Source organism: Nocardia otitidiscaviarum (assembly GCF_007362295.1).
GTDB lineage: Bacteria > Actinomycetota > Actinomycetes > Mycobacteriales > Mycobacteriaceae > Nocardia > Nocardia otitidiscaviarum.
This window is the reverse complement of the sequence record NZ_CP041695.1, coordinates 7,094,053-7,150,698: the sequence shown is the minus strand read 5'-3', so window position 1 is coordinate 7,150,698 and position 56,646 is coordinate 7,094,053. Positions and strand designations below refer to the sequence as shown.

Annotated in this window: 55 protein-coding genes and 1 riboswitch (2 of these 56 cut by a window edge); of the genes, 29 read left to right on the top strand and 26 right to left on the bottom strand. The window is 68.9% G+C overall.

Translation table 11 applies throughout. The annotated features are described in order from the left end of the window. Positions 1 to 610: the 3' portion of an alpha/beta fold hydrolase gene (locus FOH10_RS32195; RefSeq protein WP_143983468.1), read on the top strand. Its footprint begins 269 nt before the window's first position; the window shows 610 of its 879 coding nt (coding positions 270-879); the start codon falls outside the window, past its left edge; the stop codon is at positions 608 to 610. A gap of 13 nt (positions 611 to 623) precedes the next feature. Here FOH10_RS32195 and FOH10_RS32190 read toward each other — a convergent pair whose 3' ends face one another. Further along, positions 624 to 1,034, bottom strand: a complete 411-nt coding sequence (locus FOH10_RS32190) for a RidA family protein (protein WP_143983467.1) — start codon at positions 1,032 to 1,034, stop codon at positions 624 to 626. Positions 1,035 to 1,112: 78 nt separating this feature from the next. Between FOH10_RS32190 and FOH10_RS32185 the strand changes: the two genes are divergently transcribed. Both FOH10_RS32185 and FOH10_RS32180 read left to right on the top strand, forming a co-directional pair. Beyond that, positions 1,113 to 1,523 carry a winged helix-turn-helix transcriptional regulator gene (locus tag FOH10_RS32185; protein WP_143983466.1) on the top strand — a complete coding sequence of 137 codons (411 nt, stop codon included), beginning with the start codon at positions 1,113 to 1,115 and terminating at the stop codon, positions 1,521 to 1,523. 87 nt (positions 1,524 to 1,610) lie between these two features. Beyond that, entirely contained in the window at positions 1,611 to 1,958 is a 348-nt protein-coding gene (locus tag FOH10_RS32180) for a DUF1330 domain-containing protein (RefSeq protein WP_143983465.1), read from the top strand. 127 nt (positions 1,959 to 2,085) lie between these two features. Here FOH10_RS32180 and FOH10_RS32175 read toward each other — a convergent pair whose 3' ends face one another. Beyond that, a complete protein-coding gene (locus FOH10_RS32175) occupies positions 2,086 to 2,292 on the bottom strand; it encodes a CsbD family protein (RefSeq protein WP_029930211.1) in 207 nt (68 codons plus the stop codon). Positions 2,293 to 2,458: 166 nt separating this feature from the next. On the opposite strand from FOH10_RS32175, the gene FOH10_RS32170 reads away from it, so the two are divergent. From FOH10_RS32170 to FOH10_RS32130, 9 genes are all read left to right on the top strand, one after another. Next, complete coding sequence (locus FOH10_RS32170) at positions 2,459 to 3,025, top strand: RNA polymerase sigma factor (RefSeq protein WP_039818228.1); 567 nt, start codon at positions 2,459 to 2,461, stop codon at positions 3,023 to 3,025. Continuing rightward, the gene (locus tag FOH10_RS32165) at positions 3,016 to 3,609 is read left to right on the top strand and encodes an Asp23/Gls24 family envelope stress response protein (protein ID WP_143983464.1); all 594 of its coding nucleotides are present in this window, start codon (positions 3,016 to 3,018) and stop codon (positions 3,607 to 3,609) included. The genes FOH10_RS32170 and FOH10_RS32165 overlap by 10 nt, the downstream gene beginning before the upstream one ends. After that, positions 3,606 to 3,977: an Asp23/Gls24 family envelope stress response protein gene (locus tag FOH10_RS32160; protein ID WP_143983463.1), complete on the top strand. Its 372-nt coding sequence runs from the start codon at positions 3,606 to 3,608 to the stop codon at positions 3,975 to 3,977. The genes FOH10_RS32165 and FOH10_RS32160 overlap by 4 nt, the downstream gene beginning before the upstream one ends. Continuing rightward, positions 3,974 to 4,291: a hypothetical protein gene (locus FOH10_RS32155; RefSeq protein WP_143983462.1), complete on the top strand. Its 318-nt coding sequence runs from the start codon at positions 3,974 to 3,976 to the stop codon at positions 4,289 to 4,291. The genes FOH10_RS32160 and FOH10_RS32155 overlap by 4 nt, the downstream gene beginning before the upstream one ends. A 96-nt stretch (positions 4,292 to 4,387) precedes the next feature. Further along, positions 4,388 to 4,876: an Asp23/Gls24 family envelope stress response protein gene (locus FOH10_RS32150; protein ID WP_143983461.1), complete on the top strand. Its 489-nt coding sequence runs from the start codon at positions 4,388 to 4,390 to the stop codon at positions 4,874 to 4,876. A gap of 30 nt (positions 4,877 to 4,906) precedes the next feature. Continuing rightward, positions 4,907 to 5,095 carry a hypothetical protein gene (locus FOH10_RS32145; RefSeq protein WP_029930217.1) on the top strand — a complete coding sequence of 63 codons (189 nt, stop codon included), beginning with the start codon at positions 4,907 to 4,909 and terminating at the stop codon, positions 5,093 to 5,095. After that, positions 5,092 to 5,433, top strand: a complete 342-nt coding sequence (locus FOH10_RS32140; RefSeq protein WP_143983460.1) for an Asp23/Gls24 family envelope stress response protein — start codon at positions 5,092 to 5,094, stop codon at positions 5,431 to 5,433. The genes FOH10_RS32145 and FOH10_RS32140 overlap by 4 nt, the downstream gene beginning before the upstream one ends. Beyond that, complete coding sequence (locus FOH10_RS32135; protein ID WP_143983459.1) at positions 5,430 to 5,969, top strand: DUF6286 domain-containing protein; 540 nt, start codon at positions 5,430 to 5,432, stop codon at positions 5,967 to 5,969. Before FOH10_RS32140 ends, FOH10_RS32135 begins: the two co-directional genes overlap by 4 nt. Next, the gene (locus FOH10_RS32130; protein WP_143983458.1) at positions 5,966 to 6,535 is read left to right on the top strand and encodes an Asp23/Gls24 family envelope stress response protein; all 570 of its coding nucleotides are present in this window, start codon (positions 5,966 to 5,968) and stop codon (positions 6,533 to 6,535) included. The genes FOH10_RS32135 and FOH10_RS32130 overlap by 4 nt, the downstream gene beginning before the upstream one ends. Before the next feature lie 63 nt (positions 6,536 to 6,598). On the opposite strand, the gene rpoB is transcribed toward FOH10_RS32130, so the two are convergent. The 6 genes from rpoB to FOH10_RS32100 all read right to left on the bottom strand — a co-directional run bounded on the left by rpoB (position 6,599) and on the right by FOH10_RS32100 (position 17,290). Beyond that, positions 6,599 to 10,105 carry a DNA-directed RNA polymerase subunit beta gene (gene rpoB, locus FOH10_RS32125; protein WP_411157779.1) on the bottom strand — a complete coding sequence of 1,169 codons (3,507 nt, stop codon included), beginning with the start codon at positions 10,103 to 10,105 and terminating at the stop codon, positions 6,599 to 6,601. A gap of 111 nt (positions 10,106 to 10,216) precedes the next feature. After that, positions 10,217 to 13,006 carry a DUF5682 family protein gene (locus tag FOH10_RS32120; RefSeq protein ID WP_143983456.1) on the bottom strand — a complete coding sequence of 930 codons (2,790 nt, stop codon included), beginning with the start codon at positions 13,004 to 13,006 and terminating at the stop codon, positions 10,217 to 10,219. Continuing rightward, positions 13,003 to 14,115: an ATP-binding protein gene (locus FOH10_RS32115; RefSeq protein WP_143983455.1), complete on the bottom strand. Its 1,113-nt coding sequence runs from the start codon at positions 14,113 to 14,115 to the stop codon at positions 13,003 to 13,005. Before FOH10_RS32115 ends, FOH10_RS32120 begins: the two co-directional genes overlap by 4 nt. A gap of 9 nt (positions 14,116 to 14,124) precedes the next feature. Continuing rightward, positions 14,125 to 15,450, bottom strand: coding sequence for a vWA domain-containing protein (locus FOH10_RS32110; RefSeq protein ID WP_143983454.1), 1,326 nt, complete (start codon positions 15,448 to 15,450; stop codon positions 14,125 to 14,127). After that, on the bottom strand, positions 15,447 to 16,826 hold the full coding sequence (locus FOH10_RS32105) for a hypothetical protein (protein ID WP_143983453.1): 1,380 nt from the start codon (positions 16,824 to 16,826) through the stop codon (positions 15,447 to 15,449). Before FOH10_RS32105 ends, FOH10_RS32110 begins: the two co-directional genes overlap by 4 nt. Then, on the bottom strand, positions 16,826 to 17,290 hold the full coding sequence (locus FOH10_RS32100; protein ID WP_143983452.1) for a hypothetical protein: 465 nt from the start codon (positions 17,288 to 17,290) through the stop codon (positions 16,826 to 16,828). Before FOH10_RS32100 ends, FOH10_RS32105 begins: the two co-directional genes overlap by 1 nt. A gap of 152 nt (positions 17,291 to 17,442) precedes the next feature. On the opposite strand from FOH10_RS32100, the gene FOH10_RS32095 reads away from it, so the two are divergent. Together FOH10_RS32095 and FOH10_RS32090 are read left to right on the top strand one after the other, a co-directional pair. Further along, on the top strand, positions 17,443 to 18,060 hold the full coding sequence (locus FOH10_RS32095) for a class I SAM-dependent methyltransferase (protein ID WP_143983451.1): 618 nt from the start codon (positions 17,443 to 17,445) through the stop codon (positions 18,058 to 18,060). A 46-nt stretch (positions 18,061 to 18,106) separates the two neighbouring features. Then, positions 18,107 to 19,666, top strand: a complete 1,560-nt coding sequence (locus FOH10_RS32090; protein ID WP_143983450.1) for a phytoene desaturase family protein — start codon at positions 18,107 to 18,109, stop codon at positions 19,664 to 19,666. Between the two features lie 91 nt (positions 19,667 to 19,757). Here the strand turns inward: FOH10_RS32090 and FOH10_RS32085 are convergent, their stop codons facing one another. The 3 genes from FOH10_RS32085 to FOH10_RS32075 form a co-directional block, all read right to left on the bottom strand. Next, a complete protein-coding gene (locus FOH10_RS32085; RefSeq protein ID WP_039807933.1) occupies positions 19,758 to 20,678 on the bottom strand; it encodes a LysR family transcriptional regulator in 921 nt (306 codons plus the stop codon). Positions 20,679 to 20,785: 107 nt separating this feature from the next. Continuing rightward, complete coding sequence (locus FOH10_RS32080) at positions 20,786 to 21,343, bottom strand: dihydrofolate reductase family protein (RefSeq protein ID WP_143983449.1); 558 nt, start codon at positions 21,341 to 21,343, stop codon at positions 20,786 to 20,788. 120 nt (positions 21,344 to 21,463) lie between these two features. Continuing rightward, positions 21,464 to 22,054, bottom strand: coding sequence for a GDSL-type esterase/lipase family protein (locus FOH10_RS32075; RefSeq protein ID WP_244961465.1), 591 nt, complete (start codon positions 22,052 to 22,054; stop codon positions 21,464 to 21,466). A gap of 243 nt (positions 22,055 to 22,297) precedes the next feature. Here FOH10_RS32075 and FOH10_RS32070 point away from each other — a divergent pair, with 243 nt between their 5' ends. After that, positions 22,298 to 24,910, top strand: a complete 2,613-nt coding sequence (locus FOH10_RS32070) for a lysylphosphatidylglycerol synthase transmembrane domain-containing protein (RefSeq protein ID WP_244961464.1) — start codon at positions 22,298 to 22,300, stop codon at positions 24,908 to 24,910. 7 nt (positions 24,911 to 24,917) lie between these two features. On the opposite strand, the gene FOH10_RS32065 is transcribed toward FOH10_RS32070, so the two are convergent. Continuing rightward, positions 24,918 to 25,535: a cysteine hydrolase family protein gene (locus FOH10_RS32065; protein ID WP_143983447.1), complete on the bottom strand. Its 618-nt coding sequence runs from the start codon at positions 25,533 to 25,535 to the stop codon at positions 24,918 to 24,920. Between the two features lie 68 nt (positions 25,536 to 25,603). Then, the gene (fadD5, locus tag FOH10_RS32060) at positions 25,604 to 27,190 is read right to left on the bottom strand and encodes a fatty-acid--CoA ligase FadD5 (RefSeq protein WP_143983446.1); all 1,587 of its coding nucleotides are present in this window, start codon (positions 27,188 to 27,190) and stop codon (positions 25,604 to 25,606) included. A gap of 307 nt (positions 27,191 to 27,497) precedes the next feature. Here fadD5 and FOH10_RS32055 point away from each other — a divergent pair, with 307 nt between their 5' ends. Continuing rightward, positions 27,498 to 28,466 (top strand): NAD(P)H-dependent flavin oxidoreductase, encoded by a 969-nt coding sequence (locus tag FOH10_RS32055; protein WP_039808328.1) that lies wholly within the window; start codon positions 27,498 to 27,500, stop codon positions 28,464 to 28,466. 4 nt (positions 28,467 to 28,470) lie between these two features. Here the strand turns inward: FOH10_RS32055 and FOH10_RS32050 are convergent, their stop codons facing one another. Continuing rightward, entirely contained in the window at positions 28,471 to 29,421 is a 951-nt protein-coding gene (locus FOH10_RS32050; protein WP_186000645.1) for an MBL fold metallo-hydrolase, read from the bottom strand. Positions 29,422 to 30,408: 987 nt separating this feature from the next. On the opposite strand from FOH10_RS32050, the gene FOH10_RS32045 reads away from it, so the two are divergent. Both FOH10_RS32045 and FOH10_RS32040 read left to right on the top strand, forming a co-directional pair. Then, on the top strand, positions 30,409 to 33,963 hold the full coding sequence (locus FOH10_RS32045) for an acyltransferase domain-containing protein (RefSeq protein WP_143983445.1): 3,555 nt from the start codon (positions 30,409 to 30,411) through the stop codon (positions 33,961 to 33,963). Positions 33,964 to 33,997: 34 nt separating this feature from the next. After that, the gene (locus tag FOH10_RS32040) at positions 33,998 to 34,375 is read left to right on the top strand and encodes a hypothetical protein (protein ID WP_143984444.1); all 378 of its coding nucleotides are present in this window, start codon (positions 33,998 to 34,000) and stop codon (positions 34,373 to 34,375) included. An 84-nt stretch (positions 34,376 to 34,459) separates the two neighbouring features. Here FOH10_RS32040 and FOH10_RS32035 read toward each other — a convergent pair whose 3' ends face one another. The 3 genes from FOH10_RS32035 to FOH10_RS32025 all read right to left on the bottom strand — a co-directional run bounded on the left by FOH10_RS32035 (position 34,460) and on the right by FOH10_RS32025 (position 36,189). Next, the gene (locus FOH10_RS32035) at positions 34,460 to 34,867 is read right to left on the bottom strand and encodes an RNA-binding S4 domain-containing protein (RefSeq protein ID WP_039807951.1); all 408 of its coding nucleotides are present in this window, start codon (positions 34,865 to 34,867) and stop codon (positions 34,460 to 34,462) included. 3 nt (positions 34,868 to 34,870) lie between these two features. Further along, on the bottom strand, positions 34,871 to 35,506 hold the full coding sequence (locus FOH10_RS32030) for a C40 family peptidase (protein WP_228813177.1): 636 nt from the start codon (positions 35,504 to 35,506) through the stop codon (positions 34,871 to 34,873). Positions 35,507 to 35,555: 49 nt separating this feature from the next. Further along, positions 35,556 to 35,720, bottom strand: a riboswitch (cyclic di-AMP (ydaO/yuaA leader). A 211-nt stretch (positions 35,721 to 35,931) separates the two neighbouring features. Further along, complete coding sequence (locus FOH10_RS32025; protein ID WP_029932384.1) at positions 35,932 to 36,189, bottom strand: hypothetical protein; 258 nt, start codon at positions 36,187 to 36,189, stop codon at positions 35,932 to 35,934. A gap of 151 nt (positions 36,190 to 36,340) precedes the next feature. On the opposite strand from FOH10_RS32025, the gene FOH10_RS32020 reads away from it, so the two are divergent. After that, positions 36,341 to 37,525: an ATP-binding protein gene (locus FOH10_RS32020; protein ID WP_039807956.1), complete on the top strand. Its 1,185-nt coding sequence runs from the start codon at positions 36,341 to 36,343 to the stop codon at positions 37,523 to 37,525. 9 nt (positions 37,526 to 37,534) lie between these two features. On the opposite strand, the gene FOH10_RS32015 is transcribed toward FOH10_RS32020, so the two are convergent. Next, the gene (locus FOH10_RS32015; RefSeq protein ID WP_143983444.1) at positions 37,535 to 38,446 is read right to left on the bottom strand and encodes a LysR family transcriptional regulator; all 912 of its coding nucleotides are present in this window, start codon (positions 38,444 to 38,446) and stop codon (positions 37,535 to 37,537) included. A gap of 93 nt (positions 38,447 to 38,539) precedes the next feature. On the opposite strand from FOH10_RS32015, the gene FOH10_RS32010 reads away from it, so the two are divergent. The 4 genes from FOH10_RS32010 (at position 38,540) to FOH10_RS31995 (ending at position 42,886) form a co-directional block, all read left to right on the top strand. Next, positions 38,540 to 39,004, top strand: a complete 465-nt coding sequence (locus FOH10_RS32010; RefSeq protein ID WP_143983443.1) for a GNAT family N-acetyltransferase — start codon at positions 38,540 to 38,542, stop codon at positions 39,002 to 39,004. Positions 39,005 to 39,125: 121 nt separating this feature from the next. Further along, positions 39,126 to 41,081, top strand: a complete 1,956-nt coding sequence (locus FOH10_RS32005; RefSeq protein WP_143983442.1) for an acyl-CoA dehydrogenase family protein — start codon at positions 39,126 to 39,128, stop codon at positions 41,079 to 41,081. Between the two features lie 357 nt (positions 41,082 to 41,438). Continuing rightward, positions 41,439 to 42,413: an alpha/beta fold hydrolase gene (locus FOH10_RS32000; RefSeq protein ID WP_143983441.1), complete on the top strand. Its 975-nt coding sequence runs from the start codon at positions 41,439 to 41,441 to the stop codon at positions 42,411 to 42,413. Positions 42,414 to 42,595: 182 nt separating this feature from the next. Continuing rightward, positions 42,596 to 42,886 (top strand): hypothetical protein, encoded by a 291-nt coding sequence (locus FOH10_RS31995; protein ID WP_029932390.1) that lies wholly within the window; start codon positions 42,596 to 42,598, stop codon positions 42,884 to 42,886. A 182-nt stretch (positions 42,887 to 43,068) separates the two neighbouring features. On the opposite strand, the gene FOH10_RS31990 is transcribed toward FOH10_RS31995, so the two are convergent. Then, positions 43,069 to 43,299, bottom strand: coding sequence for a hypothetical protein (locus tag FOH10_RS31990; protein ID WP_143983440.1), 231 nt, complete (start codon positions 43,297 to 43,299; stop codon positions 43,069 to 43,071). 160 nt (positions 43,300 to 43,459) lie between these two features. After that, complete coding sequence (locus FOH10_RS31985; RefSeq protein WP_143983439.1) at positions 43,460 to 44,758, bottom strand: thiolase family protein; 1,299 nt, start codon at positions 44,756 to 44,758, stop codon at positions 43,460 to 43,462. A 349-nt stretch (positions 44,759 to 45,107) separates the two neighbouring features. On the opposite strand from FOH10_RS31985, the gene FOH10_RS31980 reads away from it, so the two are divergent. Genes FOH10_RS31980 through FOH10_RS31970 form a run of 3 tightly spaced genes read left to right on the top strand, consistent with a single transcriptional unit; the run spans position 45,108 to position 48,652 of the window. After that, positions 45,108 to 45,941, top strand: a complete 834-nt coding sequence (locus tag FOH10_RS31980; RefSeq protein ID WP_143983438.1) for a hypothetical protein — start codon at positions 45,108 to 45,110, stop codon at positions 45,939 to 45,941. A 30-nt stretch (positions 45,942 to 45,971) separates the two neighbouring features. Further along, a complete protein-coding gene (locus FOH10_RS31975) occupies positions 45,972 to 47,900 on the top strand; it encodes a fumarate reductase/succinate dehydrogenase flavoprotein subunit (RefSeq protein ID WP_143983437.1) in 1,929 nt (642 codons plus the stop codon). A gap of 2 nt (positions 47,901 to 47,902) precedes the next feature. Then, entirely contained in the window at positions 47,903 to 48,652 is a 750-nt protein-coding gene (locus FOH10_RS31970; RefSeq protein ID WP_029932395.1) for a succinate dehydrogenase/fumarate reductase iron-sulfur subunit, read from the top strand. Between the two features lie 414 nt (positions 48,653 to 49,066). Here the strand turns inward: FOH10_RS31970 and FOH10_RS31960 are convergent, their stop codons facing one another. After that, a complete protein-coding gene (locus FOH10_RS31960; protein ID WP_039807980.1) occupies positions 49,067 to 49,270 on the bottom strand; it encodes a DUF397 domain-containing protein in 204 nt (67 codons plus the stop codon). Continuing rightward, positions 49,267 to 50,169 (bottom strand): helix-turn-helix domain-containing protein, encoded by a 903-nt coding sequence (locus tag FOH10_RS31955; RefSeq protein ID WP_052373757.1) that lies wholly within the window; start codon positions 50,167 to 50,169, stop codon positions 49,267 to 49,269. The genes FOH10_RS31960 and FOH10_RS31955 overlap by 4 nt, the downstream gene beginning before the upstream one ends. A 476-nt stretch (positions 50,170 to 50,645) precedes the next feature. Here FOH10_RS31955 and FOH10_RS31950 point away from each other — a divergent pair, with 476 nt between their 5' ends. Together FOH10_RS31950 and FOH10_RS31945 are read left to right on the top strand one after the other, a co-directional pair. After that, positions 50,646 to 50,849, top strand: coding sequence for a hypothetical protein (locus FOH10_RS31950; RefSeq protein WP_029932399.1), 204 nt, complete (start codon positions 50,646 to 50,648; stop codon positions 50,847 to 50,849). After that, a complete protein-coding gene (locus FOH10_RS31945) occupies positions 50,830 to 51,030 on the top strand; it encodes a hypothetical protein (RefSeq protein WP_143983436.1) in 201 nt (66 codons plus the stop codon). Before FOH10_RS31950 ends, FOH10_RS31945 begins: the two co-directional genes overlap by 20 nt. 315 nt (positions 51,031 to 51,345) lie before the next feature. On the opposite strand, the gene FOH10_RS31940 is transcribed toward FOH10_RS31945, so the two are convergent. The 4 genes from FOH10_RS31940 to FOH10_RS31925 form a co-directional block, all read right to left on the bottom strand. Continuing rightward, positions 51,346 to 52,278 (bottom strand): DNA-3-methyladenine glycosylase family protein, encoded by a 933-nt coding sequence (locus tag FOH10_RS31940; protein ID WP_143983435.1) that lies wholly within the window; start codon positions 52,276 to 52,278, stop codon positions 51,346 to 51,348. 105 nt (positions 52,279 to 52,383) lie between these two features. Further along, a complete protein-coding gene (locus FOH10_RS31935; protein ID WP_143983434.1) occupies positions 52,384 to 55,143 on the bottom strand; it encodes an FAD-binding and (Fe-S)-binding domain-containing protein in 2,760 nt (919 codons plus the stop codon). Positions 55,144 to 55,371: 228 nt separating this feature from the next. Continuing rightward, positions 55,372 to 55,686 (bottom strand): hypothetical protein, encoded by a 315-nt coding sequence (locus FOH10_RS31930; protein ID WP_039807994.1) that lies wholly within the window; start codon positions 55,684 to 55,686, stop codon positions 55,372 to 55,374. Next, a complete protein-coding gene (locus FOH10_RS31925) occupies positions 55,683 to 55,919 on the bottom strand; it encodes a hypothetical protein (RefSeq protein ID WP_029932404.1) in 237 nt (78 codons plus the stop codon). Before FOH10_RS31925 ends, FOH10_RS31930 begins: the two co-directional genes overlap by 4 nt. Positions 55,920 to 56,095: 176 nt before the next feature. Here FOH10_RS31925 and FOH10_RS31920 point away from each other — a divergent pair, with 176 nt between their 5' ends. Continuing rightward, on the top strand, positions 56,096 to 56,646 hold the beginning of the coding sequence (locus FOH10_RS31920) for an ABC transporter ATP-binding protein (protein ID WP_143983433.1). The gene runs 1,330 nt beyond the window's last position; 551 of the gene's 1,881 nt are visible here — the first part of the coding sequence; its start codon is at positions 56,096 to 56,098; the stop codon falls past the right edge of the window.

Below are 56,646 nucleotides of genomic sequence, written 5' to 3'. Positions count from 1 at the left end.
GCATGTGGGGGAATTGATTCGGGGGATGGCGTCGGATCGGGTGCATCTGGTGGTGCACGACATCGGCGGGCCGGTGGGGTTCGAGGCGGTCGCGGCCGATCCCGGGCGTATCGCCTCGCTGACCGTATTGGACACCGTGGTGGCGGCGTCGTCGTTTCGGAAGCCATGGTCCATGCGGCCTTTCGAGGTACCCGGGGTGAATCGGATCTGGTTGGCGGGAGCGCGGGGGCCGGTCTTCCGTGCGCTCATGCGGCGCATCGGACTCGCCGCCGACACCTCGGTCACCGGCGCGGAGATCGACGTGCATAGGGCGCTGCTGACCCGCGGGGACGGTGGGCGGGCGTTCCTGCGGATCATGCGGTCGTTCGAGACGACACCGGAGAAGGAGCGACTGTACCGAGGAGTGCTCGGTGCGCACGAATACCCGGTGCAGGTGGTGTGGGCTCGCGATGATCCGGCGCTGACCTTGACCAAGCATGGGCGGCAGGCGGCGGAAGCAGCCGGACTGGCGGCGCCGGACGTGGTGGCGGGCAGGCATTTCTTCCCCGAGGACAGCGCCCCCGCGATCGCCGACCGGATTGCCGCCCTGGTCGAGCGGGCGCAATCCTGAGGTCGGCGACGGCTCAGTCGAGTACGGCGTATGCCTCGACCTCGACGAGGACGTCGGGTTCGAAGAGGTAGTCGACGCCGATGGCCGAGACGGGCGGGAGTGGGCGGGGGATGGCGAGTTCGTCGGTGACGCGTTCGATGCCTGCGATGAAGTCGTCGTATTTGTCGGGGGTCCATGCGGTGACGAAGAAGCGGAGGCGGACCACGTCGGCGAAAGTAGCTCCGGCTCCGGCCAGGCCGCGGGCGGTGTTGCGCAGGGCCTGTACGAGCTGTCCGGTCAGGTCGCCGGGCGCTACCGGATTGCCGTCGGCGTCGCGGGCGATCTGGCCGGCGACGTGGATGTGGCGGGAGCCGGTGCTGATCGAAACATGGTGGTACGGAACGGGGGTGAACATGCCGGGCGGGGTGAGTAGCTGCACTGTCACTGGTGATCCCTTCACTGTCGGAGTCGGTATCCGATGTCTACCTGGTAGTCGGAGGGAACTTCAACGAGACTAGGTGTCATGCCGGAAACCTCCCCCGCCGACACCGACGCCCCGCAGCTCACCGCGCAGCACCGTGAGCTGCTCGATCAGATGCTGGACAAGTGGTCGCTGCAGATCATGGATGCGCTCTGTGGAAAGTCGCTGCGCTTCAACGAACTTCGCCGCGCCATCCCGGTGGTGACGCAGAAGTCGCTCACCACCGCCCTGCGCCGCCTGGAGCGCAACGGCATGGTCGAGCGCGTGGTGATCGGCACGCGGCCCGTCGCGGTCGAATACCGCATCACACCGCTGGGAAAGTCGTTGCAGGGCCTCATCGATGCCCTGCTGCACTGGGCGACCGTCACGCTGCCCGATGTGGAGCGCGCCCGTGCCCGCTTCGACGAGGAAGCGCGGACCGCGCACGAGCCGGCGGCCACCGCACGTCCGTAGGCCCGGCCATTACCCGACAGGTAATCGCTTCCGAGCGTTTCGCCGGGCACGATCGGTGGGACGAACCCGAACACCCGGAGGGATGCCATGTCCGCCTACGTGATTGCCCACCTGCGCGATGCCGCTCCGCATCCGGATATCGCCGAGTACATCGAGCGGCTGCCGGGGACCTTCGCGGAGTTCGGGGGGCGCTACCTCGTGCACATGAAGGAGCACGAGGTGAAGGAGGGGAGTTGGCCCGGGAACGTGGTGATGATCGGGTTCCCGGGCATCGAGGAGGCGCGGGCGTGGTGGGATTCGCCCGCGTATCGGGAGATCGCGCCGCTGCGGTCGCGGCATATCGAGGGGGACATCATCATGGTGGAGGGGGTGCCCGCGGACTACGCGCCGACCGCAGCGGTGCGAGCCATCCGGGAGAGCGTGGCGGGCCTGTAGCGTCCACGCCCCGGCCCCGGCATCCGCAGCCCCGGCCCGGGGATCCGCAGCCCCGTCCCCATAGAACCACAGGGCATCGAGCCCCGCCCGTTACGGGCGGGGCTCGGTGCCGTTCATGGGTCGCTGATTACTTCCCCAGCGCGCCCTTCACCTTGTCCACGACGTCGCCGACCGCGTCCTTGATGTCCTCGGCGGCGTCCTTCAGCCCGGCGGAGAGCTGGTCGGCCTTGCCCTCGCCGCGCAGTTCGTCGTCACCGGTCACGTCACCGGCGGCTTCCTTGGCCTTGCCGGTGAGGTCCTCGGCCTTGTTGCTGATCTTGTCACTCAGAGACATCGAAAACCTCCGTATCGAGTGTTTGTGCCCGGATTCAGGCACCGGTATGAGGACACTGGAGGCACGGGAACGTCACTCGGCTAACGATGAGACAACGGTCACGGATACTGGAGCGTGATGTTTTCGAGATAGCCGTGTCCTGATTGGTGAACGGTGAGGAGGCGTGGTGACCCCGACGGATGCGGCACATGCGGCAGAACTCGACGATGCCACCCTGGTGAGTCGGGCGCGGGACGGCGATGTTCGTGCATACGAACAGCTAGTCCTGCGCTATCAGGGGCCGATGTTCCGGTTGGCGGCGAAGATGCTGGCGGACCGGAGCGAGGCCGAGGATGTCGTGCAGGAGGTCTTCCTGACGGCGTGGCGACGGATCGGTCAGCTACACGACGATGCCGCGTTCGCGGGGTGGCTGTATCGGGCGACCACGAACCGGTGCCTGAATGTGCTGCGGGCCCGCCAGCCCGCGGCGGACGTGGATCCGGACAGCACCGTGTCGCCGCGTCACGACATCCGACCCGAGCACGCGGTGCAGGTGAACAGCCAATTGGAGGCGCTGACGGCAGCCCTGCAGCAACTCACCCCGGAGCAGCGGGCGTGCTGGCTGCTGCGGGAGGTGCACGGCCGCTCGTACGAGGAGATCGGCGACATCGTCGGTGCGAACGTCACGGCGGTACGCGGGCGCATCGCCCGGGCCCGGGTGCAATTGGCGGAGGTGATGAAGGCATGGCGATGACGGATGTAACCGATACCGACGAGGACTATCTGCTGCCCTGTGGGCGCGGCATGGAACAGGTGTGGCGGCGGCTCGACGCCGTGCAGTCGGGCAACGCGGACGCGCACGAGGCGCGCTGCGCGGACTGCCGGGCGGCGCGGGAGAGTCTGCTGGCACTGCGCGAGGCCACCCAGGAGCTGATCGACGAACCGGAGCCGACGCCGCCGGACCTGTTCGGCCGCATCATGTTCGCGGTGCGCGCCGAGGTGCGGCGCGGGCAGACGCTGGAGCTGCCCACCGAACTGCCGGGCACGGTGGAGGTGAGCGAGCAGGCGGTCGCCGTGGTGATCCGCTACGCCGCCGACAGCGTTCCGGGGGTGCGGGCGCGCCGCTGCCGGATGCGCAGTGTCGGCACCGGACCCGACGGCGCGAATATCGTGCGGGTGACGCTGTCCATCGCGGTGCGCATGCGTGGCGGCAGCCTGGAGGGCATCGTGCCGCTCGTGCGCCAGCGGGTGGCGGCCGCCGTCTCGGCGCGCGCGGGCCTGCTGCTCGGCCGCCTGGATGTCACCGTCGACGACGTCTACCAGGAACGAGACCGATGACGGTGGACGCGGAACTCGTCGTCTCGGACGCGGTGGTGGCCGCGGTGGCCGCGCGCGCCGCCGCGTCGGTGCCGGGTGTGGCACGGCTCGAGCCCGGCCTGCGCGGTCTGGTGGTGGGCTGGGCGCGCCTGGGCAAGCAGCTGCTGATCGGCCAGGAGTCGGCGGCCTCGGAGGGGGTGCGCGTGCAGCGCACGGCCACCGGCGGTCTCGCCGTCCAGGTGGACCTGTCCCTGGGAGCCGAAAGCCGTGCCGCGACCGTGGGTGCGGCGGTACAGCGGGCGGTGATCGACACCGTCCGGGAGCAGACCGGAGTCACCGTCGACGAGGTGTCGGTGACCATTCTCGATATCGAACCGGGGGCGCTGTGACCGCTGCGGCGGAATTGCTGGAAGCGATCGTCGAGGCGATCGAGGCGACGGACGGGTTGCGCCCCGTCGCGCCGTTCGGTCTCGACGCGGTGACCTGGCTGCCCCGCGGCGGCCGGGCGTATGCGGTCGATCTGACGAAGGAGGTCGTCGAAATCCGGGTGGCGGCAACCGCTTTGCCGCTGCGCCCGCTGGTGGAGCGACTGTCCACCGCGGTGCGGACGCTGTTGCGGGACACCGCCTGGGCCGAGGCGGCTATCCGCGTGGTGGTCGCCGAACTCGACGCCGCGGCCTTCGGCGACGACACAGTTACCTAGATCACGGACAGCGGGCGTGAGCTTGTCGCACTCCCGGTGTCGAACCAGTACGGACACGTTGTTCCGCTGCACTACAACCAAATTCAGGAGGAAGACATGACCGGAACCAGCACCGAGAAGTCGACCGGCAAGACCGCCGCCGACGGCCAGGACACGGCCGTGCGCAACAAGGCGGCGAATGATGATGCGCTGGTGACCGATCAGGGCACCACCACCATCGGCGACATCGTGGTGCAGAAGATCGCCGGACTCGCCGCCCGCGAGGTGCGCGGCGTCCACGCCCTCGGCGGCGGTGCGGCCCGCGCGTTCGGCGCGATCCGGGACCGCATTCCGGGCGCGTCGGCCAGTGTGGGCCAGGGTGTTTCGGTGGAGGTCGGTGAGAAGCAGGCCGCCGTCGATCTGGAGCTGGTGGTCGAATACGGCGTTTCCATCGCGGAGCTGGCGCGTGCGGTGCGCCGCAATGTCATCACCGCCATCGAGCAGATGACCGGCCTCGAGGTCGTCGAGGTGAATATCAACGTCAACGACGTCTACATTCCCGGCGACGACGATGACGAGGCACCCGCATCCAATCGCGTGCAGTAATCCCATCCGCCCGCAGCTGAGGAGACGCACATGAACGCCACGACGATCAGTCTCGCCGTCGGTATCGCGCTCGGATTCGCCATGGCCTTCGGCGGATTCGGCGCGTTCGCCATCGTGTTGGTGTTCGCCGGGCTGGGCCTGCTGGTCGGCCGCTGGCTCGACGGCGCGATCGATCTAGCCGGCCTGATCCGGTCGGCACAGGATCGGAGCCGGCGGTGACCGCCGCGGTCACGGTCGAACTGCCCGGCACCACCACCGTTTCCGAACGGGCCGTGCGCCGGCTGGCGGCGCATGCGGCCACCGAGGTGGACGGGGTGGGGTCGCAGGTCGGCGTGGACGCCGATGTCACCTCCGATGCCGCCGCCCTGCGGGTGCGCCTGCCGGTGCGGTATCCGCTGCCGGTGGCCCGGATCGCCGAGTCCTGCCGCACGCACTTGATCGCGCGGGTCGGTGAACTCGCGGGTCTGACGGTCACCGGCGTGGATATCGAGATCTCCGCCATGGAGCTGGAACCCGCCGCTCCCGCTACCGAGTCGGCGCGCCGGAGGGTGCGGTGATCCGGCGGCCGCGGCGGGTGGGCACGGCGGTGGTGGTGGCGCTGGCGCTGCTGGCGCTGGCGGTGGCCGTCATCGTGTCGCTCGTCCAGCGGCTCACGGGCAGTAGGGAGTTCGTCTCCTACGACAGCGTCGCCACCCGACTGCACGACACCGAGTGGGGTGACGTCGTGGTGCTCGCCGCGGGTGCGACGGTCGCGGTGATCGGGCTGCTGCTCATCGCCCTGGCCGCGATTCCCGGCCGCGCGGTGGTGCTGCCACTGCGCACCGTGGACGGCAGCGACGCCGGCATCGAGCGCCGCAGCCTGCGCACGGCGCTGCACCGTTCCGCCGCCGGGGTGCAGGGGATCGAGAAGGCGCGGGTTCGGGTGCGCGGCAAGGGGGTGCGGGTCTCCGCGGCCTCGGATCGCGTGGATATCAGCGAGTTGCCCGATACCGTGCACGCGGCCCTGGCCGACACGCTCGATCGCATTGCTCCGCGGCATCCCACGCGGGTGCGCGCCCGGTTGCGTCCCGCCCGGACCGGAGGTTCCCGATGATCACCGTCAACCGCCCGGCTCGCCTCAACCGATCGCTCATCGCCCTGGTCGGCGTGCTGCTACTGGCCGCGGGCGGCTATCTGATCGCGGCCCAGCGCGGCTGGGTGGGCTGGGTGGATCGCTCGCAGCCGCTCACCCCCGGCGCCGCCGAACCGCCCACCTGGGTGTTCTACGCGGTCATCGCGGGTGCGGCGGTGCTGGCGCTGCTGTGTCTGCGCTGGCTGAGCGTGCAGTTGTTCCGCCTGCCGTCAGCGGTGACCTGGCAACTGGCGGAGGCGAAGTCGGCCGGGCGGACCACGCTGTCCTCGGCCACGGCGGCGCGCGCGGTGGCGGCCGATATCGAATCCTTCGACACCGTGGCTTCGGCCGCCGCGTGGCTGTCCGGACCGGGCCGGGCGCCGGAGCTGCACCTGGTGGTCACCGCCACGCCGGAGGCCGACCTCACCGAGTTGCGGCGGCGCATCCTCGGCGAGGCCGTGGCCCGGCTGCGGGAGGCGCTGGAGGTGGGCGTGATTCCGGTGACCATGGAACTGCGCCTGTCCGACGACGAGACCCGCGTGCGCTGACATCGACCGCTCGCATCGGGGTGATGGTGGGCCGCGCAACGGATTCCGTGCGCGGCCCACCGCTCAGCCCGGCAGGTCGCTGATCGAGGCCGACTCGTTGCGCGACAGCGTGATGCCGAGATTGGCCGCGGTACGGTCGATGTCGTCGTCGTCCTTGGAGTGCATCTCGATGGCGGCGCCGTCGGAGGACAGCACCTCCACGTTCAGGCACAGCGACTGGAGTTCCTTGAGCAACACCTTGAACGATTCCGGCACGCCGGGTTCGGGGACGTTGTCGCCCTTGACGATCGCCTCGTAGACCTTCACGCGGCCGACCACGTCGTCGGACTTGATGGTGAGCAGTTCCTGCAGCGTGTAGGCCGCGCCGTAGGCCTGCATGGCCCAACATTCCATTTCACCGAAGCGCTGACCACCGAACTGCGCCTTACCACCGAGGGGCTGCTGGGTGATCATCGAGTACGGGCCGGTCGAACGCGCGTGGATCTTGTCGTCGACCAGGTGGTGCAGCTTCAGGATGTACATGTAGCCCACGGCCACCGGATACGGGAACGGCTCACCGGAGCGGCCGTCGAACAGGGTCGCCTTGCCATCCGGACCGACCACGGCGTCGCCGTCGCGGTTGGGTCGGGTGGAGGCGAGCAGTCCGGCGAGTTCGTCCTCGCGCACGCCGTCGAAGACCGGTGTGGCGAGTTTGGTGCCCGGGTCCGCCGACAGCAGTTCCTCGGGCAGGCGGTGTGCCCAGTCGGGCCGGGTGCCGTCGACGGCCTGAATGTTCCAGCCCGCCTTGCCCACCCAGCCGAGATGCGTCTCGAAGATCTGACCGATGTTCATCCGGCGGGGCACACCGTGGGTGTTGAGGATGATGTCCACCGGAGTGCCGTCCGGCAGGAACGGCATATCCTCCACCGGCAGGATCTTGCCGATCACACCCTTGTTGCCGTGACGGCCGGCGAGCTTGTCACCGTCCTGGATCTTGCGCTTCTGCGCCACATACACCCGCACCAACTCGTTGACGCCCGGGGGCAGATCGTCGTCGTCATCACGGGAGAACACCCGCACACCGATGACCTTGCCCGACTCACCGTGCGGCACCTTCAACGACGTGTCACGCACCTCGCGCGCCTTCTCACCGAAGATCGCGCGCAGCAACCGCTCCTCCGGCGTCAACTCGGTCTCACCCTTCGGCGTCACCTTGCCCACCAGAATGTCACCGTCACGCACCTCGGCACCGATGCGCACGATGCCCCGCTCGTCCAGGTCGGCGAGGACCTCGTCGGAGACGTTCGGGATATCGCGGGTGATCTCCTCGGCACCGAGCTTGGTGTCACGCGCGTCGATCTCGTGCTCCTCGATATGAATCGAGGTCAGCACGTCCTCCTCCACGAGACGCTGCGACAGGATGATCGCGTCCTCGTAGTTGTGGCCCTCCCACGGCATGATCGCCACGAGCAGGTTCTTGCCCAGGGCCATCTCACCGTTCTCGGTGCACGGCCCGTCGGCGAGCACATGCCCGGCCTCCACCCGCTGCCCCTCGTCCACGATCGGACGCTGATTCGCGCAGGTACCCTGATTCGAGCGCTCGAACTTGCGCAGCCGGTAGCTGCGGCGAGTGCCGTCATCGTGCATGACGGTGATGAAATCGGCGGAAACCTCCTCCACCACACCGGTTTTCTCGGCGAGGATGACATCACCGGAATCGACCGCCGCCCGCGCCTCCATCCCGGTGCCCACGAGCGGGGCCTCGGACCGCAGCAGCGGCACCGCCTGCTTCTGCATGTTCGCGCCCATGAGGGCGCGGTTGGCGTCGTCGTGCTCGAGGAACGGGATCATGGCGGTCGCCACCGACACCATCTGGCGCGGCGAGACATCCATGTAGTCGACCTCGGCGGTATCGACGAGTTCGACCTCGGAGTTCTTGCGCCGCACCGCGACTCGTCCGGCGAGGAAGCGCCCGGACGCGTCGAGCCGTTCATTGGCCTGCGCGACGACGTGCAGATCCTCCTGGTCGGCGGTCAGATAGTCGACCTCGTCGGTGACGATGCCGTCGACGACCTTGCGGTACGGCGTCTCGACGAATCCGAACGGATTGATCCGCGCGTACACCGAGAGATAGCCCATCAGACCGATATTGGGGCCTTCGGGCGTCTCGATCGGGCACATCCGGCCGTAGTGGCTGTAGTGCACGTCGCGGACCTCGAGGCTGGCGCGGTCGCGGGACAGGCCACCCGGTCCCAGCGCGGAGAGCCGACGCTTGTGGGTCAGGCTGGCGAGCGGGTTGCGGTGATCCAGGAACTGCGACATCTGCGAGGTGCCGAAGAATTCCCGGAGCCCGGCCACGACGGGTCGGATATTGATCAGCGACTGCGGTGTGATGGCCTCGACGTCCTGGGTGGTCATGCGCTCGCGCACCACACGTTCCATGCGGGACAGGCCGACACGGAACTGGTTCTGGATCAGCTCGCCGACCGTGCGCAGGCGACGGTTGCCGAAGTGGTCGATATCGTCGACCTCGACCGGCACCTCCACGCCGCCCGGTCCGGTCATGACCTGCTCGCCCCGGTGCAGGCGCAGCAGATATTCGATGATCGCGGCGATATCGGCCTCGGTGAGCACTCCCGGGCGCTCGGCCGCGTCGGCGCCGGTGCCGATGCCGAGTTTCTTGTCCACCTTGTAGCGGCCGACGCGAGCCAGGTCGTAGCGCTTCTCCCGGAAGAAGAGGTTCTCCAGCAGGTTCTGCGCGGACTCCTTGGTCGGCGGCTCGCCCGGACGCAGCTTGCGGTGGATGTCGAGCAGTGCCTCATCCGTGCCCGGTGTGCCGTCCTTGGCCAGCGAGGTCATCATGATCTCGGAGAAGCCGAACCGCTCCTCGATCCGCTCGCCGGTCCATCCGAGCGCCTTGAGCAGCACGGTCACCGGCTGCCGCCGCTTGCGGTCGATGCGCACGCCGACGGTGTCGCGCTTGTCCACGTCGAACTCCAGCCACGCACCGCGCGACGGGATGACCCGGACGCTGTGCAGCGTCTTCTCGCTGGCCTTGTCGATGGTCTCGTCGAAGTAGACGCCGGGTGAGCGGACCAGCTGTGAGATGACGACGCGCTCGGTGCCGTTGATGACGAACGTGCCCTGGTCGGTCATCAACGGGAAATCGCCCATGAACACCGTCTGGGACTTGATCTCCCCGGTGCTGTTGTTCATGAACTCCGCGGTCACGAACAGCGGCGCCGCGTAGGTCATATCCTTGTCTTTGCATTCCTCGACGGAGGTCTTGATCTCCTCGAAGCGCGGCTCGGAGAGCGTCAGCGACATTGTCGCGGCGAAGTCCTCGATCGGGCTGATCTCCTCGAGCACCTCCGCTAAACCACTCGTGACCAGCCACTCGAACGAATCGGTCTGGATACCCAACAGGTCCGGAACCGCCAGCGGCTCACGGATTTCGGCGAACGATACTCGACTCGACATTACATCCCCACAGTCGTTCGGATTTCGAGATCTGGACGGTTCTTCCCCGGAAACGAAGTCCAAAATTACACCCGAAAACGACTTATGTCGAGGGCACGAACAAATAGACATCCGAATTATCGGCGTCTTCCCATTTCAATATTTACAGGGGCGGCGGCGATTCGTCAAGTAATCGGCGAGGATTCGCCGGGGCCCGGTCGGTGGACCGGACCCCGGACGGGATCAGTCGATGCCGAGGTTCGCGGCCAGTGCCGTCGCCGTCGCCGGATACCGGTCGAGCAGGTCGGCGACCGCGGTGTCGGCGGCCGCGGGTGGATCCTGCCAGACCGGATCGTGGCCGAACAGCACCGCCAACGCGTCGCACGCGGCCGGATGCGCGGCGAGCAGGTCGGTGGCGGGGCCGCGAGGTGCCGAGGTCAGCGGCGCGTTCGGTGTGGCCGCCGTCTCGGACCACGGCGGCACCCAGCCGTCCACCGCGGGTAGCGCGCCCGGGAAGGTGCGGCCCGCCTCCCGGACCAGCGCCGGCATCACCTCGCCCACCTGTTTGCGCAGCGTGGTGATGAGTGTGGGCAGCCACGGCAGCAGCACCCGATCGGGCAGTCGACCGAAGGCTTTCGACAGCAGTTCCACCACGAAGGGTTGCAGCGCCGGGGCCGGATCGATGGCGTGCACGAAACCGGTGAGGTAGCGCGGGAACGACGGCAGCACCAGCGGATTGACCAGCATGTCGTCGCAGCGCTCGCGCAGTTCGGCCAGCGGGAGCAGCCCGAGTTGGAACCGCGCCGCCCACAGCAGCGCCACCTTGTCGGGGGCCTCCGGATGGGATTGCAGTACGGCCAGTTCCAGCTGGGTGTGGTCACAACCCAGCGACAGGGCGAGGCTTTCCATGCCGAACAGGAAGCCGAGCATGGCCGCCACCTGACCCGCACCGGTGTCGTCGGCGGCGAAGGCCGTCGGCAACAGCGTGCAGTAGTGCGCGTAACCCGCGGTCACGAAACGCTCGCACCACTCCGGCATCCCCGCTCCGGACGAGCGGAAGTGATTGAGCAGCAGTCGGATTCGGCGCAACACGGCGGGCGCGTCGTCCACCGTGCGTTCGGCGGCGAGCAGTTCCACCGCGCGCGAGCCTATCTCGTCGGCCAACCGCGCCGAGCCCAGATACACCAGGGCGTCCTCGACAGCGGCCAAGGCGGCCGCCGCCGTGGCGTCGGGGTCGTCGACCGCCCGGCGCAGGCGCTGTTCGAAGACCTGCTCGACGGTGACGCCCTCGTAGCCGAGTTCCACCAGGGAGCGCTGATACTTGCCGAGCCCCAGATCCCAGCTCTCCTGCACAGCCTGCTCGCCCAGACCGCGCGAGCCCATGATGGGCCGGACGGCGTCGGCGGGAATCAGCTTGCGCAGCAGCCACAGCAGATCCGAGCACGGCCGCAGGTGCGGGTCGGCGCGCAGGTCCAGCAGTGCCCGTTGCAGGGTGCGCTTGGACAGGTCCAGCCCCAGGGGCGCGAGCCGATCGAGCACGTCGCGGGCCAGCGGCGGCAGCGCCGAATAGCCGACCTGCCCGATCCGATCCCCGCCGAGCAGGATCTCGCACAGCCGCCGCACATCGCGGCGGCCCGGCACGGTGTCCTTCTCGATACAGGTGATGGCGGCGTCCTGGAAGTCGTACGGCGTCGGACGCGTCCGATTGCGCAGGCCCGCCAGGAGAATGGCGTGTTCGAAGATGGCGATGGCGTCGGCGGTGCTGGCCAGGTAACCATTGCGGCGAGCCAGCCGGACGATATCGACCGACCACTCCAGCAGTTCGGATTCGTCCAGCGGGTCCAGGGCCGGTGCGCTGGTCAGGAAGCCGGACAGGTGATCCGCCACGGCCGCGGCCGGTGTCGCGACGGGCAGCGCCTTCTTCGCGGCGCGACCCCGCGACCCCGGTTGCCCCGCCAGCCGGAACGCCTGCGTCTTGGCGCGCCGCAAACCCTTCGCCCAGGTGGCGGCGGCGATGGAGACCGCGCCGCCGGCCAGCCCGAACTGCTCCTCGATGGCCGAGTGGCTGGAGGGAATGAGCCCGTAATGCCAGGTGGTGGCCGTGCGCGGGGAGATCTCGTACGGCGCGGTGGAATCCAATCCGAACTGCTCCACCCGACTGGCAGCATGGGCCGCGCCGCAGATGTACAGGGCGCGTTCGGGATCGGCACCGGTGGCGGCGAGGTGTTCACGCATGCGCGTCCACATGTACCGCTCGCGGTTCTCGTCCACCTCGGTACTGCCGCGCCGCAAGCGCCGGAACAGGCTGCCGATCATCACCATGACCTGCCGGTAGGTGTCGTAGTCGGCGTCGGCGAGGGGCTGTTCGACGTACTGGTCCCACCACTCCGACCAGTGCCGCACCTTGCCGTGGTGCAGCAGGTACTGCTCCAGCTCGGCGAAACGCGGCCGCATATCGCCGATGTCGATGCCGACGGCTTCGCCGTGCAAGCCGTTGTCGGACTCCGGGGTGTCGGCGTCCGCCGTGGCCTCGTCCTCGGTCGGCGACCATTGGAAAACGTGATCGGTGGAGCGGTCCACCAGCACCAGTTCGACGCCCGGAGTGTCGAGCGCATACGCGATCGCCTGATATTCGGCCGACGATTCGGTAATGGGGGCGACGATCGAGAGCGGAGCCCAGGAGGCCGGGAAACCGTCGACCGCACTGGCGAACGCCTGCAATGCCACCGGCAGCCGACAGTTGCGCAGCTCGTCCAGCAGCGGCCGCAGATCCTCGCACAGCTCCATGTAGATGACGGTGGGCTGCTTCTCACGCAGGCGACGCACCATGGCCAGTCCGGAGGCGGGCGAATGGTGGCAGACCGGGAAGATCTCCAGCCGCTCCGACAGCGCCCGATCGACATCGTCGACCATGCCCGCGAGAATGTCGCCCGCCGCACCGGGATCACCGGCGAACGCGGCGGCCGCGTCCGCCAGCTGCTCCCGCAGCGCACCGAACACCGAAGTCGCCGAACGGGTTTCGGAGGTGGTCACGACAGCCTCGCGATCGCCGCCCGGCCGCCCTCGAGAAACTCGCCCCAGGCCCCGCCCTGATCCTTGCTGCGCGGCTCGACCACGCCGTGCAGGTACTTGTTCAGAATGGCGAGATCCTCCGGCACACGCCGCGCCAGCGAACCGACCAGGGAACCGGCGAGGGTTTCGGCGCGCAGTTCCCGCTCGCCGAAGAACTGGCTGTGCAGAATCGCGTCCTCGAGTACGCCGATCTGCTCGGCGGTCGACAGCGCCGATTCCAGCTTGTCGTCATCGCTGGTGGCCGCCGCGGCGGCGGCGCGCAGATCGGCGAAGCTCTCCAGCAGAATATCCAGCAGCGTCGGCGGCAGTTCCAGCTCGATCCGGTGGCGGCGCAGCAGTTCCTGGGTGCGGAACCGCACGATCTCGGCCTCGCTGCGCTTGTTCGACACCACCGGGATGCGCACGAAATTGAAGCGCCGCTTGAGCGCCGAGGACAGATCGTTCACACCGCGGTCACGGCTGTTGGCGGTGGCGATGATGGAGAACCCGGGCTGGGCGAACACCACATTGTCGTCGTCGAGTTCGGGAATGGAGACGTACTTCTCCGACAGGATGGAGATGAGCGCGTCCTGCACATCGCTGGTGGAACGGGTCAGCTCCTCGAACCGGCCGATCACGCCCTGCTCCATGGCGGTCATGATCGGCGAGGGGATCATGGATTCCCGCGACTGGCCCTTGGCGATGACCATGGAGATATTCCACGAGTATTTGATGTGGTCCTCGGTGGTGCCCGCGGTGCCCTGCACCACCAGGGTGGAGTTGCGGCTGATGGCCGCGGACAGCAGTTCGGCCAGCCAGCTCTTGCCGGTACCCGGATCGCCGATGAGCAGCAGGCCACGATCGGAGGCCAGGGTGACGATGCTGCGTTCGACGAAACCGCGGTCGCCGAACCACTTCTGCTCGACGGTGCGATCCAGGCCGTCGGCGCGTTCGGAGCCGAGAATGAACAGCCGCACCATTTTCGGGCTCAGCCGCCAGGCGAAGGGCTTGGGACCGTCGTCGATGGACTCCAGCCAATCGAGCTCCTCGGCGTACTTGACTTCGGCGGGAGCGCGCAGGACGTCGGACATGATGGTCTCCTAGTCGAGAAAGTTCTTGAGTTCGTTGACGAGTTTTTGAATGCGTCCCGAAATCACCGGGGTACCGAGGGTTTTGAATCGTTCGCGGAACCACGGGTTGACGCTCTGCTGGCCGGAACTGTTGACCGAACCCACCGGGATGAGCTTCACCCCGGAGCGGTGCACCGCCGCCATGGCATCGAACAGCGGTTGCGACCGGTCGAACTCGTAGAAATCCGAAATCCACACCAGCACGGTGTTCTTCGGATCGGTGATCTTGGGCTGCGCCATGGCCATGGCGACCGGGCCGTCGTTGCCGCCGCCGAGATTGGTGCGCAGCAGCACCTCGAACGGATCGTGCACCCACGGCGTGAGATCCAGCGCCCGGGTGTCGTAGGCGATCAGGTGCACGTCCACCTTGGGCAGACCCGCGAAGATGGAGGCCAGAATGGTGCAGTTGACCATGGAATCGGTCATCGAGCCCGACTGGTCGACCACCACGATCATGCGGGCGGGCACGGTGCGTTTGGCCGTCTGCCGGTAGAACAGCCGGTCCACGTAGAGGCGCTCGTCGCGCGGGTTCCAGTTGGGCAGGTTCTTCCAGATGGTGCGGTCGATATCCAGATTGCGCAGGATGCGCTTGGGCGGCACCGACCGGTCGACGGTGCCCGCGCTGCTCTGCCGCACCTGGGTGCGCAGCACCTCCGCGACCTCGTCCACGTAGCGCCGGATCAGGGCCTTGGCATTGGCCAGCGCGACACCGGACAGATTGTGCTTGTCCCGCAACAGCTGTTCGACCAGCGACATGCTCGGGGTGAGCTGGGCGGCCAGCTTCGGGTCGGCCAGCACCTCGCGCAGCCGCATCCGGGAGACCAGATCGCCCTCCAGTTCGGCGAGCACGCCGCGCACCTCCCCGGCGCGCTGTTCGCCGAGACCGCGGCGCAGCCAGTTGGCGTCGCTCTGCCAGCCGGACAGCTGATCGGCGCTCACCGCACCGCAGCCGGTGGCGAAGATGTTCAGCAGGAGCTTGGATACCAGCGCGGCGGTGCGCACATCGGTGCCGCCGATCGCCGCCGGCTCCTCGGTATCGGTCTCGGTTTCGGTGACGGTTTCGGCCGCGGCGCGCTCGGTCGTGAGATCGAGTGCCGCGAATTCCGCGGCGAGCTCCGGAAAGCGTTGGACGACGGTGTCTATGGAGACACCGGGATCGAGGACCGCCAGAGGCAGCCCGATATCCTCGACGATGCTCGCGCTCGCGGATTCCAGGGTGGGCTGGGGATCGCCCCCGAAGACGCCCGACAGCAGCCGCCAGTACAGGATCTGGCGGCGGGTCTCATGATCGGTCATTTCCGCAGCAACCGTCCCGCCCGCTCGCGCAGCACCAGCACCGCGTCACCCGATTTCGCCTGCGCCTTGGCCACCTTGGGGTCGGTGGGGCCGCAGGCCCAGTCCCCGTTGTGCAGGGCGACGACGGTGGACTTGATCTTGCGCCGCACCGCCAGCGGACGCAGGGTCCAGCATCCGGCATCCCAGCGCAGCAGGCCGATGCAGGCGAAGGAGCCCGATACCGCGGCCGGGGTGAGCGGCCCGCTCGACGGCAGCCGATCCAGTTCGAGCGACAACCGCAGGCCGTCCAATTCCAGTGCGCCGTCCTTGATTCGGTAGCCCTCGAGCAGAACCGGTTCGGCGATGTGCACCGGATCGCGGTCCAGCGGAGCGGCGATGGCGCCGACCGCGTCGGCCAGCCGCACGGACGCGGTGGCGAAGGGATCGGCCGGTTCACCGACGGCGGCCCGGTCGTCGTGCCACACCAGGTCGCCGCTCGCGCCGAGCGGCATATCGGTGAGCTCGAGCGCGCGGTGTTCGGCCAGCGCGGTGAGCAGGTGCGGATGTGCGCCCAGCAGTTGCCAGACCGCCGGTCCCACAATGGTGTCCACCTTGGCGGCCGCCACACTCACCCGCACCGTGCGCGACGGAGCGCCCGGGGTCTCCAGGATGGCGTGTAGCTGCACCTGCACGGCGGTGCCGTGCTCGTGCACATCCACGCCGAGCGGCAGCAGTCGACCCGAAACAGACTCCGGCACAGTGGCAATCCCTGGGCGCCAGGTCAGTAGCAGGGCGCGAGTCCACAGGTCGGCCCAGCGCCGCGCGGGCAGGACGTCCATGGTCGCGACGGGGGCCGAGGCGCTCAGCTCGGCGGTGAGCCCGTCGAGCAGGACGGCCAGGCGGCACTGACTCGGTTCGGCGAGCAGGCCCTCCACCATGCGATCGGCCGCCGACACCAGGTCGTGGTCCACGCCGCGCCAGCCCGCGATGGCGACCTCGCCCAGCCAGGAGCGGCAGCCGACGGCCAGGGGATGCGGATCGGCGGCGGCCACCGCGGGCTGCACCCAGTCGGCCCGGGTGCGTCCCAGGGCGGTATCGAGCCGGTCCAGCAGGGCGTCGTGCACGGCACCGAGCAGCGCGGCGCGCGCCGCCGCCAGGGCGGACAGCTGATCCTGACCGATCGATCCGGTGCTCGTCTCGGCGACGGCCGCGGCCACCGGAACCGCCAGCGGCGATCCGGCCACCGCGCCCGCCAATCCCTGGAGCGCCATGGTCTGCCGGTCGTCCACGCGGGCGAAACCGTTCACCAGTGCGGTGTCGAATCCGGCCACCACCTCCTGGGCGGCCGCTATGTCCTCGGGCGACGCGCCCAGCAGTTCTTCCCAGCGCACCGACATCAGCGGCTCACCCCCGCCGCCGGAAACCACTGGAGTTCGGGAATCGGCGAATTGCTGCCCGGCAGTTCCAGATACGACAGATGCCGCAGGAACCGGCTGAAGACCGTGGCCGCCGGGGCCGGATCGCGAGTCCCGTCGAGCGCGTCGGCCAGCCGTGCCCCCTCGGGCACCTCCACCCGCAGGTAGCGGGCGACGCGCTGCTGTCCGTACTGGAGCACCGCCTCGGCGATGAGCGCGTCCAGGTGTTTGCAGGTCCAGTTCCCGGACAGGCCGCCGCAGGGCCGATTGTTGTTCGTACTGCAACTGAATCCGTGCGTCCCGGCCGTCACCGACGCCACGTACACCCGGGCGATATCGGAACCGCTGGACACCACACCCTGTAGCCGCCCCTCCGCCAGTTCGACGAACGGCACCTTCGCCAGCTTGCGCGGCGCGACGGCGGGCAGCACCCGCACAATCGACATGCTTGCCGAATTTTCTTGTGCGGCTTCATCATTCGAATTCGAGACCATCACTTTGCCTCCCACTTGGTCGCGATGGGCATGAAGCTATGCCATGCCACCGACAGGTTCCCGGCGGGGCGTTCGCGGGTCCGGCACTGGCTACAGTCGGGTCCATGGCGGATGACGAGATGCTGGTGGTCGGGACGGCGTACGACCGGGTCGCGGAACTGTACGCGGCCACGTTCGAACACGCACTGCGGGATATGCCCTTCGACCGGGCCCTGCTGGGCGTGTTCGCGGAACTGGCATCGGATCCGGTCCTCGATCTGGGCTGCGGCCCCGGGCGGCTCACCGGCCATCTGCGCGATCTCGGCCTGGACGTCTCCGGTGTCGACCTCTCGCCGGAGATGATCCGGCTGGCCCGCGCCGCCCACCCCGACCTCCGCTTCGAGGCGGGCTCCATGGAGGCCCTCGACCTACCCGACGCGTCCCTGGGCGGCATTCTCGCCTGGTATTCGACAATCCACACCCACCCGCGGCGGCTGCCACTCGCATTCGCCGAGATCGCGCGGGTGCTCCGCCCGGATGGTGTTGTGCTCCTGGGGTTTCAGGCCACCGAACGCGGATACGAGGCGTACGACCACAGGGTCACCACCGCCTACCGCTGGGCCCCGGACGCCCTCGCCAAGCTGCTGGTCCCGCACGGCCTGCACACCGTCTTCCGGATGGTCCGCGAACCCCAGGAGAACGAACGCGGCGCACAGGGCTGCCTGCTGGCGGTGCGGCGCTGACCGTGGCCTACCGGTGATTGTCGGTGTGCGCTTCTAGAGTCGACGCATGAACGACAGCAGCTCTCCGGTCCGGGGTCGGTACGATGTCGTCATCGTCGGGGGCGGCCACAACGGCCTCGTCGCGGCGGGTTATCTGGCGCGGGCGGGGCGGTCGGTGCTGGTGCTGGAACGGCAGGCGCACACCGGTGGCGCGGCCGTGTCGGAGCGGGTGTTCGCCGGGGTGAACGCGCGGCTGTCGCGGTTCTCGTATCTGGTGAGCCTGTTGCCCGCGAAGATCGTTCGGGATCTCGGCCTGCGGTTCGAGACGCGCAAGCGGCGGATCTCGTCGTATACGCCGGTGGGGGACGGCGGGCTGCTCGTGGACGGGGGATCGGCGGCGGCCACGCGGGCGAGTTTCGCCCGGGTCACCGGATCGGAACGGGAATTCGACGCCTGGCGGCGGTTCTACGCGGAGACCGGGGAGCTGGCGCGGCGGGTGTTCCCGACGTTCACCGAACAACTGCCGACACGGACGGAGCTACGCGGCATCGTGGCCGACGACGCGATGTGGGAGGCGCTCTTCGAGCGGCCGCTCGGCGAACTCGTGGAGCGGACCTTCACCGACGATACGGTGCGCGGGGTGGTGCTCACCGATGCGCTGATCGGGACTTTCAGCCACGCGCACGACCGGTCGCTGGCGCAGAACCGGTGCTTTCTGTACCACGTGATCGGTGGCGGGACCGGGGATTGGGATGTGCCGGTCGGCGGCATGGGCGCCTTGACCGACGCGCTCGACACGGTCGCACGGACGGCGGGTGCGGAGATCCTCACCGGCCGCGCCGTGACCGGGATCGATACCGACGGCCGCACCGCCGAGGTGCGGTTCGACGGCGGCGCGGTGGGAGCCGACCGCGTGCTGGTCAATGCCGCACCGTATGAGCTGGGGCGACTGCTGGGCGAGCCGCGCGCCAAACCCGAAGGCGCGCAGCTGAAGATCAATATGCTGCTACGGCGGCTACCGGCGCTGCGGGATCCGGCGGTCGATCCACGCGACGCCTTCGCGGGCACATTCCATGTGGGGGAGGCGGCCACGCAACTGGAACGCGCCCATCGGGAGGCGGCGGCCGGTCGGCTGCCCACGGAGCCGCCCTCGGAGATCTACTGCCATACGCTCACCGATCCGTCGATCCTGTCACCCGATCTGGCCGCGCAGGGGATGCACACTTTGACCCTGTTCGGATTGCACACGCCCGCACGGCTTTTCGACAAGGATCCGGAGGGCGCTAAGTCCGAGCTGGTGGCCGCCACCCTCGCGCGACTGGATTCGGTACTGGCGGAGCCCATTCGCGACTGTCTCGCCCTGGACGCGGACGGCCGCCCCTGCCTGGAGGCCAAGTCACCGCTCGACCTGGAGCACGAGATCGGGATGCCCGGCGGGCACATCTTCCACGGTGATCTGGAATTCCCCTATCGCGCCGACGATTCCGACGACAGCCCGGCGACGCGCTGGGGTGTGGCCACCGAGTACCGCAATATCCACCTGTGCGGTGCGGGCGCGGTGCGCGGTGGCGGGGTCAGCGGTATCGGCGGCCACAACGCGGCCATGGCGGTACTCGACGATCGCTGACCGCGACGCCGATGATTCGGCCCGCGGCACACCGATTCGCCCGCGCCACCGATTCGGCCGAAACACCGAATCGGCCGCAATACCGCTTCGGCTACGACGGACGGCGATAGCCGTCGGCGGACTGGCCGATCACATCGGAGCAGCAGCGGATGAAATACCGCACCACGGGATCGGTTTCGGAGGCGTCCGGCCACACCACCGCGACCCGGGTCGGCCCGATGCCGTGCACCGGCCGGAACACCACCCCGGGCCGGGCGTGGGTGTGCGAGGTGGACGCGGGGGTGAAGCTGACCCCGTAGCCGCTCGCGATGGCGGTCAGCCACTCGTCGGTATTGCGGGCGATGGCCCCGACGATGGCGGTATCGCGGGGCCGGGCGTCCAACCCCATCCAGTAGTCGCGCCACCACCCGGTATCCGCGGGTGAGGCCACGTAGGGCTCGTCCCACAGCTCCCGGAAGGCGATGTCCTCGCGCTCGGCCAGCGGATGGTCCTCCGGCAGCGCGATCCAGCGGGGTTCGGTGAACAGTTCCCGGACGTGGTACTCGTCCTGCCCGGGGAACGGCAGCCGCAGGATGGCGACGTCGACGTCGCCGTCGTCGAGTCCGGCGGTCGGATCGGTCCACCCGCCCTGACGCAGATCGACCTCCCAGTCCGGATGCAGCCGGTGGAAGACCCGGATGATCTCGGGAATGTGCCCGTCGGCGGCGCTGGGCACCGCGCCGAGGCGCAGCACGCAGGCGGTGCGGCTGGCGTCGCTCTTGGTCTCGCGCAGAATGCGGTCCCACCCGGCCAGTAATCCCGGCACCTGTTTTGCCAGCACCTTGCCCGGCGCGGTGAGCGTCATCCCCGCCCGGGACCGGATGAACAGTTCCACTCCCAGCTGGTTTTCCAGCTGTTTTATCTGTGTGGCCAGCGCGGGCTGCGCGACATGCAGTCGCTGCGCGGCCCGCGCCAAATTCTCGGTTTCCGCGACCGCCATGAAGTAACGCAGCAGTCGCGTATCGATGTCCACGCCACAAGGTTACGAACGCATGTACCCGTAGGCATATCCCGGCGTCCGCCGCAGCGGCCGGAGTTCGTGATGCTATTCGCGATTCCGGCGCTGTCGCGGTGCCTGATTCACCCGAAACTGGGGCGGGTGACGGTGAGAGCGCCGACCCGGTAGGTGGACAGGATGACGCCGTTGTCGAGCGCGGTGGTCTCGACCGCCTCCAGGGTGGCCTCGGCATCGACATCGGCCCACAGTCGGTCGCCCTTGCCGAGCAGCACGGGGTAGACGACCAGGCGGTATTCGTCCACCAGACCGTTCGCCTCGAGGAAGTGGACCAGCTTGGAGCTACCGAAGACCAGCAGATTCTGCTCGGCGCGCAGCTTGGCGATGGAGTCGGCCAGATCGCCCTCGATGCGGTGCCCGTTCCATTCCAGGTCGGACCGGGAACTCGCCACATGCTTGGGCATGGCGTTCATCTTGTCCTTGTACTCACCCTCCTCCGGGTGGTTCGGCCAGGCCGCGGCGAACGCCTCGTGCGTGACGCGCCCGAGCAGCAGCGCGTCGGCCTCCCGCATTTCGGCGCTCTTGTAGTCGGCGATGTCGTCGTTCCAGAACGGCACGGTCCAGGCCGGATTCTCGATAACGCCGTCCAGCGAAACGAATTCGGCGACAACGATCTTGCCCATGATTTTTCTCACTCTCGGTGTGGGTTCTTCCGCCTCAGCATGGCCGAGCGGGCTCGAACATGCAGACGGAAAGACCCGCGAAAACTCATCGGCGCCCGCCGCCGGAGATTCGCCCGCGGGCTAGGAACCCGGGTCGGTGAGCCACCGCAGCCAGTGCGGGGCCAGCAGTTCGGCGAATTCGTCGTATCCGGCCGCACCCGGATGCGCCCCGTCCCCGGCGGCGACCTCCGCCATCCACACCCGGTTGTCCCGCAGGGGTTGATGCGCCCGCACGTACGGGACGCCGACCGCGTCGCAGTGCGCCGCGAAGCGCTCGTCCAGGGCGGCGATGCGGTCGGTGTGCGCGGCATCGGCGATGGGCGGCGGCGCGACCACCAGGACGGGCCACTCCCGGGCGCGCGCGACCTCCAGCACGACCGCCAGATTCGCCACCGATTCGTCGAGCGGGACACGTGGCCGCCCGTGCTCGTGCATGGTGTCGTTCACGCCGGTCGACAGCACCAGGCGGCCGTCGCAGCCCGTCGGTAGCCGCGGTTCGCATTCGGTGAGCCAGCGGGCGCGCAACTGGGTGGAGGTCTCCCGGCGCACGCCGAGGTTGTAGTAGGTGAGCGGTTGCCCGGCCGCGATGGCCCGCACCGCCAGGCGGCCCGCCCAGCCCAGGCAGCGTTGGTCGCCGACCCCCGCGACGAACGATTCACCGACGAAACACACGCGAAGATCCTCGAGCACGCCGACGATACTTCCAGGTGCGCCTGGAGGTTGCTCGGGCGTATCGGAAGCATCGGGGCGGACACGCCGGACACACTGGGAGATGGGCTCGTCCCGCTGGACCGGCGCGACGGGTTACCGTAACCGGCGAGTAGGTGTGCGGGTTCGTCCGTTCACCTGCCCGCCAGACACCGAGCCGACCATGGGACCGAGGCAGTTCCCACGATCCGAAAGCGCCGATAGGACATGCGAGTCGACGGACGGGAGATCCCCGTCGCCGGCAGCCTGCTGCAGCCACGGCTCCGGCGTACCAGCGACATCCTGCGGGTGGTGCTGTCGACGCTGCTGGTCGCCGTCGTCATCGTGGGCTCGCTCATCACCCGGCCGCAGTGGGAGGCGCTGGAGCGCTCGCTGTCCGAGATCATCGGCTTCCTGACACCGGAGCAGTCCAACGCGGTCTACATCGTGTACGGCTTCGCGATTCTGGCCCTGCCGTTCGCCATCTTCCTGCGCCTGATCTGGCGGCGGCAGTGGAAACTGCTGGGCGGGTATCTGTCCGCGGGCCTGATCGCCCTGCTGGCCTTCTCCTTCACCGGCACCGGATTCGCCGCCCCCACCTGGCATCTGTCGGAACCGCAGCAGGTCAATACCTTCCTGTCGCAGTTCCTCGACGATCCGCGCTGGATCGCCATGCTGGCCGCCACGCTGACGGTCGCCAGCCCGTGGCTGCCCGTCCGCGCCCGCCGGTGGTGGTGGACGCTGCTGCTGGCCTTCGTGCCGATTCACCTGGTGGTGAGTCTGGTGGTGCCCGCGCGCGCCCTGCTCGGCCTGGCCATCGGCTGGTTCGTGGGCGCGGTGATCGTGCTGGTGGTCGGCACGCCCGCGCTGGAGGTGCCGCTGGACGCCGCGGTGCGGGTGCTCGCCCGGCGCGGATACCAGGTGAACGCCTTCAAGGTGCTGCGGCCGGGCGGACGGGGGCCGCTGGTGCTCTCGGCCAGCACCACGCCGCGAGCGGGAACCAGCCCGGCGGCCGCACCCGGGATGGCGGCGGTCATCGCCTCCGGGTCGGTATCGGTGCGCGGTTCGACACGCAAGACGGCGCGCGCCGCCGGCGGCGGTGCCACCACGGCCGTCGCCACCGCGAACCAGACGGCCGCGGAGACGACATCCACATCGGACGGACTCGCCGCCGCGCGGGACCAGGCGGACTCCGGTGCCGCCGCGCTCGATGCCATGCGGCACACGCCCGCCGAGGACGAGCTGATCGTGGAGCTCTACGGGGCCAATCAGCGCAGCCGCAGCGCCTTGCAGGCGCTGCGGCGGTGGCTGACCATCCGCAGCGGCGAGTATCCGGCGCTGTTCGCCTCCATGCGGCGGGCGGTGGAGCACCGGGCGCTCATGGGCATCGCCATCGGAGATCTCGGCCTGGGCAGCAACAAACCGCTCACCGTGGCGGCGCTGGATCGCGGCTGGATGCTGTACGCGCATACCGTGGCCGCCGGGGAGCCGCTGGCCGACACGCACGGCGAACAGCTGGCCGATGTGTGGCGGGCGCTGGACACCATGCACAAGGCGCAGATCTCGCACGGTGAACTGCGCGCCGAGGATGTGCGGGTGGCGGGCGGCGACGTGTTGTTCGGCGGCTTCACCCAATCCGAGTTCGGGGCGTACGAGGCGCGGTTCCAGTCGGATGTGGCGCAGCTGCTGGTCACCACGGCCGATGTGTTCGGCGCGGAGACGGCCGTGCGGACGGCCCTCGAGGTGCTGGGCACGCAGCGGGTGCTGACCGCGTCGCGGCGGCTCACCAAGGTCGCCATTCCGGTGCAGGTGCGCAAGTCGGTGCCGGACTTCAAGGAGGTGCTGAAGGCCACCCGCGATCAGGTGGCGCACCAGACCGGGCAGGACCGCATCGAGGCCGCGCAGATCACCCGGTTCTCCCGCAATCAGATCATCCAGCTGGTGCTGCTCATCGGCCTGGTGTACGTGGCCTACCCGTATATCAGCGCGGTGCCGACCTTCACCTCCGAACTCAGCAGCGCCAACTGGTGGTGGGCGCTGCTCGGCCTGCTCGTCTCGGTGCTCAAGTACATCGGCGCGGCCATGGCGCTGTGGGCGTGTGCCGGAGCCGCGGTGAACCTCCGCAATCTCATGCTCATGCAGGTGGCGAACACCTTCGCCGCCACCACGACCCCGGCGGGCGTGGGTGGTCTGGCGCTGAGCGTGCGGTTCCTGCAGAAGAGCGGGTTGGGCGCGGTGCGGGCCACGGCCGCGGTGGCCATGCAGCAGTCGGTGCAGGTGGTCACGCACATCGTGCTGCTCATCTTCTTCAGTGTGGCGGCGGGCGTTTCGGCGGATCTGTCGCACATCTTCCCCAATGCCACGGTGCTGTATCTGGTGGGCGGTGTGCTGCTCGGTCTGCTGGGCGTGTCCATCTTCCTGCCCACCGTGCGACGGTGGCTGCGCACCGAGGTGCGACCGCAACTGGCCGAGGTGGTGAGTTCGCTGCGCGAGCTGGCGCGCAGCCCGCTGCGGCTGGTGATGATCGTGGGCGGGTGCGCGGCGACCACGCTGGGCGCGGCGCTGGCGCTGTGGACGAGTATCGAAGCCTTCGGCGGCAGTACGACTTTCGTGACGGTCACGGTGGTGACCATGATCGGCGGCACGCTCGCCTCGGCCGCGCCGACACCCGGCGGTGTGGGCGCGGTGGAGGCGGCGCTCATCGGCGGTCTGGCGGCGTTCGGCGTGCCCGCGAGTATCGCGGTGCCGTCGGTGCTGCTCTACCGGGTGCTCACCTGCTGGCTGCCGGTGTTCGTCGGCTGGCCGATCATGCGGTGGCTCACCGCGAACGACATGATCTGAGCGCGGCTCAGCGGCGGGTGGCGTGCAGGTTCTCGAGCACCTGCTCGCTGGAAAGACAACCGGCCGTGGTCAATTCGAGATCGGACAGCGAGGCGGCGTGAGCCTCGGCCGACGCGGCGGTGACGCAGTCGGCCACGGGATGCACGTAGAAGCCGAGATCCGTGCCGTGCCGGGCGGTCTGCTCGACCGTGAGGTTGGTGGCGACGCCGGTGACGAGCAGGGTGTCGATGCCGCGGGCGGCGAGCCAGTCCGGTAGGGCGCTGCCCGCCAGGCCGGAGAGCTTCTGATTGTCGAAGACCGCACCCTCGCGCGCCTGCTCGGACATCTCCGGGATGATCTGTGTCCCCGGTGAATTCGGGCGGAACTCGGTCTGTGCGGCGGCGACCGAACGCATGAATCCGGTATTGCGCACCAACGCGCCCTCGCCGACCGGAATGGTGAAGCGGGTGAACACGACCGGAAGTCCCGCCGCGGCGACCGCACCGTGGAACTCGACCGCCCGGTCCACCACCCCGCTCTCCGCGACCGGTTCCGCCAGCATGGGACCGAAGAACCCCTCGGGCCGAATAACATTCACCTGCCAATGCAGAGCGAGCACCGCGGTGCGCTCAGGTTCGAGCATCATGACCCCATGGTGCGCCATGCAGGGGCCGCGGCGCGCCGGAATGGCGGTACAGCGCGCCGCGGCGGCACTCAGCTACCCGAGTGATCGGTACCTGAGAAGTCCTTGCGCAGTGCGACTTTGACGACCTTGCCACTGGCGTTGCGGGGCAGCTCCGGCACGATCACCAGATCCTTGGGGTGCTTGTAGCGGGCCAGGTTCTCGTTGAGGAAGGGCTCGAGCTCCGCCAGGGTCAGGTCCGTGTCCGGCAGCAGCGCGACCACCGCCACCGGCACCTCGCCCCACTTCTCGTGCGGGCGGCCGATCACCGCCGCCTCACGGACCTTGGGGTGGGCGAACAGCACGTTCTCCACCTCCGCGCAGTAGATGTTCTCACCGCCGGAGATGATCATGTCCTTCTTGCGGTCCACCACCCAGACGAAGCCCTCCTCGTCCTGCTTCACCAGGTCGCCGGAGTGGAACCAGCCGCCCGCGAACGCCTCCGCGGTGGCCTCGGGCTTGTTCCAGTAGCCCTGCATGAGAGTCGGTCCGCGATAGACGATCTCACCGACCTCGCCGGGAGCCACATCGTTCATCTCGTCGTCGACCACGCGGGCCTGGATGGTGGGGATGGGCTTGCCGACCGAGCCGAGTTTGCGCAGCGCGTCCCTGCCCTCCAGCACACAGGTGATGGGTGACATCTCGGTCTGGCCGAACACCGCCACGTTGAACGCCTCCGGGAAGCGGTCCGCCATGGCCCGCAGCACCGTGTCGGAGGCCGGGGCCGCGCCCCAGCACAGCGAGCGCAGCGCAAGCTTGCGCTGCTCGATCGTCGGGTCCTCGCAGATCATCTGCCACTGGGCGGGGACGCAGAAGGCGGTGGTGGCCTGCTCGGCCTCCACGGCGTCGAGCCACTGACCGGCGTCGAAGGCGCCCAGCGGGTGCAAGATCGTCTTGCCGCCCAACAGGAAGTACGGGGTCAGCGATCCCAGGCCGGCGATGTGGAACAGCGGGGAGGTGCAGAAGCCGATGGAGTCCTCGGTGATCTCCATGGCCCGGATGCAGGTGAGCCCCTGGGCGGTCATGTTCGCGTGGGTGAGCACCGCGCCCTTGGGGCTGCCGGTGGTGCCCGAGGTGTACATGATCAGGCAGGGCGTGTCCTCCGGAATGTCCAGCGGCGCATGCGGTTCGCCCGGCTCGGCGATGAAGTCGTCGTAGCCGATCACGCCGTCGCCGGTCCGCCCGTTGATGACCACGCAGGTCTCCAGCGCGGGCGCCTGGCCGACCATGGCGGTGGCGAGCGGTTGCAGCGGCGCGTCGGTGACGATGGCCTTCGCGCCGGAATCGCCCACGATATAGGCCACCTCGGGCGGGGTGAGGCGGAAGTTCACCGGCACCGCGATGGCGCCGAGGGCGTTGATGCCCATCACGGCCTCGATGTACTCGGTGTAGTTGAGCGCCAGGATGAGCACGCGATCGCCGAACCCGACCCCTCGACGGGCGAGCGCGTCGGCGAACTTCTCCGAACGCTCGTGCAGCTGCCGCCACGTGGTGTCCACGCCCTGGAAACGGAAGGCCACCCGGTCGGGCCGCATGGCCGCGTGGGTCGCGATCTGGTTGACCCAGTGGTTGCGCCGCGACCGAAGGGGCTCGTCGAGCGGCTGGATACCGGCGGTCATGCTGCTTCCTCTCACACGGGGAGTGAACAGTCGAGAGAATAGCAACTAACTTTTTGGCGTGACAAGGGTTACAGAGAAGGTTCTGCCGAAATTTTCTCATTCGATCATTTACCAGCTCAGAGTCATAGTTTTCGCTCGAACATGCCATGTCGGGCCGATTGCTTATCCACAGCCTGGCCGCAGATTGCTGTTGCAGAGTGCAAACGATCGCTCACATGAGGGTTGTCCACCCATATGCAACTATGCGACTATCGGGCCAGTCCGGGCGTGCGTGCGACCCGCGAGAGGCTAGGAGGACAGCGTGACGCTGCGTACCAGGTTCACCGAGGAGTTCGGGGTCGAGCACCCGATCGTGCAGGGCGGCATGATGTGGGTCGGCCGCGCCGAACTCGCCGCCGCGGTGTCGGAAGCCGGTGGTCTCGGCATCATCACCGCGCTCACCCAGCCCACCCCGGACGATCTGCTGGCCGAGATCGAGAAGGCGCGGTCGCTGACCGACAAGCCCTTCGGCGTCAACGTCACCATCCTGCCGTCCATCAACCCGCCGCCGTACCAGGACTACGTCAAGGCCATCATCGAGTCCGGCGTGAAGATCGTCGAGACCGCGGGCAGCAACCCGGAACCCTTCCTGCCCTACTACAAGGAAGCCGGAATCAAGGTGCTGCACAAGTGCACCAGCGTGCGGCACGCCCTCAAGGCGCAGAAGATCGGCGTCGACGGCGTGAGCATCGACGGCTTCGAATGTGCCGGTCACCCGGGTGAGGACGATGTGCCCGGCCTGATCCTGATCCCGGCCGCCACCCAGGTGCTGGACATTCCGGTCATCGCCTCCGGCGGTATCGCCGACGCCCGCGGCCTGGTGGCCGCGCTGGCGCTGGGCGCGGACGGCGTGAATATGGGCACCCGCTTCATGTGCACCCAGGAGTCGGCCATTCACCAGACTGTGAAGGAGCAGATCGTGGCGCACAGCGAGCGCGACACCCAGCTCATCTTCCGCACCATGCACAACACCGCGCGCGTGGCGAACAACGAGATCAGCCGCAAGGTCGTCGAGATCGAGAAGTCCGGCGGCAAGTTCGAGGATGTGCGCGACCTCGTCGCCGGTGCGCGCGGACGGCGCGTCTTCGAAGAGGGCGACCTGGACGCGGGCATCTGGTCGGCCGGTCAGGTGCAGGGTCTGATCAATGACATCCCGACCTGCGCGGAACTGGTGTCGCGCATGGTCACCGAGGCGGAGTCGATCATCAAGTCGCGCTTGGCCGACATGCTCGCCTGAGCTGTCACGCGCGGGCGGCGCAGGCGTCGTAGTCGTGGGAGGCGATGATCTCGATGCCGTCGGGGAGGGCGTGCAGGCGTTGGATGGTGCGGAAGGCGGCGTCGCGGTCGGCGTCGAAGAGTTGGCCGGGCATGGGGGCCTTCTCGCGAATCAGGCGCACCTGCACCCGATTCCACACGGCGTCGCCCGCGAGCAGGACGCGGGTGCCGTCGGCCACGGCCAGCAGGACGCCGACACTGCCCGGGGTGTGGCCCGCGAGGTCGACCAGGACGACCGCGCCGTCGCCGAACAGGTCGTGGCTGCGCGGGAAGGTCAGCACCGGGGGGCCGTCCAGTTCCAGGCTGCCGACGGCGCGGTCGCGCAGGGGTGCGCGCACCACGCCGATCGGGGCGTGCTCGCCGTGCATGGCCCAGTCGTATTCGACGGCGGGCAGCCGTAATTCGACCGAGTCGGGCAGTTCCAGCAGACCCGACACGTGATCCCAGTGCAGGTGGGTGGCCAGCACGAAATCGATATCGGCACCGGAGAGATCGCGGGCGGCCAGGGCGTCGCGCAGGCCGAGCACCGGCTTCTCCGGGGCGACCAGCAGCGGCACCGGGAACGGCAGACCGGGAATGACGCGCTCGTGCACATTCGCGCACAGGGCGGGATCGACCAGGAATCGGGCGCGCGGATGCTCGACCAGGAACGCGCCCATGGCCATGGGCAGCTCGCGCAGACTGCGCACCCCCTCCGCCACGATGATCTCCGGGGCCGCCATCCGACCCTGGATGAGCGCCCGCAGCGTGACCGTGGCGCGCGGGGTGGCCGGATCGGCCACCTCGAGTCCGGCCAGGAAGTCGGCGTCCGGGCGGCGGGGCCGCAGCAGACGCGCGGGGGTGGCGGCGAGCGCGGTGCAGCAGCGCGCCAGGGTGCCGAGAGTGGACGGGCGACCGGCGGTGACGTCGAGGCTCACCGCGTCAGGCTATGCGATCCCGACTTCGGCGGGGAAGGCTCGCTGCGCGAGGGACATTTAGTGCCGACCGGTCGGGTCGGCACGCCGACGGGACTTTCGGAGCGAGGTGTGTGCTCGGCATAATCGCGGGGGGTACCTCGGCGGCCGGGACCGCCGGACGCGGGAGGGAATTCCTGTGCGGGAGAGTACGACAGCATCGGCCGGAACCACCGTGCGGCACCGGCACGCACGCGGCACAGCCGTGCGCGACTCGGCCGTGCCCGACACAGCTGTACACGACTCGGCTGTACACGACTCGGGCGTGCGCGACAGGGCCGAACGCGACACAACCGCATACGACTCGGCCGTGTGCGAGTCAGCCGAGCACGACTCGGCGGTACACGACACAGCCGTGCGCGACACAGCCGAACACGACACAGCCATGCGCAAGTCAGCCGTGCACGGCTCGGCGGTACACGAGTCACCCGTGCGCGACACAGCCATGCGCGAGTCAGCCATGCGCGAGTCAGGCATGCGCGAGTCAGCCCTACACGACTCCGGGCGCGCCGGACCCGCACGACCACGGCGCGGCGCGCCATGAATGGGGGTGGTGCGCCGGATCACCCAGCGGCGGTACCGGATCAGCCAGCGTCCGCGACCCTTCCGGCGGTCTGCGTGGTTGGCCTCGCCCGCGGCTCGGTGAGCTGGGCGGACTGCGGAGACGCGCAGGTGAGAGGCGGCAGCCCGACAGCCGTGGTCGGTGTACCGGCGGTTGGACTTGGCCGCCCGGCACTGGAACTCGGTCGCCAGCCAGTGGAACCCAGCAGCCCGACGACGGAACCCAGCAACGCGACAACGGAACCCAGCGGCCCGACAGCGGAACCCGGCCATTCGGCACTGGAACCCGGCCATGCGGGAGGGGACATCGGCCACGCGGCGCTGGAATGCGGTTCTCCTGCCCGGTTCGATTACACGTGGTTCGGGTTGACCGCAGCGGATGCCGCGAGGTTGGCTACGTGGCAGTTGGCCGGGCTCGAGTTGGCCGTCGCGGCATTGGACGACTCCGGTCTGGGTTACGCGGCGCGGGGATCGAACGCGGCGGTGGTGTTCGGGGCGGCGGAATGCGGACCGCGCGGCACGGACAATCTCGCCAATCGCCTGTCGCGGGCACTCGGGTTGCGCGGCCCCAGCCTGATATTGGACAGCGAACCCTCTTCGGCCGCCGCCGCCGTGGATACCGCGGCCCGGCTGCTGGCCGACCCGGCTGTGCCCTTCGTCATCGCTGGCGGCATGGGTCTACCGCTGGCACTGGATATTTCGCGTACGCACGACGAAACCCAACGGAATGGCGGCGAATTCACCGTCGTCGTCGTGCAGCGGGTGGCCGACGCCACGCTCGGCGGCATCCGGATGCACGCCGCGATCACCGGCATCGCCGGATTCTCCGACGGCGCGGGTGAGGCGCGCATTCCGCTCGACTCGAACAGCGCGCATGCGCACAACGATCGGTTGGCGCGGTCGGACCGCGGCGACGAACCGCCGGTATTGATCGCACTGAGCGGCCGTGATGCCCTGGAGGTGCACGAGACGGCGCTGTACTGGGCGGAACAGGTCGGTACGCACCGCTCGCTGCGAGAATTCGCCGCCGCCACCGGGCGATTGCTGCCGGGACCGGTGCGGGCGGCGATCCTCGGGCGGGACAGGGATGATGCCGCCGCACAATTGCACTCGCTGGCCGACCGGATCGCGGCGACCCGGCAGCCGGTCTCGGCGGCGGAACGCGCCCGACAGGCTGAACGAACCGGGCAGGTCACGCAGGTCCGTCCGGCCGCGCGGACCGCTCGAGCGGCGCAGGCTCAGCAGGAGCGAGGCGGACAGGACGGGTATCCCTTGCGGACCGGGCAGCCCGGGGGCGGTGAACGGAACGGCCACTCCGGATCGCCTAGGGAGACACGGCAATCGGCCCTGCCGCGGCCGGTCGAGCCGCATCAGCGTACTCAGCAGCCGGCACACGTGCCTCGTCCCCATCCCGGTGAGTGCCTCCAGACGTTCGGGCAGGTACCGCAGGGCGAGTGCCGGACCGGGCCGGGTTGTCAGACGGAGGCGACCCCGGCGGCGGTGATCGAGGTATTCGGGCCGACCACCGTCGGGACCGGTGGCGGGCTGCTGCTCCTGTGTTCCGGTGCGCGCGAACCGTATCCGGGTATGGGGCGCGGTATGGCGGCCCGGTATCCCGTGTTCGCGCGGGCGCTCATGGCGGCCACCGACGCCGTAGTCGCGGCGGGCGGCGCTCGGGTGTGGACGCCACGATTCGGGTTCGGAAACGGCACGGGTGGCGGGGAATTCGCACCAGCGGCGACCTTCGTCTACCAGGTGGCCATGGCGGAACTGCTGGCCCGGTGGGGAGTTCGGCCCGATGCGGTGGTCGGCTACGGCACGGGCGAGATGGCGGCGGCCGCCGTCGGCGGAGCGCTGTCGCTCGCGGACGCGGCGCGTGTGGTGGTGGCGCACAGTCGGATGGCCGCGCGGGCCGACTATGCCGCCACGGCCGTCCTGGAGGCCACCGCAGCCGAGGCCATGCGGCTGGTGGAACCCATGCGGGCCGCCGTCGCGGTGGCGGCCATCGACAGTCCCCGGTCGGTCACGGTATCCGGGGAGGCGCGCTATATCGACGCGCTGGTGCGCCGTGCCCATCGCCGCACCATATCCGCGCAGCGCCTGACCGACCACAACGGCGTCTGGCATCCGGCGGTGCCGAGCCCGCGCAGCCGGGAACTGGCCCCGCTGCTGGTCGACGAACTCGCCGGAATAACGCCCCGGGTGCCCACCGTCGCGCTCTATTCGACCACCCGCGCCGGTGCCGCGCTGTCCGCCGAGATGGACGCCGACTACTGGGGCGAGCACGCCCGCGGCCCCGTCAACCTCACCGCCGCCCTGGAACACGCCGCGGCCGCCGGGATTTCGACGATCCTGGAGATCGCACCGCATCCCATGCTGACCCCCACCGTCCGCGAACACGCCACCTTCCGCGACTCCACCCACCCCGTCGCCGCCCGCGCCGACGAACCCGCCACCTTCCTGCGCGCCCTCGCCCACCTGCACCTGGAAGGCCGCCCCCTCGACTGGACCGCCCTCGGCCCCTTCACCGCCCCACCCCCACCCCGCCACTGGCGACACCCCCACCCCACGCCACATCCGCCCACCACCCACGACACCGGTCCGCACGCCGTCTCGACCACATCGGACGACCGGCGAGGCTCATGCACTGCCGCACCACGGACCCCGGCCACCACTCCGGATGGCGAGCCATTCGCCGACACGCGACACCAGCCGACCACAACACCGGGCAACCGGCTGCGTCCGAACCCCACCGCGCCCGACGAATCGCACACCGCTTCGGGCCAGGAGCCCTATCCCACCACCGCGCAACGGCAACCGGCAGCCGACGAGCGGGACCGGCGACATCCGGGGGCTTCCGTGCCACAGCGTCCAGCGACCGCACCGGGCTACCGGCAAGACCCACGCGCTGCCGCACCACGGACCCCGGCCACCGCTCCGGATGGCGAGCCATTCGCCGGCACGCGACACCAGCCGACCACAACGCCGGGCAACCGGCTGCGTCCGAACCCCACGGCGCCCGACGAATCGCATACCGCTCCAGGCGAGGAGCCCTATCCCACCACCGCGCAACGGCAACCGGCGGCCGAAGATCGGGACCGGCGACATCCGGGGGCTTCCGTACCGCAGCGCTCAGCGACCGCACCTGGCGATCGGTCCTACCCGGGTACGGCCGGGGCACCGCAAACCGCGGACGTATCGGACGAGGGGCGACGTCTCGACGGTGTCAGGTCAGCGCGTCCCGACATCGCAGCGGGCGACCGGGAGGCTTCGCGCGCGGCATCTGGTTCCAGGGACAACCGCACACCGACAGGGCGGGCGGACGCGCCGACGTGTGATGACGCTGCGTCACCGCCGTCGGCCCCGCGCCACGCGTCCCGAGCGGCGGGTGCGGCGGGTGCGGCGGGGGAAGGCTCGTCGCATCACCCGGTCCGGTGGGGGGACTGCGACAGGCCCGGTGTGGTGGATGGTCCGGTGTGGGATGCCGAGGTGCGGGCGGAGAGTACGTATGTGGTGACCGGGGGGCTCGGGGCGGCGGGGGTGCGGGCGGTGTGCTGGCTGTTGGCGGCGGGGGCGAGCGATGTGGTGCTGTTGACGCGGGAACCGCGCGCGCTGCCGCCGCCGTTGGACGGGTGGGAGGATCGAATCGTGCTGGTGCGCTGCGATATCGCGGATCGCGACGACCTCGCGCAGGTCCTGCACGATCTGCGGGAGTGTGGGCCGCCGATTCGCGGGGTGGTGCACACCGGGGCGGGGCGGACCGGGGCGGCCGCGAATGTGCTCGAGCTGACGGCCGCCGATGCTCCCGACTTCACGGTGCTGGTGGCCGTGGCGGACGGGGCGCGCGGGGAATTGGATCGGCTGGCCGCCGCCCACGGATATCGGCGGGTGGTTCGGGTCGATTGGGAGGATGCCGACCACCGCGTGTCGGACGACCACGCGTAGGGCACGCGGGGATGATGACCGCATGGCGCAGCCCGTGGTCGAGGTGAAGTGGAAGAAGGAGCCGGAGGAGCACGACTATCCGGCGGCGGCCGATTTCCTGGAACTGCTGGCCGAACCGGACGTGATCGAGACGGTGGTGCGGGAGCTGCGGGCCGCACCGGTCGTACACAAGAAGGCCAAGGACATTCTGCGGGCGGCCCGGCTCGACCTCGCGCCCGCCATGAATCCGTACGTGCGGCGGGACCTGGAGAAGATCGTGACCGGAAAGGCGCTCTCGCCGATCCTGTTGGTGCGCGGCGACTTCCGCATCGGCGTGCCGCTCCAGATCGCCGACGGCTACCACCGGGTGTGCGCCGTGCACTACGCGGACGAGAACATCGCCATCCCGCTGAAGATCGCCGCCCTGCCTTGAAACACCGGCATGCTTGTCCGTGCGGCGGCTGACCGTCGGCCAGCGGGCCGACGTGACCCACCGGTCCACGGCATGGGCGTCGGCTCAGTCGCGCTCCGACGTTCCGGGCAGGCGGAGCAGTCGATCGGTCTCGCGGCGCTCGCGCTTGGTGGGACGGCCGGAGCCGCGGTCACGGCGCGGCATGAGGGCGGCGAGCTGCGGGTCGGGCGGGGGTGGGCTGCGGTCGATCATGCACTGGGCGGCGATCGGTGCGCCGACGCGCTTGGTGATGACGCGCTCGACGATCACGATGCGCTCCAGACCGCCCACCCGGACTCGGATCTCGTCGCCGGGCTTGATCTGGTGGGCGGGCTTCACCGCCGTGCCGTTGACGCGCACATGTCCGCCGCGGCAGGCCGTCGCCGCCGCCGAGCGGGTCTTGAAAAGGCGAACGGCCCAGATCCACGAATCGACGCGGGCCTGAGCCGGTGCACTGGTTCGGTCGGACGCCACGTCCTAGACGATACGGCGTGCGGTGACGACCTGATCCTCGCTCAGCTGGGTGTAGGAGACCGGGGTGCCGGACTGAACCGCGTTCAGCAGCTTGCCGTCACCGGCGTAGATGCCGACGTGGCCGCCGCCGTTGGTGATGACGATATCGCCGGGAGCCAGGTTCTCGAAGGCGATCGGAGCGCCGACGTGGGACTGCTCGAAGCTGGTGCGGGGCAGGTCGATTCCGGCCTGCTTGTACGCCCACTGCACCAGACCGGAGCAGTCGAAGCTGTACGGGCCGGACGCGCCCCAGGAGTACTGGGCGCCGACCTTGGTCCTGGCGGCCTCCAGGGCGATATTGCCGGGGCCCTGCTGCTGACCGAAGCCGGGGAGGTCGAACTGCGGCGGAGCGATGCCGGGCAGCTGCGCGCCGCCACCGACACCCAGGCCACCACCGAAGTGGTTGGTCTCCGGGTTGAGCACCCCGGAGGTGAATGCCTGAACCTGTGTATTGACCGCCGAGGCATCCTGTTCCGACAGCGGAGTGTCGAAGGTACCGATTCCGGGGATCTCGATCGGAGCCGCGTTGGCGTTGATCGCCGGGAACGCACCCGTGGCGAACGCGCCCATGACTAGAGCGCCCTTCACGGAATTCGGCAACCGAGATTCCCGTTGCAAGCTGTGCTTACCCACCGAGCTACATCTCCGATCTTCCTTGCTCTGACCGCCGACCGAGTTAGCTGACGGGTTCGGGCCGGGAAGATCGGCCCTACCTCGGCGGCCTTGCGGCCGATGAGGATTCACCCCACGAACTCTGGGTCCCCGGTTCGGTGTCGGCACCTTCTCCCGACTTCCGATTAGGCGGTAACGTCGCGGGCCGCCTCTCCGATGAAGCGACAGACTCCGCTAAGTCACGAGAAGATTACGGCTCGGGACCGATGTTGTCCACCCCACACGCGGGTGTGTTGCGGCGTGGCGCAAAAGCGCCCGCTGAGCGGACGATTCAATGCACACACGCCGAGTCACAACCGGGTCACGGGAGGCGTTACCCCCGTTACCGAAACGGAAACCGGACGGCGAGCGCCTCACTCGCCCGGAGTCACCGTGCGCTCCAGGTGCTCGATCCGCCGCCGGGCGTCGGCCAACTCCACCTCGAGTTTTCCCAGCGCCATGACCAGCGGACCCACCGCGAGGTCGGCGACCAGTTGCGGATCGTCGTATCCGCGCTCGATGGCCACCAGGATGTTGTTGCGGATACGGGCCGCCACGGGCGCCTCCTCGGGCACGTTCCACGATTCGACCACCTCCGCGACGGTGGGAACAGGTGCAGCTTCCTCCGACATGGTCCCTCCCTGCGCTGGGCTACTTCGCGAATCAGACATAAGCGTAGAGACGTGCGGCACCCGGGCGGCCGATATGCCAATCGATAGCCGTCTCTAGGGGACTCAGTAGATACCCCGATACTCCGCCGATTTCACGCTACGGTTGGGCGGCATGGATCCCGTGCGCAACCCGTACGCCCCCGGAGCGGGTCAGCGCCCGCCCGAACTCGCGGGCCGTGGCCGTCAGCTCGACGCCTTCGATGTCGTGCTGGAGCGGGTGGCACGCGGCCGCCCCGAACGCAGCGTCATGCTCACCGGGCTGCGCGGCGTCGGCAAGACGGTGCTGTTGAATCAGCTGCGCTCGGCGGCACGGGCGCGCGGCTGGGGTACCGGCAAGCTGGAGGCGCGGCCCGATCAGGGGTTGCGGCGACCGCTGTCGTCGGCACTGCACATGGCGGTGCGCTCGATCGCGGCCACGCATCGCAATCCCGAGCAGATGGACGACTTCCTCGGCATTCTCAAGGCTTTCGCCCTGCGCGCCACCGCCGACAAGGGCATGCGGGAGCGCTGGAATCCGGGTATCGACGTCCCCGCCGTCACCGGCCGCGCCGATTCCGGCGATATCGAGATCGACCTGGTGGAACTGCTGCTGGAGGCGGCACAACTGGTGCGCGACCGCGGGGTCGGCATCGCCGTGTTCATCGACGAGATGCAGGATCTCGGCCCGGCCGACGTCTCCGCCATCTGCGGCGCGTGCCACGAATTGAGCCAGGACGCCGCGCCTTTGATCGTGGTGGGCGCGGGATTGCCGCATCTGCCCGCCGTGCTCTCGGCCTCCAAGTCGTACTCCGAGCGCTTGTTCTCCTATCACCGCATCGACCGCCTCGACCGCGACTCCGCCGATCAGGCGCTGATCGCGCCGGCCGAGCGGGAGAACGTGAAGTACACCGAACAGGCCCTCGACACGCTCTACCGGAAGGCCGACGGCTACCCGTATTTCGTGCAGGCGTACGGGAAGGCGACCTGGGACGTGGCCGCCCAGAGCCCCATCACCGCCGAGGATGTCGAGGTGGCCGCACCGCACGCCGAGGAGGAGTTGGCGGTGGGGTTCTTCGGTTCCCGGTACGAGCGCGCCACCCCGGCCGAGCGGGAGTACATGCGCGCCATGGCCGATCTCGCCGGTGACGAGGGCCCGGTGCCGACCGCCGCGGTGGCCAAACATCTGGAACGCAAACCCGCGTCGCTGTCACCGGCCCGCGACGGTTTGATCAAGAAAGGTCTCATCTATTCGGCGGAGCGCGGTTCCATCGGATTCACGGTTCCGCATTTCGGCCGATATCTGCGCGGCGTGCCGTAGGACCGGAGGCTATGCCGGAAGTTTGCCCGTATTCCCGTGATTCGGCAGCAGCGCGAGGAAATTGTGGATCAGCGCGCGGTCGTCATCGCGGCGATGGGCGACGTAGACGGTGGTCTCCGCATCGGTTTCGGCGAGCGGGAGGATACGGACGGAGGCGGGCGCGGTGAAGGTCGCACTGCGCGGCGCGATGGTGACCCCCAGCCCCTCGGCCACCAGATACATGATGGTCGTCCAGGTATTGCCCTCCTGCACCACCTGCGGCTGCCGTCCCGAGCGCAGCAGCGGCGCGAGATTCTTCTCGTGCGCCAGCCGTCCCGCGGCCCTGGGGAAGAAGACCAGCGGATGGTCGGCGAGTTCGGCGCCGGTGATGGCCGCGCGCCCGGCGTCGGGATGGTCGGCGGGCAGCACCGCGACATAGGGCTCGGTGATCAGCGGCGCGGTCCGGACATTCGGCAGTTCGTCGGGGTCGCGCACGATGACCGTATCGAGCGCGCCGTGGCCGAGCTGCTCCATCATCCGCGAGGTGTAACCCTCCACCAGATCCACCTGGACCAGCGGGTACAGCTCGCGAAAGCGGCGCACTCCGCGCAGCGGCTCCAACGGCAGCACCGAGGGAACGAAACCGAGGTACAGCCGCCCCTGGCTGCCGCGTCCCACCCGGCTCACCTCGTCCAGGTCGCGGGCGGCGTGCCCGAGGATGGCGGCGGCCCGTTCGCGCAGCACCGCACCGGCGGCGGTGAGCGCGACGCTGCGCGAGGTGCGGTCGAACAGCTTGGTGCCGAGCAGGGTTTCGAGCCGGCGAATCTGCTGGGTCAGCGCGGGCTGGGCGATGTGCAGCCGGGCGGCGGCCCGTCCGAAGTGCAGTTCGTCGGCGACCGCCAGGAAATACCGCAGGTGCCGCAGCTCCACACCATCAACCATAAGACGAGCCTATCAATCGCAGCTATCAAGTATTGGACCTTATTGTTCCAGGCCGGGCATGCTGATCAGGTGCAGCAACCGACGATCGAAACCATGAGCACGCCCGCCCATGCTCGGGCGTTCAAGGAACTCAACGAGGAGTGGATCCGCGCCTACTTCACCCTCGAACCCGCCGATTCGGCCCTGCTCGACAATCCGGAACGCGAGATCGTCGCCAAGGGCGGTCGGGTGCTGATCGCCCGCGTCGGTGCCGAGATCGTGGGCTGCGGTGCGGTGGTGCCGGAGGGCCACGGGGTCTACGAGATCTCGAAAATGGCGGTGTCGCCGCGGTATCGGGGGCATGGAATCGGACGGCTCGTGCTCGCGGCGGCCATCGACACGGCACGCGAACTCGGTGCGACCACCCTGATTCTGGCGAGCAATCGGAAGCTCGCCAATGCGGTGCACCTGTACGAGTCGGTGGGGTTCGTACACGTGCCACCGGAGGAGCTGCCGCCGAGCCCCTACGACCGCGCCGACGTGTTCATGAAGTACGACCTGAATGTGTTAGCCGAGTAATTGCCCGCCCATTCAAGATCATTGCAACGCAGCATATTTCAGACTGACAACGGATCTACCGGCGGGTAACAAACACTCCTACACTCGAATGTGATTCCGATCACGTCCGAGGGAGGACATCATGGCGACTGCCGCCAAAGTCGACGCCACCGAGGAGCAAGCCCGGCAACTTGTCGAGGAATCCCGCGAAACCACCTGGGCCAAACCCTCTTTCGCCAAAGAGATGTTCCTGGGGCGCTTCCGGCTGGACCTGATCCATCCCTACCCGCGGCCCAGCGCCGAGGACACGGCGAAGTACGAGGCGTACCTGACCCGGCTGCGGGCCTTCTGCGAGACCATCGACGGCGACCGGATCGAGGCCGAGGGCCGCATCCCCACCGAATACGTGGAAGGACTGGCGGCGCTCGGCTGCTTCGGCCTCAAGATCCCCGAAGAGTACGGCGGACAGGGGCTTTCGCAGGTCGGCTACAACAAGGCGCTCATGCTGGTCGGCTCCGCCCACCCCAGCCTGGGCGTGCTGCTCTCGGCGCACCAGTCCATCGGCGTACCGGAACCGCTCAAGCTCGCGGGCACGGAGGACCAGAAGCGGGAGTTCCTGCCGCGCTGCGCCAAGGGGGCCGTGTCGGCGTTCCTGCTCACCGAACCCGATGTCGGCTCCGATCCGGCGCGCATGGCCTCCACCGCCACGCCGACGCCGGACGGGGAAGCCTACGAGCTCAACGGCGTCAAACTGTGGACCACCAATGGCGTGGTCGCGGAACTGCTGGTGGTCATGGCGCGCGTGCCCCGTAGCGACGGGCATCGGGGCGGGATCTCGGCCTTCATCGTGGAGGCCGACAGCCCGGGCATCACCGTGGAGCGCCGCAATTCGTTCATGGGGCTGCGCGGTATCGAGAACGGTGTCACACGGCTGCACGAGGTGCGGGTGCCCAAGCGGAATCTGGTCGGGCGCGAGGGGGATGGGCTGAAGATCGCGCTCACCACCCTCAATGCGGGCCGACTCGCCATTCCGGCCATGTGCACCGCCGCCGCCAAATGGGCTACCAAGATCGGACGGGAGTGGTCGGCGACCCGCGTGCAGTGGGGGCGGCCGGTCGGCGAGCACGCCGCGGTCGGCCAGAAGCTGTCCTTCATCACCGCCACCACCTTCGCGCTGGAAGCGGTGCTGGACCTCTCGGCCACCATGTGCGATGAGGACCGCAACGACATCCGCATCGAGGCGGCCCTGGCCAAACTCTGGGCCTCGGAGATGAGCTGCGCCATCGCCGACGAACTGGTGCAGATTCGCGGCGGACGCGGCTACGAGTCGTCGGCCTCGCTGCGGGCGCGCGGTGAACGGGCGGTGGCCGCCGAGCAGCTGGTGCGGGATCTGCGCATCAACCGCATCTTCGAGGGCTCCAGCGAGATCATGCGCCTGCTCATCGCCCGCGAGATGGCCGACGCGCACATGGCGGCGGCCGGAGCGCTGGTCGATCGCAATGCCGAGTTGAAGGACAAGGCCAAGGCGGCGGTGGGGGCGAGCGGCTTCTACGCCAAGTGGTTCCCGCAGCTGGCCGTCGGTTCGGGCACGGTACCCGCCAGCTTCGGCGAATTCGGGCCGCTGGCACGGCATATGCGCTTCGTGGAACGAATGTCGCGCAAGCAGGCGCGGGCGCTCATGTACGGCATGGCGCGGTGGCAGGCCAAGCTCGAATACAAGCAGGGCTTCCTGGGACGCATCGTGGATATCGGCGCGGAGCTGTTCGCCATGGCGGCGTCGTGCGTGCGGGCGCAGGCCGAGGTGCTGAAGGGCGGACCCGAGGGCGCGGCGGCACAGGAACTGGCCGATGTGTTCTGCCGCCAGTCGCGACTGCGGGTGCAGCGCCTGTTCGACGCGCTGTGGGACAACACCGACGACGCCGACACCGAGATCGCGCGCGGGCTGCTGGACGGCCGGTATCGCTGGCTCGAGGCGGGGGCGCTGGACCCGAGCGAGGGCACCGGGCCGTGGATCTCGGATTGGCAGATGGGACCGTCCACGGAACCGAATCTGCTGCGGCCGTTCCTGCCGTCGACGCGCACCTCCGCGTCGACCTGATACTCCGGACGCCGGACCGGAAAGGGTCTGGGCGCCTCGGTGCTCAGACCAATCTGCCCCTATCTAGCCCTCGCGCTAGATAGGGGCAGATTTTTGTGCACAGCATGGTCGTCAGCATTATCTACACATTTCTAGCGACATCGCTAGATTTATCTAGAATCCCCAACGTGTTCACCTTGGCAGTGTTTTCCAGCGGGTTCTAGGCCGTTGGCCAGATATTCGACGATTCGCCGATCGGCTCGTATCGATCAGCGGCGTCAGTTAGGCAACTTGTGCATAACGCCAGGTGTGGGCGGTTAACGCCGCGGCAATGACTATCGACAACCGGGCTAAAGGCGATCTCTTCGAGGAGGCGTCATGTCCCTGCTCAGCCGCCGCGCCGCCGATTTCGACGGCCACCACACCACCGTCACGACCGCCGACGGCACCCCCATCGCGGTGCGCGACTTCGGTCCGGCCGCCGCGCCCGTCACGGTGGTGTTCGTCCACGGGCACTGCCTGCGCACCGAATCCTGGACCTTCCTGCGCGAACATCTGCAGCGACACTGGGGCGCGGATATCCGCATGGTGTTCTACGACCATCGCGGGCACGGGGATTCCGGGGTGGCCGATCCGCGTACCTACACCGTCGACCAACTCGCCCAGGATCTGGACGCGGTGCTGCGCACGGTGGTGCCCACCGGACCCGTCGTGCTGGTGGGACATTCGATGGGGGCGATGGTGACGCTCGCCTACGCGCGGCTGTACCCGGAGACCATCGGCAGCCGGGTGGCGGGCGTCGGCCTGATCGCCGGGGCCGCCAACGGGGTCACCCGGGTGGGGCTGGGGCGCTTCCTCTCCGGTCCGGCCGTCAGCTCGCTGAACCTGGCCGTGCGCCGCGCGCCGCGGTTCATGCAGGCGTCGAAGCATCTGAGTCGCCGCTTCTTCGAGCCGATCATGCGGGAGGCGGCGCTGGGCACCCGCCAGGTCAGCCCGCGGGTGCTCGCGGTGGCGACCACCATCCTCAACGAGACGCCGCTGCTGACCATGTCGGCCTTCCTGGACTCGCTGATCCGCTTCGACGAGACCGCCACCCTGCACCGGCTGGGCGCGATTCCCACCCTGGTGCTCGCGGGATCGGCGGATATCGTCATCCCCTTCGCCCACTCGGTCGTACTCGCCTCCCAACTCGACGACAGCGAGCTGGTCCGCATCGACGGGGCCGGGCACAGCGTGATCCTGGAACGGGCCGAGGAGGTGGCCGCGGCCATCATCGCCCTCGTCGACCGGGCACTGGCCGCACTGCGCGGTCACGGGCCGGAACTGGGTCCGGAATTCGCGGTCGCGGGGTAGCGCGGGATGCGCTCACCACCCCCTGCCGAACGGGCAAATTTCGGGCTATCGTGGGTGGAGTCGACGGTCAGCCACCCGGCTGACCTGCGCTTACATCGCTCGGACGAGCCATATCCCGATCCATGCCGTACTGTGTTGTAGATCACGATGTGTGGTCTGTCACACGGCTCGAGGAGGTTTCGATGACACGCAGCGAGATTGCGGAACTCCGCTACGCGGTCGGCCAGCTCCGGCAGTGCGTGACCGCACTGCGCTCGCACTACGGGGACGCGGGCCCGGTCCGCCGCCTGGAGAACGACCTCGAGCGGCTCGCCATCGACGCCGACGACTTCGAGCAGGCACCGCCGCCCGAAGTCGCCGCCCGCCGCGACCAGGACGTCATCTACGTCCCGGACTCCAAGTCCGACGAGGCCGCCTGGATGGGCGCGCAGGACGAGGGGCTGGGCTTCCACTCCCGCCCCCGCACCAAGTAGGGGGATCGACCTCCGCACCCGCCAGCCGCGGGTGCGATCCCCAGGGGCCGTGCGCGGTCCCGCACCGCAGCGGGGTGCGGGACCGCTTACGCGGGGCGGTACGAACCGGCCGACCACGCCACCGCGAACACGGCACACGGCCGCCGCATTCGTACGCCACGCCGGGCAGCGTGAACGACCGATCAACGCACGAAGCAGAAGATGTTGCCGTAGGCGCAGTTCGGGGCGGTATTGGCGGACATGGTGATGAACAGCTGGCTGATCACCGTCGCCAGATCGGCGCTGCCGGTGGCCGAGCCGGAGGCCGAACCACTGGCCGAGCCGGTGATATCCGCGGACGCGGGAGCGGTCGCGGTGGTGAGGGCGGCGGCCGACACCGCCCCGATCATGATGAGACGAGCGGTTCGACGCACGGCAAAGCCTCCGTGTTCCCAAGCTGAACGGCACACGATCTTGTTGCGCCGCATGGCCTTCCGGCCGGTGTCCACAGCACGGTAGCCGCGCGACACCGCGCCGGTCAGCCCCCACATCATGGGGCACCGCGACACCGGGGTCAACGGGGCGCGGGGCCGGTCAGGCGCGGTGGCGGCCGGAGCGGCGGGAGCGGGAACCGTGGAAGCGGGCGCCGCGCGGGGTGGGGGCGACGGGGCTGGAGTACGGGGTTTCGAACAGCGCGGCCAGGGATTGCGCAGTGCCGGAAGCGGTTACGGCAAGACCGCGGCCGCCCTCGCGGCGGGACAGCTCGTGGAGCAGGGTGGTGACGATGCGCAGTCCAGCCGCGCCGCCCGGATCACCGAGGGCGATGGCGCCGCCGTGGACATTGAGGCGGGTGTCCTCGGGATCCCAGTCGCCCCACAGGTGTTCGAGAGCCAGGATTTCGACGGCATCGGATTCGTCCGCCTCGACCAGGTCCAGATCGCCGAGTTCGAAACCGCTGCGGGACAGCACCTTCGCGGCGGCCTCGGCGGAAGCGGGAAGCGGAACGGCCGGATCCACGGCGGCGTTCACCCAGCCGACCAGATATCCCAGGGGTTCCAGGTCGAGATCGGCCAGCCGCTCCTCGGCCACCACCAGGCAGGCGGCGGCGGCGAAGGTGCGGGCACTGCTGTTGGCGGTGGTGGTGATCCCGCCGGGCAGCAGCGGCAGCAGGGTGGAGAAGGCGCGTGGCGACACGTCGTCGCGCAGCCCCTCGTCCCGGTCCATCAACTGGACCACGTCCGAATTCATGTCGTCGGGATCGGCGCACACCACCACCGGCGCGGTCTCGGTCCCGAACACGCCCTGGCGGCGGGCCTTCGCCGCCCGCCGATGGCTCGCCGCCGCCACCTCGTCGGCCTGCGCCCGGGTGAACCCGTAATGCGCCGCGAGACGCTCGACCCGCTCCAGGGCCGCCCGGGCGGCGCCCTCGGCCCGAGCCGCCGCCGGACCGGGACCGTCACCGCCGTACCGTGTGGAAATCCGTGGCGGCGCGCCGGATTCGCCGTCGCCGCTACGCACGAAGCCCGCCGGGTACGGCGGGGCTGGTCCCGGATCCGACCCGCCGGGAACGGTCCCCGTTCGGGGATACTCCGCCCCGACGGCGAGGACCACGTCGGCGGTGCCGGTCTGCACCATCATGGCGGCGGTGATGAGGGCGCGCAGCCCGCTGCCCGGTCCCGCGCCGATCGGGAAATCTCCGATGGCGGGCGGGATTCCGGCCAGGTCGGCGGCCAGGCGGGCCGTTTCGGGGGTGGGGACGGCGGTGACCAGGTGCTCGACCCGCTCGGGGTCGATACCGGAGCGGCCCAGGACCGCGGACAGCGCCGTCGCGATCAGGCGGTGCGGAGCCACGGCACCCAGCGCTCCGCCGGGCAGGCCGACCGGAGTGCGCATGGGCATGACAATGGCGGCTCTCCTCACGCAGCACAGGCCATCACAGACTTGTTGCTGCCGTGTGACGGCCGGTGGACCGGTTTTCCAGGATCGGATTTCGTTTCGGTGCGCGATTCGATGAATCTCACTGGGCTCGTGCCTGGTTCGTGAGGGTTGCGGTCTGTTCACCGCCGCAGCTCACCCCCGACTCACCGGGGAAATGTGGCGCAAATCACGGGTTTGCGGGCGGGTCCGAATTCCCGGGACAGTGCTCGAGTGATAGCGCACCTGTCGTAAGGTGCTGGGCATCACATTCGATGCCGGAGGTAACGATGACGTTCCACGGGGTAGAGCAGCGAGGCATCCAGCAGTGAGCGCCGCACCGACGAGCGCCCCGGAGTCGGGCGCCACCGGAGTATTCAGCAAGAGCCGTGCCGCTATTGCGAGCCGCACCCTCCGTACCGACCGTTGGTGGCTACCGCCACTGATCACGGTGCTCGGCCTGGGCACATTCGTCGTCTACGCGACCATCAGGTCGTTTGTGCGCGAGGCGTACTGGGTCGACGAGTACCGCTATCTGACACCGTTCTACTCACCGTGCGTGAGCGATTCCTGTGTCGCGGGCTCCGCGCACTTCGGGACGCCGGTGGGCGAGCTGCCGATGTGGATTCCGCTCGGCTTCCTGGTGCTGCCGCTGCTGCTGGGCTTCCGGCTCACCTGCTACTACTACCGCAAGGCCTATTACCGGTCGGTGTGGCTGTCGCCGCCCGCCTGCGCCGTCGCCGAACCGCACGCCAAGTACACCGGCGAGACCCGGCTGCCGCTCATCATCCAGAACTCGCACCGCTACTTCTTCTACGCGGCGCTGGTGGTGACCCTCATCAACACCTATGACGCGCTCTACGCGCTGACGAACTCCGACGGCAGCTTCGGGCTGGGTCTGGGCAATCTGGTCCTGCTGATCAATGTGGTGATGCTGTGGGCGTACACGCTGTCGTGCCACTCCTGCCGCCACGCCACCGGCGGACGGCTCAAGAACTTCTCCAGCAATCCGGTGCGGTACCGGCTGTGGACGCAGGTCTCCCGGCTCAACACCCGGCACATGCAGTTCGCCTGGATCACGCTCGGCACGCTGATGCTGACCGATTTCTACGTCATGTTGGTCGCGAGCGGGACCATCAGCGACCTCCGGTTCATCAACTGATCATCCCCATCGTCAGGAGTATTCGGTCCTATGCCTGAAGTCGAACGGCACACATACGACGTCGTCGTGATCGGTGCCGGTGGCGCCGGACTGCGCGCGGTCATCGAGGCGCGCGAACACGGACTCTCGGTGGCGGTGGTGTGCAAATCGCTGTTCGGCAAGGCGCACACCGTCATGGCCGAGGGCGGATGCGCCGCCGCCATGGGCAATGCCAATGAGAAGGACAGTTGGCAGACCCATTTCAAGGACACCATGCGCGGCGGCAAGTTCCTCAACAACTGGCGGATGGCCGAACTGCACGCGCAGGAGGCCCCGGACCGGGTGTGGGAACTGGAGACCTACGGCGCACTGTTCGACCGCACCAAGGACGGCCGGATCTCGCAGCGCAACTTCGGTGGGCACACCTACCCCCGGCTCGCGCACGTCGGCGACCGCACCGGGCTCGAGCTCATCCGCACCATGCAGCAGAAGATCGTCTCGCTGCAACAGGAGGATTTCGCGGAGACCGGCGACTACGAGGCGCGCATCAAGATCTTCCAGGAGTGCACCGTCACCGAACTGCTCAAGGACGGCGACCGCATCTCCGGCGCGTTCGGCTACTGGCGCGAGTCGGGCCGGTTCATCCTCTTCGAAACCCCGGCGGTGGTGCTGGCCACCGGCGGTATCGGCAAGTCGTACAAGGTGACCTCGAACTCCTGGGAGTACACCGGCGACGGCCACGCGCTCGCGCTGCGGGCCGGGGCCACGCTCATCAATATGGAGTTCCTGCAGTTCCATCCGACCGGCATGGTCTGGCCGCCCAGCGTGAAGGGCATCCTCGTCACCGAGGGCGTGCGCGGTGACGGCGGCGTGCTCAAGAACTCCGAGGGCAAGCGGTTCATGTTCGAATACATCCCCTCGGTGTTCAAGGGGCAGTACGCGGAGTCGGAAGAGGAGGCCGACCAGTGGCTGAAGGACAACGACTCCGCCCGGCGCACACCGGATCTGCTGCCGCGTGACGAGGTGGCGCGAGCCATCAACGAGGAGGTGAAGGCGGGCCGGGGTACCCCGCACGGCGGGGTGTACCTGGATATCGCCTCGCGCCTGCCCGCCGCCGAGATCGTGAAGCGGCTGCCGTCCATGCACCACCAGTTCAAGGAGCTGGCGGATGTGGACATCACGAAGGAGCCGATGGAGGTCGGGCCGACCTGCCACTACGTCATGGGCGGCATCGAGGTGAATCCGGATACCGGCGCGGCGACCGTCCCCGGATTGTTCGCGGCCGGTGAGTGTTCCGGCGGGATGCACGGCTCCAACCGGCTCGGCGGCAACTCGCTGTCGGATCTGCTGGTCTTCGGTCGCCGCGCGGGCCTGGGCGCGGCCACCTACGTGGAGGGGCTGAGCGAGCGTCCCGCCATCGCGGACGCCGACATCGCCGCGGCCGCGAAAGCCGCTCTGCAGCCGTTCGATCCGCCGACCACCGGGCCGGGGGAGAACCCGTACACGCTGCACACGGATATGCAGCAGACCATGAACGATCTGGTCGGCATCATCCGCAAGGAGCATGAGCTGAAGCAGGCCGTCGAGAAGCTCTCCGAACTGCGGGACCGCTTCGACGACGTGACCGTGGAGGGGCACCGGCAGTTCAATCCGGGCTGGCACCTGGCCATCGATCTGCGAAATATGTTGCTGGTCAGCGAATGTGTGGCGCAGGCGGCGCTGCTGCGCACCGAGAGCCGGGGCGGGCACACCCGCGACGATCACCCCGGTATGGATCCGGTGTGGCGCAACAAGCTGCTGGTGTGCCGGGTCGATCCGGACGAGGTGGGCTTCACGGTGCCGTCGGTGACGGTGACACCGGAGGAACAGCCGCCCATGCGCGCCGACCTGCTCGCGCTGTTCGACCTGCAGGAACTCGAGAAGTACTACAGCCCAACCGAACTCGCGGCTCATCCCGCGTCCGGGAAAGGGGATGCCTAGCCATGGGGTACGAGGCGAAATTCAAGGTCTGGCGCGGCGACACCGAGGGCGGTGAGCTGCAGGATTTCACCGTGGAGGTGAACGAGGGCGAGGTGGTGCTCGACATCATCCACCGCCTGCAGGCCACCCAGGCTCCCGATCTGGCGGTGCGGTGGAACTGCAAGGCGGGCAAGTGCGGTTCCTGCTCGGCCGAGGTGAACGGGCGGCCGCGGCTGCTGTGCATGACCCGCATGTCGACGTTCACCCAGGACGAGGTGGTGACGGTGACGCCCATGCGCACCTTCCCCGTGATCCGGGACCTGGTCACCGATGTGTCGTACAACTACACGAAGGCGCGCGAAATCCCGTCCTTCACGCCGCCCGCGGATCTGAAACCGGGTGAGTATCGGATGCGGCAGCAGGATGTGGAGCGGTCGCAGGAATTCCGCAAGTGCATCGAATGCTTCCTGTGCCAGAACACCTGCCACGTGGTGCGCGATCACGAGGAGAACAAGGTCTCCTTCGCCGGCCCGCGGTATCTGATGCGCATCGCCGAACTGGAAATGCATCCGCTGGACGTGGCGGATCGCCGGGAACTCGCCCAGGACGAGGCCGGACTCGGTTACTGCAATATCACCAAGTGCTGCACCGAGGTGTGCCCGGAGCACATCAAGATCACGGACAACGCTTTGATCCCGCTGAAGGAGCGGGTGGTGGACCACAAGTACGATCCACTGGTCTGGCTGGGCAACAAGCTCTTTCGCCGCAAGTAGACGCCGCCTCCGGCCCGCTTTTGGCTGGAATCCACCCGTGATTCCAGCCAAAACCACGTCGGAACGGCATCGGGGTGGTCACAGCATCTCCACCACGCCGACGGCGACCGCCGCCACCAATACACCGACCGCCAGCGCGGGTACCAATGCGCCGGTCAGTACGAATATGCCTACCGCCGATACCGCGAAGAGCATTCCAACGATCAGACGTTCGACCCAATCGTCCGGGAGCAATTTGCGGTACCGGGGCGGATGAGAATTCCTGAGCCCTCGGTCCACGCATATTGGATTACCCGTACTTAGCGCGGGCAAACATACTGCCGTTGCCGAACGGGTGCACAATCGTGATCTTCCCGGGGATGGGAGGGAACGCCACGGCGGCGGGCAGGTGGGGTACGCCCGCCGCCGGGGTCGTCAGGCGTCGAACGCGCCCTCGGTGATCTCCGTGGTGAAGCTCGACCAGTCGCCGCCCGCGAAGATCAGGGCGGGGCCGTCCGGATTCTTGCTGTCGCGGACGCCGACCCGGTCGTCCGGCAGGAACGCCACCTCCACGCATTCCTTGCCCGCGCCGCTGCGACTGCTCTTGAACCAGTGCGCCCCGGCCAGATCCATAGTCATGCCGAAAACTCCTTCGCCACCTGCCGCAGCAGGTTCCTACTGGTTTGGATGTCCGACGCGCAGCGCTCCAGACAATCCAGTGCCCGGCTGTAGCGCTGCACGTCGCCTTGTCGTTCCAGATACAGATCCCCGGTGAAGCCCTCGACATAGACCACCGGCGGCTCCACCGGCTGCCCTCTGCCGTCGGTTCCGAACTCGAGAATCACGAACGGGCCGGTGGAAAGTCCCAGCGGGACACCGGCGCTGAAGGGCAGGATGCGCAGCGCGACATTGTCACGGGTGCTCAGCTCCGCCAGGTGCCGCACCTGCGCCGCCATCACCTTGGCACTTCCCACCAACCGGTGCAATACCGATTCGTGCAACACCATTGCGACGCTGGCCGGATGGTGACGGCGGGTGATCAGGGCCTGGCGCTGCATCCGCAACTGCACGCGCCGCTCCAGCTCCGCCTCGGAGTCGTCCGGGTATCCGAGCCGGTTGAGGGCGCGCGCGTAGTCGGCGGTTTGCAGCAGGCCGGGTACCAGTTCGGACTGGTAGCAGGAAAGCTGCTGCGCGGATGCCTCCAAACCCACATAGACGTCGAAATTCTCCGGGATGAGGTCGCCGTAGGAATGCCACCAGCTTTTCACCGCGGCCTGCTGGGCCAAACCCTTGAGACCCTCGGCGATCTCGTCGGGGATGCCGTAGATACGGCACAGCTCCTGGATATCGATGGTGCGAATGCGATCGGCATTGCCCTTCTCGAGGCGCTGCAGGGTGCTGGCGCCCCACTCCATGAGTTTGGCGGCCTCCGCGATGGTCAATCCTGCCTGGGTGCGCCAATCCCGCAGATAGCGGCCGAGCTGACGGCGCGGCAGCGTCGAGGCGGCGCTCGGGGAATTCGCGGGACCAACTGACACAGCGCGCTCCGTTCTCGATTGTTCACGCGCGGGCGGTCACCAAAACGCTGAAAGTCTTGCAGCACACCGGCTCCCGCCCGGTACGCAGATCGGTGTTCATCGACAGCATGGCAGGGGGGCTTCGTCCACTATGGACAATCCTGCTCTCCCGAGCGGATTCGCTGCTGGGAATTCGCGCGTTTTTCCGTGGGAATCTGTGAAATCACTACGCCGAATGTCTGCTCATGGTGTGCTGAGAATGTGCCCGGGGCGGACAGCACCTCGGCCCCTACCTTGACTGAAACCTCCGGGCACGCTCCACAACTCGCACGCAGGGACAGGATTCACACGCAGGAACGAGGAGTTATGGCTGAACGCGTCACCCCCCGTCGTATCCGCAGTCGTATCCACACCGCCCGTCTGGCAAACGGGTGGACAACCTGGGATTGTCACCCTCCGACGCCACACCGCACGGTGTGCGCGGCGGGAGTGGCGTAATGCAGCTGACCTCCTTGAACATGCATGTCGCCGGGCTCATGCGGTGCCGGACCGACCCCGGCATCATGACCGTCGACCAGGCGCACGCGGCCATGCAGATGCACCTGGACTGCACGGTGGACACCTGTCGGGTGCGGCGGCGGGCCCGCGCCACCCTCGTCGACGAGGGGCGGTGTGTTCTCGATGAGCGCGCCCTGCCGTAACCGCACCGCCGCGCGCGGACCGGATCTGCTCGACCGCGCCACCCACCGGCTGGTGTGGTTGCTGGTCGATATTCGGCGGGCCCTGCTCGCCGCACCGACCCGGCAGCCACCCGGACCCGCCCGCGGGACGTGGCATGCCGAACCGGGCACGTCTGGGGAAGGCGCCCGGCAGCGCCGGTAGATCCGGTGAGATTCCGACATCGCGACGGGCGTTGATCACCCCCGGTCACACCCGCGCGAAGGTCGGCGTCGGGTCCGGGGCGGCCGTCACACCGCCGAACGGCCGCCCCGGGCCCGACTTTCATCACCGCACAGACAAGCCCGGTCGTGACGCCACGGCTTCGCCCGCGTCGGGGCGCGCAAGCGTCGCAGCGGACGGCCGATCCGAAACCATACAGCCTCACCTCGGCCACCGTCATGATGTCGGCGGTGGCGCGGTCGGCCTCTGGCAGGCGCGGCGGCCTGTGCCGTCGATCGCGGGACGTGCGCCGCGGCGTCAGATGCGGCTGTGATCGGTGTACGGGGTGCGGGGGCCGAATTTGGGCTTGTGGGCGAAACCCGCCAGCTCCAGGAGGCGCACCGCGCGATAGCGGTGGGGGCGCAGCGGTTCCATGTACTCGACCATGGCGTCGTCGTCGATGGGGCGGCCGAGCAGGGTCCAGCCCATGGTGGCGGCCAGGTGGAAGTCACCCACGGACAGGGCGTCCGCGTCGCCGAAGGCGCGCTGGGCGATTTCGGCGGCGGTCCAGACGCCGATGCCCGGCACGGTGCACAGCAGTCGCGCGGCGGCCGCGTGGTCCAGGTCCGCCGCCCGCTCCAGCTTCGCGGCCATGCGAGCCGCCAGCACAATGGTTTTCGAGCGCTGCGGGCCGACATTGGCGCGGTGGTAGACCCAGGACGGGATATGACGCCAGGTCTCGGCGTCCGGCATCAGGCGCAGGCCGTCCGGGGCCGGGCTCGGAGCGGGAGTCCCGTAGCGCCACACCAGCTTCCGCCAGGACTGATGCGCGGTGACCGTATGCACCTTCTGCTCCAGCACCGCCGGGACCAGCGCCTCGAACACCCGGCCGGTGCGCAGCATGCGCAGGCCGGGATTGCGCCGCAGCGCCTCGGCGATCTTGGGGTGCGCCGGGGCGAAACCGCTCAGGTCCTCGTCCAGGCACAGCATCCCGGGCAGCCGTTCCAGGAACTCCTCCGCACCCGGCCCCCAGGCATCGGCGTCGACCCCGTGCCGGTCGGCCTGGCGCAACCGATACGTCACCGGCCCGCTGGGCAGACGCGAGGCATGCCAGTGCGCGCCGTCGCGGGTGATGCGGTAGCAGGGGTCACCGGGACCGCGCCGCAGCGGCAGGACGGTATCGGCCAGATCGATCGGACGATCGGAGCGCACGGTCCGCGTTCGCGCGGTCTCCGTCGTCGCTGAGGTCACCGCGCCATTCTGCGCTATCGCGCGGACGGTACGGACCGGTATCCCGCCACCGGGTGAGCCGCGCCACCCCAGGCGGCAATAAGGCGCGGTGGTTCATCGCTCGGCTCAGGTGTCCCGCAGGAATTGGGCGAGGTGCTGGGCGGGGCGTCCGGCCAGTTGGTGGGCCTGGGTGCGGCAGGAGAAGCCGTCGGCCAGGAAGACGGCGTCGGGGCCCGCCGCGCGCAGGGCGGGCAGCAGGTTGTTCTCGGCGATCGCGACCGAGAGGTCGTAGTGGCCGCGCTGCATGCCGAAGTTGCCGGCGAGGCCGCAGCAACCGGCGATCGGGACCACCGTCGCGCCGGTGCGGGCGAGGACCTCGCGGTCGGCGGCGAAGCCCATGATCGCGTGCTGGTGGCAGTGCGGCTGCACCACCACCGTGGTGGCGGCGCGATCGGGTGGCCGCCACCGCGGCTGCTCCAGCAGGAATTCGGCCAGGGTCCGCACCGCCGCCGCCACCCGGGCCGAGCGCTCGTCGCCGGGCAGCAGGCGGGGCAGGTCGTCGCGCAGGGCGGCGGTGCAGGACGGTTCCAGCCCGATCACCAGGCCACCGGCGCGCACATGGTCGGCGAGGGCGTCCACGGTGGCGCGCAGCCGGGTGCGCGCGCCGTCCAGCTGTCCGGTGCTGATCCAGGTCAGGCCGCAGCACACCCGGCGCTCGGGAATCCGCACCCGGTAGCCCAGTGGTTCGATGAGGTCCACTGCGGCCGAAGCGATATCGGGGTCGAAGCCGTCGGTGAAGGTGTCCACCCACAGCATCACCTCCGGGCCGACGGCCGTGCTGCCGGTCCAACCGCGACGGAAACTCTTGTGCGCCAGTGCGGGCACCGGTCGGCGTGGATCTATTCCGGCCGCGCGCAAGCCGATTCGACGCAGCGGGCCGATCTTCGCGAGGGCGTTGACCGGCCGGGCCAGATGCGAGGCAGCCGCCAGCCACCCCGGCAGCCGCCCGAGCGAGTAGTGGTCGAGCGGGCGGCGTCGCCCCCGATAGCGGCGGTGCAGGGTCTCGGATTTGTAGGTCGCGATATCCACACCGGCCGGGCAGTCCGCATGACATGCCTTGCAGGACAGGCAGAGATCGAGGGATTCCGCCACCGCGTCCGAACGCCAGTCGAGCGCGCCGCGCGCCACCTCCTGGAGTACGCGGGCGCGGCCGCGGGTGCTGTCCTTCTCGTCGGCGGTGGCCAGATAGGAGGGGCACATGAAGCCGCCGGAGGCGCCGGTATCGGCACGGCATTTGCCGACGCCCACACAGCGGTGCACCGCGGTGCCGATATCGCCGTCGCCGGGGTAGGCGAAGCCGTCGGCGGCGGGCACCGGCCGCAGCCCGGCCAGTCGAAGATCGGTGTCGATCGGACGCGGGTCGACCAGCACCCCGGGGTTGAGCACGTCATCCGGATCGAACAGCGCCTTGAATCCGGCGAAGGCGGCCAGGGCGGCGGGGGAGTACATGCGCGCCAACAGTTCCGAGCGGGCACGACCGTCCCCGTGCTCGCCCGACAGTGAACCGCCGAACTTCACCACCTGATCGGCGGCATCCTCCAGGAAGGACCGGAAGCGTTGCGGTGCATCGGCGATCGGCAGATCCAGGCGCACATGGATACAGCCGTCGCCGAAGTGACCGTAGAGCAGGCCGTCCAGGCCGTGATCGCGGGTGAGGGCCTGGAATTCGCGCAGATACGCGCCCAGACGCTCGGGCGGGACGGCGGCGTCCTCCCAACCGGGCCAGGCCGGAGTGCCGTCGGGGGTGCGACCGGCCAGCCCGGCACCGTCGGCACGAATCCGCCAGAGTGCCTGGGCCACAGCGATATCGGTGACGATTCGGGAATCGAGCGCGTGGGCGGTGCGGCACAACCGTTCAGCCGCCGCCCGCACCTGATCGGGGGTGTCGCCGCCGAACTCCACGAACAGCCAGCCGCCGCCGCGCGGGAGCTCCGGCACCGTGCCGCGATGCGCTCGCACCGTGTCGACCAGGCGAGCGTCCAGACCCTCCACCGCGATGGGCGCGTCCGCCATGACGGCGGCGATATCGTCCGCGGCGGTGGGCATATCGGGATAGCCGAGCACGACCAGCACGGTGGCGGCCGGGATGGGCACGAGACCGACGGTCGCCTCCAGGAGCAGGCCACAGGTGCCCTCGGTGCCGACGAAAGCCTTGGCGATCGACGAACCGCGTTCCGGGAGCAGGTGTTCCAGCGAATAGCCCGATGCCTGCCGATCGAAGCGTCCCAGTTCGGTGCGGATGAGGGCCAGGTTCGCGCGAGTGAATTCGGGCAGCCCCGGTACCGCGGCCGGATCGTCGGCGAGGGTGCGCTCGACGCCGGTACCGTCGAGAATGCGAAGCTCTCGCACCGTATCCGAGGTGCGCCCCCAGGCCACGGCGCGCGGGCCGCAGGCATTGTTGCCGATCATGCCGCCCAGCGTGCAGCGGTTCTGCGTGGATGGGTCCGGTCCGAAGCGCAGGCCGTGCGCGGCCGCCGCGCGCTGCAGGGTGGACAGCACCACCCCCGGCTGCACCCGGGCCAGTGCGCGTTCGGCGTCCACCTCCAGGATCGCGTGCATATGCCTGCTGAAATCCAGCACGATCCCGGGCCCGATCGCATTGCCCGCCACCGAGGTTCCGCCCCCGCGCGCGGTCACCGGCAAACCCTCCACCAGTGCGAAGGCCAGGGTGGATTCCACATCCGCGACGGTGCGCGGGAAAACGACCGCTCGGGGCGGCACCCGGTAGTTCGAGGCGTCGGAGGAATACTCGGCACGCCGCCGCGGCGAGGCGTCCACCTCGCCCGCGATCCGGCCCCGCAGCGCCCGCTCCAGCGAATCGGTCACGCTGTCAGCCTAGGCGTCCCGCCGCAGCGAAGGTGTCCACCGGCGGGGAGCCGCATGAGATATCGGTGGGGAGTCCGGTCGGCGCGTGACCGGGATACGAACGCTACGGCCATCCGGGCTTCGTGGCCGACCATCCGCCGGCACATCCCGATCTCCGGACATCCCGGCGGCGGACGCCGCGCTGGGCACAGCCGGATCGTCCGTCGTGCCGGGCGATCGGACATGTCTTCACAGGTACAGCCGCGCGATGCGGGTGGCGATGTCGTCCATGGTGTCCTGGTCGATGACCGCGATGGGTTCGCCGGTGAGCCAGTCGCTGGGCAGGGTGGTCGGCGCGACCAGGACGGCGGTGCCCACGGTGCCGAGATCGTAGAGGTAGGCCCCGGCGGCGGGGCGTAGTTGCGGCCCGACCACCTGGACCACCAGGCGCAGGCCGGGCTGATCGTTGTTGTAGTTGTCGCCGGAGACGACCAGGAACATGGTGCCGCCCGGCATGACCGTGGCCGCCTGGGTGAGGATGATGTGGCCCCGCTGGGCGATCACCCACGCACTCCGCGGGCCGCCTGGAAGGCGGCGGCCTGTTGCTGCGCCCAATCGCCGCCCAGCAGTTTGTGCTGTTCCATCAGCGCCACGTCATTGCGCCGGGCATCGGCGTAGGTGACGCGGTCGATGGTTTCGGCGATCCAGGTGGAGAGGGGTTTCCCGGCGGCCGCGGCGGCGGCCCGAGCCGCAGCGGCCACCCGATCGGGCATGGTGATGCTGAGCTTCTCGGTCACACCGAAAATGCTACTGGCGGTCCGGAGCACGGGGGAGACCGCGGCGGGCCGGGCGCGGCGTTTCGCCCGGAGCGAAGGCGTGTCGCCCGGCGGATGGGCTTGCTCTCAACCTTTGTTGAGGTCTTACTGTCGGTGCCCTCGGGTTCCATAGACCCGAAGCGGTGAGGAGAGCGAGCATGAGTATCGAATCCGTGGCGTGGGATCAGCTGTACCGGCAGGTGCACGCGCCCAACGAGCAGCGGCCGCTGCGACTGGCGACGGCACGGCGGATTCTGGCCTTCGCCGAGCGGCATCACCGCAGGCTGCTGGCCTTCCTCGGCTTCAGCGTGATCTCGGCGCTGCTGGCGGTGGCCGGTCCGGTTCTCGCCGGACGGGTCGTGGACGGCATCGTGCAGGGATCCGCGCCGCGCGTGGTGGTGACGCTGGCGATCGTCATCGGCGTGGTGGCCGTGCTGGATGCCGCACTGGGCCTGATCATCCGGTGGCTGTCGGCGCGCATCGGCGAGGGTCTGATCTTCGACCTGCGCACCGCGGTGTTCGACCATGTGCAGCGCATGCCGGTGGCCTTCTTCACCCGCACCCGCACCGGTGCGCTGGTGAGCCGCCTCAACAACGATGTCATCGGCGCCCAGCGGGCCTTCAGTTCCACGCTGTCCGGGGTGGTCACCAATCTGGTGACGCTCGTGCTCACGCTGGCCGTCATGCTGCGGCTGTCCTGGCAGATCAC

Coding starts and splice junctions, on each gene's coding strand:
- FOH10_RS31960 (WP_039807980.1), bottom strand. CDS start 49,270: ATGACTATGGATCTGGCCGGGGCGCACTGGTTCAAGAGCAGTCGCAGC.
- FOH10_RS32175 (WP_029930211.1), bottom strand. CDS start 2,292: ATGTCTCTGAGTGACAAGATCAGCAACAAGGCCGAGGACCTCACCGGC.
- rpoB (WP_411157779.1), bottom strand. CDS start 10,105: ATGTCTATTTGTTCGTGCCCTCGACATAAGTCGTTTTCGGGTGTAATT.
- FOH10_RS32025 (WP_029932384.1), bottom strand. CDS start 36,189: ATGTCGGAGGAAGCTGCACCTGTTCCCACCGTCGCGGAGGTGGTCGAA.
- FOH10_RS32165 (WP_143983464.1), top strand. CDS start 3,016: ATGGCGATGACGGATGTAACCGATACCGACGAGGACTATCTGCTGCCC.
- FOH10_RS32065 (WP_143983447.1), bottom strand. CDS start 25,535: ATGATGCTCGAACCTGAGCGCACCGCGGTGCTCGCTCTGCATTGGCAG.
- FOH10_RS32185 (WP_143983466.1), top strand. CDS start 1,113: ATGCCGGAAACCTCCCCCGCCGACACCGACGCCCCGCAGCTCACCGCG.
- FOH10_RS32000 (WP_143983441.1), top strand. CDS start 41,439: ATGTCCCTGCTCAGCCGCCGCGCCGCCGATTTCGACGGCCACCACACC.
- FOH10_RS31985 (WP_143983439.1), bottom strand. CDS start 44,758: ATGCGCACTCCGGTCGGCCTGCCCGGCGGAGCGCTGGGTGCCGTGGCT.
- FOH10_RS32020 (WP_039807956.1), top strand. CDS start 36,341: ATGGATCCCGTGCGCAACCCGTACGCCCCCGGAGCGGGTCAGCGCCCG.
- FOH10_RS32090 (WP_143983450.1), top strand. CDS start 18,107: ATGAACGACAGCAGCTCTCCGGTCCGGGGTCGGTACGATGTCGTCATC.
- fadD5 (WP_143983446.1), bottom strand. CDS start 27,190: ATGACCGCCGGTATCCAGCCGCTCGACGAGCCCCTTCGGTCGCGGCGC.
- FOH10_RS32080 (WP_143983449.1), bottom strand. CDS start 21,343: ATGGGCAAGATCGTTGTCGCCGAATTCGTTTCGCTGGACGGCGTTATC.
- FOH10_RS32105 (WP_143983453.1), bottom strand. CDS start 16,826: ATGTCGGTGCGCTGGGAAGAACTGCTGGGCGCGTCGCCCGAGGACATA.
- FOH10_RS32180 (WP_143983465.1), top strand. CDS start 1,611: ATGTCCGCCTACGTGATTGCCCACCTGCGCGATGCCGCTCCGCATCCG.
- FOH10_RS31945 (WP_143983436.1), top strand. CDS start 50,830: ATGAGCGCGCCCTGCCGTAACCGCACCGCCGCGCGCGGACCGGATCTG.
- FOH10_RS32095 (WP_143983451.1), top strand. CDS start 17,443: ATGGCGGATGACGAGATGCTGGTGGTCGGGACGGCGTACGACCGGGTC.
- FOH10_RS32005 (WP_143983442.1), top strand. CDS start 39,126: ATGGCGACTGCCGCCAAAGTCGACGCCACCGAGGAGCAAGCCCGGCAA.
- FOH10_RS32160 (WP_143983463.1), top strand. CDS start 3,606: ATGACGGTGGACGCGGAACTCGTCGTCTCGGACGCGGTGGTGGCCGCG.
- FOH10_RS31975 (WP_143983437.1), top strand. CDS start 45,972: ATGCCTGAAGTCGAACGGCACACATACGACGTCGTCGTGATCGGTGCC.
- FOH10_RS32015 (WP_143983444.1), bottom strand. CDS start 38,446: ATGGTTGATGGTGTGGAGCTGCGGCACCTGCGGTATTTCCTGGCGGTC.
- FOH10_RS32145 (WP_029930217.1), top strand. CDS start 4,907: ATGAACGCCACGACGATCAGTCTCGCCGTCGGTATCGCGCTCGGATTC.
- FOH10_RS32010 (WP_143983443.1), top strand. CDS start 38,540: ATGAGCACGCCCGCCCATGCTCGGGCGTTCAAGGAACTCAACGAGGAG.
- FOH10_RS32100 (WP_143983452.1), bottom strand. CDS start 17,290: ATGTCGATTGTGCGGGTGCTGCCCGCCGTCGCGCCGCGCAAGCTGGCG.
- FOH10_RS32115 (WP_143983455.1), bottom strand. CDS start 14,115: ATGTCCGACGTCCTGCGCGCTCCCGCCGAAGTCAAGTACGCCGAGGAG.
- FOH10_RS31950 (WP_029932399.1), top strand. CDS start 50,646: ATGCAGCTGACCTCCTTGAACATGCATGTCGCCGGGCTCATGCGGTGC.
- FOH10_RS32130 (WP_143983458.1), top strand. CDS start 5,966: ATGATCACCGTCAACCGCCCGGCTCGCCTCAACCGATCGCTCATCGCC.
- FOH10_RS32070 (WP_244961464.1), top strand. CDS start 22,298: ATGCGAGTCGACGGACGGGAGATCCCCGTCGCCGGCAGCCTGCTGCAG.
- FOH10_RS31970 (WP_029932395.1), top strand. CDS start 47,903: ATGGGGTACGAGGCGAAATTCAAGGTCTGGCGCGGCGACACCGAGGGC.
- FOH10_RS32150 (WP_143983461.1), top strand. CDS start 4,388: ATGACCGGAACCAGCACCGAGAAGTCGACCGGCAAGACCGCCGCCGAC.
- FOH10_RS32110 (WP_143983454.1), bottom strand. CDS start 15,450: ATGACCGATCATGAGACCCGCCGCCAGATCCTGTACTGGCGGCTGCTG.
- FOH10_RS31995 (WP_029932390.1), top strand. CDS start 42,596: ATGACACGCAGCGAGATTGCGGAACTCCGCTACGCGGTCGGCCAGCTC.